Source organism: Marinobacterium sp. NO-S09 (genome assembly GCF_059179545.1).
Window position 1 is genome coordinate 2475037 of record NZ_CP168954.1, and the last position, 57671, is coordinate 2532707.

A 57671-nucleotide genomic window follows, 5' to 3' on the forward strand; every position below is an offset into this window, starting at 1 on the left:
TGCTCAAAAGGCTTGAGAAGGACAGCTAAAGCTTCGATAATGCCCAGCTTTTAGCCTTCGGGCACACAATGACTATAAAGGTACAGTTCTATGTTCAATATCGATAAGTACAGCCTGATCTCCTTTGCTCCCAGCATTGCCATTGTGGCTGCCATGCTGGTGATCACCTTCTTTGGCATCCGCTTCATGAAGCGAGAAATGGTCAAGGATGCACGCAAGGCAGGCGAGCGTTAATTCAGTACGCCTGACTTACACGGCCGGCATACACGCCGGCCAGCTTCTTTTCTCCCGATTGACAGGTTCATCATGAGCAGCTCACGCCGACAGCAGGCCTCTAAAAGGTCACCACAAGAGACTGAACGCCATCCTCTGCTTTCAGATACCGACATCAACAAGATTCTGGTCAATGGCGCTCAAATTTCGCTCAGCAAGCTGAAGCGCGCCCAGTCATTCGATGCTCGTCTGTACTATTACGCGGAAATTGGTGTTTATCTGGAAGTTTCACTCTCACGTGGCGCCGGCATCCTGGATGCGACCCGCGAGCAGCTGGAGTCCATCCATCGCGAGGCAACCCACCTGCACATGGAAGCCAACAAAACACTCAATACGGTCTCCTGAAAAAGAATAAGGGGAGGGCGTGTTGACCACCGAATTTGATAGCAAGGCATTCCTTAAAAATCTGACTCGCCGCCCTGGCGTCTATCAGATGTATGCCGAAAATGGCGATCTGCTGTACATCGGCAAGGCCAAAAACCTTAAAAATCGTGTCAGCAGCTATTTCCGCAGCACCGGCCAGTCACCTAAAACCCAGGCGCTGGTTGCTCGAATCGCCAATATCGAAATAACCGTTACCAGCAGCGAAACTGAAGCGCTACTGCTGGAACAGAACCTGATAAAACAGTACCGCCCGCCGTACAACATCCTTCTGAGGGATGATAAATCCTACCCCTATATCTTCGTGTCTGACCGGGATACCTATCCGGCCATTCGTTTCAGACGCGGCAGCAGTCGTAAAAAAGGGCGCTATTTCGGGCCGTACCCCAGCTCGGGTGCGGTAAAGGAAAGCCTTAACCTGCTGCAGAAAGTGTTTCGCATCCGCCAATGCGAAGACAGCTTCTTTCGCAATCGCTCCAGGCCTTGCCTGCAATATCAGATCAAACGCTGTACAGCTCCCTGTGTCGGCATGATCTCCGAAGAGGAGTACCAGCAGGATATTAAGCACGCCATGCTGTTCCTGCAGGGGCGCAACCACGAGATTATGAAGGTTTTGGCAAACGAGATGGAAGCGGCGTCTGCAGCTCTGGAATTTGAACGGGCAGCACAGCTGCGCGACCAGATCACAGCCTTGCAGCAAGTTCAGGAGCAGCAGTTTGTCAGCAGCCAGGGCGGTGATGCTGACGTGTTTGGTTGTGCTGTGCAGCCCGGCGGCGTGTCTATTCACGCGCTATTTGTACGTGGCGGAAGAGTCATCGGCAGCAAGGCTTACCACCCTCGCGTATCACTTGAAGATACGCCTGCCGATATTCTGGGCTCTTTTGTTGCACAGTTCTATTTGTCAGGGCCAAGAGAAATTCCGCCGCTATTGATAACGCCGGAAAGCCTGACAGATCAGGAGTGCCTTGAAGACGCACTTGGCCAGAAACGTGGCCGCAAGCTGAGCATTCAGGCCAATGTACGCGGTGATCGCGCAGGATGGCAGCGTCTGGCACAAACCAACGCGGAACAGCAGCTGAGCAGCTACCTGGCCAGCAAGCAGAACATGTACAACCGCTTCCTGGCGTTGCAAGAGGTGCTGGAGCTCGATCAGCCACCGCGTCGACTGGAGTGCTTTGATATCAGCCACAGCTCAGGCGAGGCTACCGTAGCTTCTTGCGTGGTGTTTGATCGCGAAGGGCCGAAAAAATCCGATTACCGGCGTTTCAACATCGAAGGTATTACCGGTGGTGACGATTACGCCGCCATGCACCAGGCACTCTTGCGACGCTATACACAGGTGAAAAAAGGCGAGGGGGCGGTGCCCGACCTTCTGGTCATTGATGGCGGCAAGGGACAGGTCAGCCAGGCCATGCAGGTGCTTGAGGAGCTTCAGCTACAGGACATTCTTGTTATCGGTATCGCTAAAGGCCCCACCCGAAAGGCCGGCTTTGAGGTACTGATCAGTGGCGACACCGGCGAAGAGCAGGTACTGGCCGCCGACTCGCCCGCTCTGCACCTTTTGCAGCACATTCGTGACGAATCTCACCGTTTTGCCATCGTCGGCCACCGTGCAAAACGTGGCAAAGCGCGTCGTCAATCACAACTGGAAGGTATTCCAGGCGTTGGGCCCAAACGCCGGCGCGAGCTGCTGAAGCATTTCGGCGGGGTGAAAGAAGTCGAACGAGCCAGTGTTGAAGAAATCGCAAAAGTCTCTAGTATTAGCCGGACGCTTGCGCAGGACATATACGCAGCACTTCACCCCGACTCATAAGCTGACAAACGGGACGCCCCATTGCTATCGATTAAAATCCCCAACCTGCTCACGCTGGTTCGTATTATCCTTATCCCGGTTTTTATTCTGGTTTATTACATGCCATACGCCTGGGCGCCTTGGGCCGCCTCAGCCATTTTTGGCCTTGCTGCCATTACCGACTGGTTTGATGGTTACCTGGCGCGCAAACTGGACCAGAGCTCGCCCTTTGGCGCCTTTCTGGACCCTGTAGCCGACAAACTTATGGTTGCTGCCGCGCTGGTCGTGCTGGTAGAGAGCTTTGCATCCCCCTGGGTTACCGTTCCCGCCGTGATTATTATTGGCCGTGAGATCGTCATTTCAGCCCTGCGTGAGTGGATGGCGGAAGTAGGGCAGAGAGCAAGCGTTGCCGTATCCATGATCGGCAAGATCAAAACCACACTGCAAATGGCCTCCATACTGATGCTGTTGGCTTTCCCGATCTACTCAACGCTGTCCTGGGCAGGCATTGCTGCACTCTATGGCGCAGCTGCTCTGACACTGTGGTCGATGTTCATCTACCTGCGTGCGGCCTGGCCACATCTGAGTGAAGATATTTAAGTAAGTGGTTAATTTTTAAGCAAAAATAATTAAAATTTTCTTTGTAATCTTGTTGACACCCAAGCTGAGGCCCTTATAATACGCACCAACATTGAGACGCGGGAATAGCTCAGTTGGTAGAGCACGACCTTGCCAAGGTCGGGGTCGCGAGTTCGAGTCTCGTTTCCCGCTCCACTCAATGTTAAACAAAGAATGGCTGGATGGCAGAGTGGTCATGCAGCGGACTGCAACTCCGTGTACGCCGGTTCGATTCCGACTCCAGCCTCCATTCTTTACAATATTACACAGTAGTGTTGTAAAGAATGACACCCCTCCGGGAAGCATCCCACTTAGAACACCCTCGCTACTTAGTTCAATTTAAATACTTCATTTTCATTCCGATATTTAATCGCTATTTCTACCCTCGCGTTTAACAGAAAATTTTCTTCTTTTTATCTTCTATACTCGTTTTGCGTTCTAACTGCAGAAACCAACTTGAGTCACTTCGCTCAATCAGCCCGAGACATTCAGAGCCCAACTTGATAGGCAGCCTCAGAGGCATCCTGGCGCCCTTTGAGATGCGTATAAACCTGCACAGGGCATAACTGATTAATTAGATAAAAAGATACAGCAAGGGAGAAGGGAGTGAATCCAGCTCCCGATAATCCCTGGGAGCCGAATGTCATATAAGGCGGCACGCAGCGCTCTTATTTCCATTGCTTGGGCGAGTAGCTGAACACCGGCAGGGAGAGGTGCCAGTAGATCGCACACACACGCAAAATGATTCCCACTGCAAAGGACGCAATCAGGCATAAGTCATGATTAATACCCAGCTGCTCCAGCTGCAGGTACAGGATGCCAACTAGAAGCGAAACGCTGGCGTAGAGCTCATGGCGTAGCACGACGGGCACACGCTGGCAGAGGATGTCGCGCAACACGCCACCACAAATACCTGTAATCATGCCGGCCATCAGCACAATGGCGGTGTGATAGCCAAGCTGAAGAGCCACGTTACAGCCGATGATGGTAAAGGCCACAAGTCCCATGGCATCCAGTAGTAGAAACAGCCGATGCAAATGGTGCATGAAGCGCGCCAGAACGACGGTTAACAGGCCGGCAGAAACGGTCAGGTAAATGTATTCAGGATGCTGTGTCCAGGATACCGGGAAGTTGCCGAGCAGGACGTCACGAAGTGTTCCGCCGCCGAGGGCGGTAATAAAGGCAATAACACCCACACCGAAGATATCCATGTTGCGACGGCCGGCAGCAAGTGCGCCAGACATGGCCTCAGCGGTAATAGCGATAAGATAGATATATAGAAGCACGGTCATACCCTCCTGAAAGAGTAGTTGCCGTCCCTCCCTCTGTCCGGTTACCTGAGAGTTTGCGCGCTCATGCGTGCGCGTTGCCCCTTCGGTGGGTCTTGCGACCTCTCTCCAGTAGACGAGTCAATTTGGTGTCGCAGTACTGTTGCCTGAGCGATTATGGGAGTTTGCGCCTTCGGCGGGGCGCTAAGGCCCTCTCTCCTGTGACCGGCGCATTATAGCGAGCCTGAGCAGTCTGTCTACCACATCCGGCTCATGACCGGCGTTTAATATCCTTGATCAGACTGGAGAGGTCCAGCCCTACGTTTTCAGCCATGGAATCCAAATCATTAAAGCTGGGCGGAAAACGGGGTTTTGATTTCTGTTCTGCCTGTTCCTTGGCACGTTGCTCAGCACGCAGTTGAAGGTCTGCGGTAATTTTATCCAGCTGCTCCAATTCCAGCTGCATTAAAAAAACGGACACATCAGTGTCTGACATATAAGCCAACCCGGCACTAGCCTGTTAATGGAACAAAAAGCGCAAAGATTAATAGGTGGGGGAACGCATGAAGCATTTGCGATTGGTGCCCGGAACCGGACTCGAACCGGTACAGCCGAAGGCCGAGGGATTTTAAATCCCTTGTGTCTACCAATTTCACCATCCGGGCACATGAAACGCTGTTAAAAAGGTGCGACAGCCTGTTTAATCAATGCGTTGGGAGGCGTATTTTCCCGTTGACCTGCGTAAAAGTCAAATAGGAAAATAGCCTCTGGCGAAAAAAGACTAACCTTTAGCCATACACGCCGCAGTATCCAGCATGCGGTGAGAAAATGCCCATTCGTTATCGTACCAGGCGAATACTTTAACCATTCGGCCCAGCACATGCGTCTGTATACTGTCAAAAACACAGGACGCACTGTGGTGGTTGAAATCGATGGAAACCAATGGGGTCTGGTTATATTCAACAATGTTGGCCAAGCTGTTTTCAGATGCGCTTAACATCGCCTGATTGATTTCATCAACACTGGTGTCGCGCAAGGCGGTAAACGTCAGATCGACAAGCGAGACATTGGCCGTGGGAACACGCACCGCCAAACCGGACAGTTTTCCATCCAATTCGGGCAGGACAAGACCTACCGCTTTTGCTGCACCCGTTTTGGTTGGAATCATGGAAAGAGCCGCAGCACGTGCACGATAAAGATCCTGATGATACACATCTGTCAGATGCTGATCGTTGGTATAGGCATGAATGGTTGTCATCAGGCCTTCTTCGATACCAACGGCCTGATGCAACACCTTGGCCAGAGGTGCAAGGCAGTTGGTAGTACAGGACGCGTTGGATACAAGGCGATCCTCAGCTCTAAGCTGATCATGATTTACACCAAATACAATGGTTGCATCCATGTCCTTGCCCGGAGCGGACAGCAAAACCTTGCCGGCTCCCTGATCAAGGTGAATCTGAGCCTTGGCGCGCTCGGTCATTCGCCCGGTACATTCCAGAACGATATCAACACCCAGATCGGACCAGGGCAGGGTAGAGGGGTCAGGCATACACAGCATGGGGATGCGATATTCACCCACCACCAGGCAATCGCCTTCGGCCTTCACTGACCACTGAAAGCGCCCGTGCACAGAATCATACTCGGTCAGGTGCGCACTGACACTGGCATCGCCAAGGTCATTAATCGCTACTATCTCAAATTCATCATTACGCCCTGACTCAAACAGGGCACGCAGGATATTGCGTCCAATTCGGCCATAACCGTTGATGGCAATACGTACAGGCATGGCATCACTCCTTTGCAAGACAGACCACGATTACATAGTAGATGACAGCGACCTTTTTGCCGACTTGTCATCCGGCTGTTAACAGCATAAGTTAGTGTTTAATACATATTCTTAATACATATCAAGTATCAGATGACTAAGAAAAGTGATACCCATGCCAGAGCCATGCAGGTAGCCGACCAGCTACTGGAAGAAGGCGTCCGGCCCACGCAGCAGAATGTGCGTGAACGACTGGGGAGTGGAAGCCTGACCACCATCAATCGTGCACTAAACGACTGGTGGCATACTCTGTCGGATCGCATTCAGCGCCGCAATCAGCACCCGGACCTGCCTGAACCGGTAGCAAAACTGGCAAGTCAAACCTGGGATCGCGCACTGGCGTATGCCGAAAACCGCTTCGAGCAGAAGCGAAGAGCGCTTGAAGAGGAACAGCAATCCCTTCTGGCGCAGTCTGAAAGCATGCGAACCGGTGGTGAGCAGGCACTCTTTGAGGCACATAAGCAAAATGCACGCCTGCTTGAGCGATGCGAACAGCTAGCTGACGATAAGCGCCAGCTCGAAAAGCGCATTCTTGAGCTGGAAGAGTCCAATATGCGGCTCAGCTCAGAGCGGGATAACCTGGTGCGCGACCTGAAACAGATGCAGCACATGACCGGAACCGGATCAGCAAGCTCTGAAGAAATGATCGAACTGCGTGTTCGCAGCCGTGTGCAGGAAGAAGAACTGCAAAGATTACGTGACCAGAACCATTCACTGGCAGGTGAAGTGGCGCGCCTCAGGTCCAGCTAAATTCTAACAAATCACTTTTCATTTAATGGTTAACCATTTGAAAAATGGAAATATATCTACCCACAGAGACGCGTGTTCAGGATGTAACCGAGCGCATGAGAGCTTGCGAGTCGGGAGATATTGTCAGTTGCTCAGACGAAGCGCTGTTTGAAGTTATCAAGGCTGTTATGGTGCGTGAAAAACTCACTGGCCTGACGATACAGCTACTCGACTCTGATGAATATGTGCTGCGTACAGTAACAAGCAAGCGCCGCAGCGAAAAACAGCAGGATCGTTTTACAGACCGCCAGGAAGCCGTCATACGCGCACTGGAAAAGGTTCTGGCACACTGTGAAAAAGAAGGCATTCAGCTGGTCGGCTTCAGCGATGAACTGGTTGCGATTCCGGCGCACATGGACGATGGCTCCGGCTTCTCGGCAGCTGCAGTAGATATAGATACATCAGGCATCTATCGCGGCGCTGATTCACGTCAGGGTATACCAAAGATTTAACAAGTTATGCGCTAGCATCTGATACCCTGTAATCTGATTTACCAAGGCCCTTACTTATGAGTTCCAAGATCCGCATTCTACTGGTTGATGACCACTCCATTGTTCGCGCCGGCTTTCAGCATATGCTGCTGAAGGAAGCGGATATGGAGATCGTGGCCGAAGCCGAGAATGGCGGTGAAGCAGTTGAGCTCTACCGCAAGGTCAAGCCGGACGTGGTCGTCATGGATCTGGCGATGCCCGCGGACAACAACAGCACTGAGTCCTCCTCAACAGCAGGAGGTCTGGACGCCATCAAGCGCATCATTCTTGATGATGCAGGTGCTCGTATCCTGGTACTCACCATCTGGGAAGCATCACCATACCCGGCACGGGTTGCAGAGGCAGGGGTCAAAGGCTATGTGACCAAGCGTTGCGCACAAAATGAACTCGTTCATGCCGTACGCGAGGTCTATTCTGGCCGGCAGTATTTCTCGCCCGCGATCAGCGAACAGATTGACGCTGATGGCGACAGTAACTGCGATAGCTCACCCATTTCACAACTCACGCGCCGTGAACTTGAAATTTTCACACTGCTTGCCGAAGGGCGCAGCGTGAATGCAATCGCCGATGCGATTTTCCTCAGCCCCAAAACCGTCCATGCACATCGCGCCAACATTCTGCGCAAACTTAACCTCACCAACGGCTCTGAGCTTATCTACCTGGCGCTGCGTAGCGGCATTATCCAGACCTGATTTCTATCAGGCGTAATGTACGGGTGCCTGGTCGTCCAGATAGTTACAGATCAGCCCCGGATAAAGCTCTACCAGATGATGCGTCAGCTCCGATTCCACGACAAACATTTGCTGGCCGGGAAGGGCGTCTGTCTTCGCCAGTACCTCATAAAGCCTGCCCCTGGTCAGCAACTGGGTATCACCTTCATATAGATCTGCCTCCAGCTGAACCAGCGAGCCCACAGGTATCGAAGCCCACAAATGCTGCGCCTCCAGCAGGGTATCAACGGTGTAATCGACAGAAGTCGACTCTGATTCACGCATAGGCACGCACCTCGATAAAAGCCCAATATAAATATTAGACCTCTTGTTGGAAGGAAAGTCAGATTTATCTGGCACAAGTGCAACATGTATCGTGATGACTCGCCAAAATTAACACAACTAAGCTTTTTAGATCATAGCGTTATGTAATCTAAGTGAAAAATTACATTAGGTTGAAGGTAACACTCAGAGCGACACGGGATACCGATACCCAGCGTGACTGAAGCTCAAAAACATCAGACATCTTGCCTGGAGCATCTGAAATGAAGATAACCGCACCAGGACAAACGACCCATACAAACATCCGAAATACTGGCTCAGAAATACATAGAAAGAACAATCAAAAGGCGGACAGGATCCCTGAGTGCTTATCAGCGCCCATGTACCTCAAACCAACAAAAAAGTTTACCTATGCAGGTGAGCAGCAAATCACACAAAACCGTACGGAGCTTGCACAGAACGACGCTCAGCCCACGAAACTCAAATCTTGGCGACTCTCCGCACCAATTCCAGTGACCTTAATCCACTGATAAGCCAGCAGTGGGTCAGCAAAGAAAAAGCGCGATAACTCAGACCTATCTCAACACTAATTACAGATGGCACTGGAAACGGACATGTTGAGGAAGGTGGGCAAGCAGGCCGCAGCCAGAGAGCAAGAACCCAGACGGAGCCCAACATAGGCGGTATTAATTCAAAGGTTCCTCAGTAGCATCGGATAGACCAGTTCAACGTCACTCTGAATATAGTAAATTTAACATAATATACATTATACGAAGTTAAATATGGCGCGTATCAGGGCAGGATTTGGAGGTTATCCTGATAGTTTCCCCAGCCTTTGCTTAGTACCGATAACCTGATTTATCGGCATTTGTGTAAGCACAGCCTGCCTGACTTCAATGCACCTGTTTTTACGGTTCCCAATCATTAGCCAAACCAAATAACTTCGGCCTCGCGAATCTACCATTCATTGGAGCGACAACTGCTCAGGTGCGCGCAGCTTTTTAGCCGGCCTATACTAAGACTTTCAAACCAACACGTGTGAACCATGTCGATCATTTGGCGCTGCTGGATTACTGTCACTGTCATCCTTGCTCTCATGCTTGGCACCCTGGGTGTTTTGGTCAGCCTTCAGCATGATGCTGTCCTGGCATCGCTCACCAATAAGCGCATTTCGGTTATCGCACAGAACACGGCAAACAGCTTTCAGCAAGCACTCGATATCGGTCTTCCACTTGCCAGCATCCGCAATGCCAATGACATGCTTAATCGTATCCGTGGTCAAGATTCGAGCCCACTTCAAATATCGGTTACAGACACATCTGGCGACATCGTTTTTATGACAGATCAGCATGCCAATTTGCTGCCTGACGACCAATGGCTAATGCAGCTCAGCGCCAGTAATGAACAAACTCTGCATTCTGAAACGGATAAGTTGTTAACCAGCGGGCTTAAGCTAAAAGCCATTGATGGCAGTGTCGCAGGAATCGTTATCGTCGCGTATGCCAAAGAACACTTTGATGATGTCAGTCACAGCCTTGTAACCAAATTAATTTCTGGCGCCCTGGTCATGTTGGTTATTTTTTCATCAGCAACCTGGCTGGTTCTTTTTTATACATTGAGAGATGCGCGTCGTGGATACAGAGAAATAATCAAGCTTTTACGCTCTTACGCATCCACCCAGTCAAAGCTCCCCCGCCCTGCTCCGCCTACCATTGCTTCTTATGGCTTTTTTACCGATGCGGTATATGAGCTTCATAACAACCTTGCTGAGGCTGAATCCTGTTTCCGCCGACTGCAATATGAGCAACAAACACCTGAGGACGGTACCAGTACCCGCTCAACATTAATCATGCCGTCGCCCAATAATTCCCTTGCGTATTCGATGAGCAGATACCTGACCCCCTGGGCAGCACTTATTCTGGTTTCGGCCATTATGAGCTTTGGTGCCTATGCTCATCATCATACCCAAAGCTCGTTTGAACCAGAGCAAGCGGAACGCCTTCAGTTGATCGGCAAGCTTGTAAATACAGACATACAGCGCGCAGTAGACTCAGGGGTTCCACTGCGGGATTTGGTTGGTGCCTCAAGTTATTTCAATGAGTTATTAGCAGCTTTTCCAGAGATTTCTTACCTTGGCATCAGGGGGGATATTCTGAATGTTTCTGCAGGCGCACAAACAGAGCCAGGATTCTGGTCATTCGGAAATATCAGCTTTACCGGCCTTCCCATTCGACATGATGGTCAACAAATAGCGGAACTCATTATTCAGCCCAACCCGCATTACTTCACCCTTCAATTTCGGGACATCCTGCTGGACCTCGGTGTATTCACAATTGCTGCTTTGTTAGTGGCTTTCCACGTTTTTGCCGTGACATTCAGCGCAACGTTAACCGGACCGTTTAACCGGCTTATGTATCTGAGTCAGTGCCAGGCCAAAGGTGACTTTGCAGTTCGCCTTAATCACTTCAGACATAGTGAGATTGATCGAGCAGCCGCTTTTTTGTCAGAGAGAACAGCCCGGTTGGGAGAGACTTCAAGCTCGTTAATTAAACCTCGCGCACCGAATGTACTCGAGTTTGCGTACCTCAATGATGTACGCCTTCCTTTATTCCTGTATGCATTCACAGATGCTCTATCTGTTTCTTTTTTGCCCGTATACACCGCCAACTTGAGCAATAGCTTCCACTGGATTGAAGGCCCTCTGGTTCAGAGCCTGCCTCTGGTGGGTTACCTTCTTGCTATTACACTGATATCTCCCCTGGTAAGGCCAGTCATTGCCAGAATGGGTCACCGCCGCACATTAATGTGGAGCAGCCTGCTTTGCTCCCTTTTTTATGCCGGGTTATGGACCGCCGATACTACGGTCGAGCTTACGCTCTATCGCTCATTAACCGGGGCCGGTTTTGCGCTTTCTACACTGGCATGTCAAGACTATACCCTTGACGTTAGCCAGCCTGCTCAGCGTTCACGGGCACTTGCCCTGTTTACCAGCACGCTGTTCAGCGGAGTTTTTACAGGTGTTGCTGTAGGTGGCATCCTGGCTGATCGAATAGGTGCATCCAATGTATTTGCCATTGGCGCGGCTATGGTACTCCTGGCATGGGCGCTTGTTTTTTTGATGCTTCCGCGCCAGCATCACCGCGCATCTATGCACCCGTTCAGCCTCAAAATTTGGCGTCCTTTATCCAACAGGCAATATCGACTTCTTGTCTTGGGTGCAGCGATACCATCAAATGCACTCACACAATGCTTCATAGCATTTCTGTTGGCATTGCAGCTTCATTCTATTGGTGCATCTGCAGCTGATATTGCCCGGGTAATGATGCTCTACTATCTGATTATCATGATTGCCAGCGCCCTTGCTCCTCGCCTCTTACCCGAAATAAGCAATTGGACAAAAGCAACGCTAGGCCTTTTGATTTCAGCATTTGCTCTGGGTATGGCGTCCGTCTCACCGACTTACTGGACCCTTCTATTGGCTGTTATCGTAGCTGGCCTGGGGCAGGCACTATTGAGGGACCCGACTATCGCCACGGCACTGCAGCTGTCTGACTCTCAACTAAAAGCCTTTGGCAGTGATACCATCCTGAGCAGCCTGAGGGCCATTGAACGTATTGGCAGTGCCTTAGCACTTCTCGTCATTGCTTTTATGGTTCAGCACTATGGTTATAACACCGGTATTGCCGTGCTGAGTGTTTGGCTCGCACTGGCGGGGACTTTATGCGCGATCTGGCAGAGACAGTGCGTGTCTCAACCACTCAATGATTAACCGTTTCAACAAACTGAAGCATCTCGACGGATGGGTAAAGTTGAAGCTTTTTCGCCGTGCCGATATTCACTACGTAGGCAAAATTTTGCACTCTCGCGATGGGAATATCACCCGGCGTGCGCTTTTCTATTATTATTTCCTCTGCAAGCTCGCCTGCCAGCCGACCGACTTCATAATACCTGGCAGCAACAGACAATAGAGCACCAGACTCTCTTACCAGCCGCTCATAAGGGCTAAACAACGGCATCTGATTCGCAATTGCTGCGTCCGCCAGAGTATCCCGGTGCGCATCCAAAAAGGAGCTGGAGCCTAGATACAGGAACTCCACACCTTGCGATTTCAGCATGGCCACTTTCGGAGCAATATCACTGGAGATTGGCTTACCCTCGACATCCTGAGCCAATGGCAGCGCTACTAATTCCAAACCCATTCTGGGCGCTAAGATGGCCAACTCTTCCTTTTTAAGTACAGAGTTTGGTTCATCCTGATTGTAAATCAGCCCCAATCGCTTCAGAGTCGGCAAATATGCGCGCATGGCATTGATGTTGACCTTCTCAGGCACTCGATTAAGTGTACCTGTCAGGTTTTTACGGCCCGAGTATTCCAGGCTTTCGACAATACCGGCTCCGACAGGATCGGCAACTATGGTGAATATTTGTGGAATCTCTCGATTGTAATTTTTGTTATCGCGCTCCCCCATACGTCCCGCAAATGCCAGCGTTACGCTCGTTCCCCAGGACAAAATCAGTTCGGGTTTCAGCTTTTTGGCCTCTGCCAACAGTTGCGGTAACCGTTGCGGCTGGCGCTGGGCATTTTTGATGGTCAGCCTGACACTGGGCAAATGTTCTGCCAGATAATCCTTAAAGCCTTGGCATGATTCTTCACAGCCACGCCAGTAAACAGCATAAATATGATGCGTAGCCTCAGAACCATCCGCATCAGTGGTGCTTGCGCCAGCAACAGGCAATGCCCAAACACAACAGCTGATGAGTATTCCAAATAGTCTGGCAACCATGAAGAGCCCTCCTTTTATCCCTTTTCAGGGTAGCTCCTCATGCCAAACTGTGTAGCTATTCCGGTTTCGTAATATTCTCAAGCCGATCCAGTTGTTTACCTGCTGCTGACTCATGGCGCTCTATCCGGCCTGTATGCAGATAGCGCGAAGTCGTATCGATACTGTCATGGCCGGCATCTGCTTGCACATGCGAGAGCGGCCGCCTGTTAAGGTTGATATCGTGTGTTATCCCCGTGTGCCGCAGGCTATGCGCTGTCATCTGCCGGATTTCGGCTGCATCTTCTATAAAGCCGTCATCGGCTGCTGCCGAAGCGGCTTGATAAAACAGATCATCCAGCAGTTCTCGTACCTGACGAATCCCCAGATTGGCATTCTGGGTTCCCGCATCTCGACCACGGCCTGCAGCCCTATGCCTGACAAACAACGGCGTTTCATCACCCGGAGGTGGCAGGTCTGTGAGACCCAGGTAGCGCCGGTATCGTTTGAGTGCCTGCAGCAGTGCTTTGGAAACCGCCACGCTACGCTGCTTGCCACCCTTGCTGCGAGGGATGTGGTAACTCCAGATGCCTGTCTGACTATCTCGCCTGAATTGCCCCATGATGGGCGCAAACCCGGGCCTTGCAGATACTTCGGAAATGCGCAGATAACACCCGTACATAAGACTGACCAGGAACAGGGTTCGCTCGTGTAATTCAGGCTCCTCTCGAGCAAGCTCGCGTGCGGTTGCCATAACATAAGACCACTGCAGCTCACTGAAGGCCTTGATACTTTCATTATCCTCGCCACTGGCCTGAAACTGGCTGCCAGCCTTGAACACGCCACTTTTTAGGATTTGCCGTGCAGGGTTTCGCTCTGTCAGCTCTTCATCAATGAGGTAGCTGTAATACGCGGACAGAATTGCCAGTTTTGTCCGCAATGCCTGCTCACTGAGTCGATATGGAACTACCTCGCCCGACTCTTTGCGTCCCAGGAAAGGCCGCCAGTTTCCATTGGGGTATCGCTCACCGGTTTCCTTGTGGGTTTTGAATTGGGCGGTATTAAAGTAAGCAATCAGCGCATTGGGCGGTTGACGGCAAAATTCCACATAACGGAACAGGCTTCGGCGCGTTGTATCCAACGGGCTCTCCTGTTCAACCTCGAAGCACCAGTAGAGAAAGGTCGTCAGTTCCGAGCGGTATGTTTTGAAATTGTTCTCACTGGCGCGCTGCTCCAGTAGCCAGTCCACGGAATACTCATAGACCAACGCTGCATCCTGGATACGATTGACTGTGAGCCTGGCCAGATATTCATTCACCAGAGCATTGCCGTCTTCGAGGTGCTCAACTGCATCAAAAAGCGGCAGAGCCAAAGGGATTTCTTCCATAATACAGCTACTTAATAACATTATATAATGTTTAACATTAGCAAATTTCCGCTACACATAGCCATTTCCATCTGCGGCTTAGTTGAATCGATCCAATGAAATCACTACTATATAAGCAATAACTAATTTAAAGGATCGTATATGACGATTATCAATTTCACCCCCGGGCCAGCTCTTCTGGGCGGTGCTCTCATTGGTCTGGCGGCTGCTTTCCTTTTGCTGGCCAAAGGACGCGTGGCAGGAATCTCTGGCATCGCTGGCGGCATTATTTATCCAGAATCCAAAGAGGATATTGGCTGGCGACTGGTATTCCTTATCGGGCTTGTGCTGGGTGGCTTTATCTATCAGGCAAGTGGATTCGGTGCCGGGGTGGAACATATTGAAGCCATTGTCAGCACCCCGATGCTGATTGTTGGCGGCCTGCTGGTAGGTATCGGCACCCAGGTCGGCACCGGTTGCACCAGCGGTCATGGTATTTGCGGTCTCGCCAGACGCAGCCCACGCTCACTGGTTGCAACCCTGTGTTTCATGGGGAGTGCCATTGTTACCGTATACATTACACGCCACCTGATGGGAGCCGCTTAACATGTCCCCTGCTCTTCGACTCCTGGCCGCACTGTTCGCCGGTACGCTATTCGGGCTTGGCCTTTCAGTCGCGCAAATGATCGATCCTGCCAAGGTAATCAACTTTCTCGACTTTACCGGCAATTGGGATCCATCACTGGCATTCGTCATGGCAGGCGGTTTGCTTGTTAACGCCCTGATAACTCCTATTATTCTCAAGCGAAAACACCCGTTGCTGGGCGAATATTTTCGTCTACCCAACAAAACACAAATCGATGCGCGAATCGTTATAGGCGGCGTTATTTTCGGAATAGGCTGGGGATTGGCAGGCTACTGCCCGGGCCCAATGCTGAGTTCGTTGAGTTTCGCCAACACGGACATTTTGACTGTCGTTGCTGCCTTTGCGGTCGGTACGCTGGGTACACGCTGGTATCTAGCAAATCAGTCCTGAGACTGATCGGAACGAACGACACGATTGCGCCCGGTATTCTTGGCCTGATACACCGCCCTGTCGGCCCGGAGCAAGGGCGCATCACTGCTGCTGTCATCCAGTGTAAGTACGCTTACACCTATACTGGCGGTTAGCTTGAGATCCGGGTATTGCTCAATACGGGCACATTCTACTGCCTGCCGCAAACGCTCGGCCAGAATGAATGCTCCGTCCATATCAGTGCCTGGCAGCAATAATGCAAACTCTTCGCCACCGATACGGCCAAGAATATCAATATTGCGCAGCTGGGCACTGGAAACCCGGGCAAATAGCTTCAGCGCCTCATCACCGGCGGCATGACCAAAACGATCATTCACCTGCTTGAAGTGATCAAGATCGATCATCAGCAGGCCACAAGGACTGCCAAATCGCTGTGTTCGAGCCTGCTCCTGCGCCATTCGCTGCATGAAGTGACGTCGATTGGCCAAACCTGTCAACATGTCTCGCGTTGCCAGCTTATGCAGTTCCTGTTCACGGTTTTTTTGCCGCGTTATGTCCTGCACCATGCCTGTAGCCAGCAGAATACCACTGTCATCATGTTGAAAATCGGCAATGGAGCGCACCCAACGTTCTTCACCATTCACTACAATACGATGTTCAAGATCATAATCACCGCCCTGAACCGCTTCATGCCAGGCATTTTCGACCTGCGCGCGATCCTCCGGATGAACACGACTGATAAAGGTCGCATAATCGGCATCACTGGATTGACCAAGCCCCAGGATATGACAAGCCTCATCTGACAGAGTCATGATGCGATCGGCAAACTGATACTCCCAGCTGCCAACATGCCCAATAGTCTGCGCTCGCCGAAGGGTACGCTCACTGCTCGCCAGTGCTGATTCGGCATGCTGCTGAGCACTGATATCAACCAATGCACCGTGCAGCACCTTACTGCCATCATCCAGGGCGACCAGACGGCTCCGATCTTCCAGCCACAGCCAGCTTCCTGACTTGTGCCTTAAACGGTATCTCAGTCGACGGGTTGAATCCGGCTCTGGAGACACATCTGCTACCAGCCGGTGCTGGTCCAGAGGGTGCGTATGCTCCAGCCACCAGTCGGGTGTATCCAGAATATCGCGATCACAGTAGCCGGTGAGCTCCAGGCAATTCGGGGAAATATAACTCAGGGTATTAGCGGGCATTTCCAGGCTATAGGTTACAACCGGCGAATCCTTGAGCACCGACATCAGCTGCGCATTCGCGCTCTTGGCAGCTGAAGTCGCCTGATCAATTCGGCCCTGCATAAGGGTTCTTAACCGCAGCAATAGAAACAACAGCAGCAATTGCACCAGCACATAACTGCCCACCAGCATCAATTCAAGCTGACCTATACCCTGCTGGTGCTTTTGCCAGGCGGGCGTGATGTCCTGCCAGGTAACCACCCGCCCTACCGGCCCCTTGCTGACACCCTGGTAGTCATAGAGAGGGAAGCTGACCAGCGCGTAGGTCGCTTGCTCCTGGGTAAGTGTCGTAACGGAGGTTTTCATATCAGTGACAGCCGGATACTGGATAGAACCGGATTTAAGCCAGCCTTCCAGCTTTGTATCGGTCTGACCTTCGATATAACAGTCACAGGCCTCCATAGCCCTGGTGCGATACTCGCTCCAAACGGCACCATCAATATTGGTGCGGTTCAAAAGCACAGCCAGATCCCCATCGACAAATTCGGCCAGGTTACTCAATAAGGAGTCGACAGAAGTACCCGCTTCCAGGGAGCCTATGTGTTCTTTACTGCCATCCTGGCGGGTATACCAGACCGGCACAATGCCGCGAATGCCGGAATAGACACGACCGATCTCAAAACCGGACAGCGGCTCTTGCAGACGGTTACTGTCTACGATGATCTGGCGTATATCACTCAGGTCGTCGCCGTATTTGCCAGGCTGATGCACACGCAAAAAAGAGGTGGCGGGCGGCAAATGAAAGTGCAGCTGACGCAGGTTGTAATCACGCTGCATCTGTTTCCAGGAGGCCTCGACCTCTTCCAGTAACGCCTGACGCAAGCGACTGGATTCATCAGCGCCCTTGGCACCGCCTTCCACTCGCACCATCTGCGTACCGTATTTGAACAGTTCCTGGATTTCCGGATCCGCAGCTACAAATGAGGCTAGCAACAGCATCTGGCTTTCCTGTTCCTTGAAAGCCACGCTGAAGCTGCGTCGAATGATGTCAGCATTGTTTTGCAACTGCTGCTTGAAGGCCTGCTTTTCCTGGTTTCGCTCGGACAGCGAGATACCAAGAAAGACAATGGCCAATAACAGACTTGCCAGTATAACGAGGGTGCGGAAACTGATAGGAGCGGCCCTGCAAGGTTAAGCTGCATTAAAAATTCAAGTTTAACGCGATCAGCAGGGAAATAAAGCCCAAACAGAGCTTATAAGGCAGGAAATAGAACTGCGGCTACATATTCGTAGCCGCAGTTTCAAAGCGTTTTCAGGTTCAGCTACTGGCGACCAGGCCACGCTGATCCATCAACTCCTCGATTTCAGACAGACTGGACGGATCATCGATGGTTGACGGCACCTTGTACTCCTGACCATCAGCAATCTGGCGCATCAGCTTGCGCAGAATCTTGCCGGAACGGGTCTTAGGCAGGCGCTGTACCACCAGAGCGCGATTGAAGCAGGCAATGGGCCCGATATCCTTGCGCACCATGGCAACCAGCTCTTTCTCCAGTTCTTCTTCGTCGATATCGACACCGTCCTTCAACAGCACCAGGCCGATCGGCACCTGGCCTTTGAGGCTGTCATTGATACCGATAACGGCACACTCGGCAACCGCAGGATGGTCTGCGACAATTTCTTCCATCTCACCGGTAGAAAGACGGTGACCAGCCACGTTGATCACATCATCGGTACGACCCATGATGAAGACATAACCATCTTCATCCTTGTAGCCGCCATCACCCGAGGTGTAGTAGCCCGGGAAGTCAGCAAGATAGCCAGCAGCAAAACGCTCATGGTTGTTCCAGATGGTCGGCAGGCAGCTCGGTGGCAGCGGCAGTTTCACGGCAATAGCGCCCTGCTCACCGGCCGGCATTTCATTCCCTTCCGGATCCAGAATCTGAACATTAAAGCCTGGTACCGGTAGAGTCGCGGAACCCGGCTTGGGCTCTTTGGCTTCAACGCCCATCAGGTTACCGCAGATAGCCCAGCCTGTTTCGGTCTGCCACCAGTGATCGATTACCGGCTTACCGGTTTTCTCGACCGTCCAGTGGTAGGTCGGCGGGTCCAGACGCTCACCGGCCATAAAAATGATCTCCAGATTGGAAAGATCATAGTTGCCGATCTGGGCACCTTCCGGGTCTTCCTTCTTGATCGCACGGAAAGCAGTGGGCGCAGCGAACAGCGCCTTGATCTTGTACTCTTCACACAAACGCCAGAAGGCACCGGCATCAGGTGTACGAACCGGCTTGCCTTCGTAGACAATGGTGGTTGCCCCCGCCAGCAGCGGCGCGTAGACAATATAGGAGTGGCCGACCACCCAGCCCACATCCGAGGCTGCCAGGAATACATCACCGGGCTCAATATTGTAGATCGCCTTCATGGAGTAGTTCATGGCGGTTGCATGTCCGCCATTATCACGAACAACCCCTTTCGGCTTACCGGTGGTGCCGGAGGTGTACAGAATATAGAGCGGGTCTGTACCTTTCACCGGTACACAGTCAGCCGGCTCAGCACTGGCAATCGCTGTTTCCCAATCCAGGTCACGACCCGGAATCAGTTCAGCCTTGGCCTGTGGGCGCTGCAGAATGACACAGGCATCCGGCTTGTGCGCAGACTGTTCGATGGCTGCATCCAGCATCGGCTTGTATTCCAGCACTTTGGACACTTCAATGCCGCAGGAAGCCGTTACTATCACTTTAGGCTCGGCATCTTCAATACGCACAGCCAACTCGTGCGGTGCAAAACCGCCAAACACGACCGAGTGGATGGCGCCCAGGCGTGCTACCGCATACATGGCAATCAGTGCTTCAGGCACCATCGGCATATAGATAACGACACGATCACCCTTTTCAACGCCCTGAGCCTTGAGCACACCGGCAAATGCCGCTACCTGGTCACGCATTTCACGATAGGTGTATACACGCTTGGTGCCGGCAACCGGCGAATCATAAATAACAGCCGGCTGATCACCACGGCCGTTTTCAACATGGTAATCCAAAGCCATGTATGCCGTGTTCATTTCACCGTCGGCAAACCAGCGGTCAATGCCATTTTCATCTTTGGACAGGATCTTTTCCGGCTGCTTGAACCAGGCAAGCTCTGCTGCTTTTTCAGCCCAGAATTCTTCAGGTGCTTCAATAGACCGTGTGTACTCGGCGTGGTAGCTCATGACAACGTCCTCTAACTCTCGGTTTTGTGCCGCATACTCATTTATTGTTGACACTTTGTGTCTTTAGGACTGCACTCTAACGAAAGTTTGCCTGCAACGAACTAAGACAAAAGGCGTAAAATGATCGTAAAACACTGTGTTTCAGTATTAAAACGCTGATTTGGACGCACTTTTTACACTTTGGTCTTACATCGCCACTCTTGATCAAAATCAAGGTGTCGACACTAGGGCACATAAATCAGGGAATATCCGAGCACACCCCGAAATTCAGGCACAAAAAAACCCGCACGGCGATACCGGGCGGGTTTCGGACCACTGATGAAGTGGTTACATGTCGCTGGTCTGAACCGGAATTGCGGATTTCATTCCAGTCAGCGTGTTGCGGTTGCGCAGCTCATCATCAGAGATGCCAACACCGTTATCGGATTTGGCATTTTCGAAGTAGCAAAGAGTCGGCTGGTAATTATCCGCTTCCTGTTCGTCCAGCTGGACGTAGGAACAGATGATCAGCAGATCGCCCTTCTGTGCCTTGTGAGCGGCTGCGCCATTCACGGAGATTACGCCACTGCCATTTTCGGCCTTGATTGCGTAAGTGGTGAAGCGCTCGCCGTTATTGATGTTGTAGATGTGAATCATCTCATATTCACGAATGCCGGATTTCTCCAGCAGATCACCATCAATGGCACATGAACCTTCGTAGTGAAGCTCTGCATGAGTAACGGTTACTCGATGCAGTTTTGCCTTCAAGAATGTCTGCAGCATACTGAAAACCTGCGTCTTCTCTTTTTAGTACCGGCCAGCCGGTATTTCATTTTACCGCTTCCGCCATCCTTGGATGACTTGTCTTTCTCGCGGTTACCCCTTCACCCAATAAGCACAGTTCCCCTGCTCGCATAAGAGAGGGACATACACCATTAGTAGAAGTGGACAACGAAACGGTCCAGAGAAGCGATCTGAAAAGTGCGTGCATTCTATCACGATAATTCCAAAAGATAAGATGAATATACGTAAAATTTCTGCAACGCAGCAATCTTCAAATATTTTCAATAGACTATGACTTCCCCTCAGCCAAAGAGACGGCCGTTTGGACTACAATGTCGTCCTTCAATCGGTCACTGCAATGGAAGTACACGTGAAAGACAACTCTCTGCATGCGCAACTCAGCCACTCTCTGAACCAACGCATCCTGATGCTCGATGGCGGCATGGGCACCATGATCCAGGAGCGCCAGCTGTCCGAGGCGGATTTTCGTGGTGACCGATTCGCCGATTGGCACCTGGACGTAAAAGGCAACAACGACATGCTGGTGCTGACCCAGCCCGACATGATCCGTGAGCTGCATGTTGCCTACCTTGAAGGTGGCGCCGACATTATTGAAACGAACACCTTCAATGCCACCCGTATCGCAATGGCCGATTACGAAATGGAGGCCCTGACCCGCGAAATCAACGTGGAAGCGGCGCGCTTGGCACGCGAAGCGGCTGACCAGGTGAGCGCGCAGACGCCGGACCGCCCCCGCTATGTTGCCGGCGTGCTCGGCCCAACCAACCGTACTGCCTCCATTTCACCGGACGTGAATGATCCGGGCTTTCGTAACGTTACCTTCGATGAGCTGTTTGAAGCCTATACCGAGTCTATCGATGGCCTGATTGAAGGTGGTGTCGATATCCTTCTGATCGAGACTATCTTCGATACTCTGAACGCCAAGGCTGCCATCTACGCGATTGAAAATTACTTCGAGAAGCATGACCTGCGCCTGCCTGTGATGATCTCCGGCACTATTACCGATGCATCCGGCCGTACTCTTTCAGGCCAGACAACTGAAGCCTTCTGGAACTCGGTACGCCACGCGCGCCCCATCAGCATTGGTCTTAACTGTGCACTGGGTCCGAAAGAGCTGCGCCAATACGTGGAAGAGCTTTCCCGTGTCGCCGATACCTATGTATCCGTCCACCCCAACGCCGGCCTGCCCAACGCGTTTGGCGGTTATGATGAAACGCCGGAACAGATGGCCGAAGAGATTCGCGAATGGGCCCAGTCCGGCTTCGTTAACATTGTCGGTGGTTGCTGTGGTACGACGCCTGAGCATATCCGCGTAATCCGTGAAGCCCTGCTGGATCAGGCCCCGCGCCCGCTGCCCGAGATTTCGGTGGAGTGCCGCCTGTCAGGCCTGGAGCCGATGAACATTGGTGCCGAGACTCTGTTTGTGAACGTGGGTGAGCGTACCAACGTCACCGGCTCGGCACGCTTCCGCCGCCTGATCAAGGAAGGCGACTACGAAACCGCGCTGGAAGTAGCACGCCAGCAGGTGGAAAACGGCGCCCAGATCATCGATATCAATATGGACGAAGGCATGCTTGATGCGGAAGCGGCCATGAACCGCTTCCTTAATCTGATTGCTTCCGAGCCAGACATCTCACGTGTGCCGATCATGCTCGACTCCTCCAAATGGCATGTAATGGAGGAAGGCCTCAAGCGCATCCAGGGCAAGGGCGTGGTCAACTCCATTTCATTGAAGGAAGGTGAAGACAACTTCATCGCCCAGGCACGCAAAATTCGTTATTACGGTGCTGCCGTTGTTGTCATGGCGTTTGACGAATCCGGTCAGGCCGATACCTACGAGCGCAAAATCGAGATCTGTGAGCGCTCCTATCGTGTGCTGGTCGACAAGGTAGGTTTCCCGCCGGAAGACATCATTTTCGACCCCAACATCTTTGCCATCGCAACAGGTATTGAGGAGCACGACAACTACGCCAACGACTTCATCAATGCCACTGGCTGGATCAAGCAGCACCTGCCCTACGCCAAGGTATCCGGCGGTGTGTCCAACGTATCCTTCTCCTTCCGTGGCAACGACAAGGTGCGTGAAGCGATTCACTGCGTGTTCCTCTACCATGCAATTCAGAAAGGCATGGACATGGGCATCGTCAACGCCGGTCAGCTGGCGATCTATGACGACCTGCCTGGAGAACTGCGTGAGCATGTAGAAGATATCGTCCTGAACCGTCGTGAAGACGGCACCGAACGCATGCTGGAACTGGCCGAGAAATACCGTGGCGGCGCGTCTGAATCCTCCGTCAAGCAGGATCTGGAATGGCGTACCTGGGACGTTAACAAGCGCCTTGCGCACGCACTGGTGAAAGGTATTGCCGACTACGTCGATGAAGACGTGGAAGAGTGCCGCCACAACTACGAACGTCCGCTGCAGGTCATTGAAGGCCCCTTGATGGACGGCATGGGCATTGTCGGCGACCTCTTCGGTGCCGGTAAGATGTTCCTGCCCCAAGTGGTGAAGTCAGCACGCGTCATGAAGAAGGCCGTCGCCTACCTGATGCCCTTCATTGAAGAGGAAAAAGCGGGCAGCGAAAGCAGCTCCGCCGGCAAGGTGATCATGGCCACCGTTAAGGGCGACGTACACGATATCGGCAAGAATATCGTCGGCGTGGTTCTGCAGTGTAACAACTTCGAGATTGTGGATCTGGGCGTTATGGTACCGGCCGAGAAGATCCTGCAGACGGCCCGTGAAGAGAATGCCGACATCATTGGTCTGTCTGGCCTGATCACTCCATCCCTGGACGAAATGGTTCACGTCGCCAAGGAGATGCAACGTCAGGATTTCCATATCCCGCTGTTGATTGGTGGCGCAACCACATCCAAGGCGCACACAGCGGTCAAGATTGAGCCTAATTACAAGAACAACCAGGTAGTGCATGTCACCAACGCATCCCGCTCGGTTGGCGTTGCCTCTTCCCTGCTTTCTAAAACCAAAAAAGAAAGCTTTATCAAGGAGATAAAGGAAGATTATCAGGCGGTACGTGAACGCCATGCTGCACGTCAGCATGACCAACGCCGTGTCACACTGGAAGCCGCTCGCGCCAACTGCCAGCCCATTGAGTGGGAGGGCTATCAGGCACCGGTACCTGTTCAACCAGGCCTGCATGTATTTGAAGATTATGACCTGGAAGAACTGAGCCAGTGCATCGACTGGACGCCCTTCTTCCAGTCATGGGAACTGGCAGGCCGCTTCCCGCGTATTCTGGATGATGAAGTCGTTGGCACAGAGGCACGCAAGCTTTACGAAGATGCCAAACTGATGCTGCGCGATATCATCGACAACAAGAAACTGCGTGCCCGTGGTGTGTTTGGTCTGTTCCCGGCCAACAGCGTTGGTCATGACGACATCGAGATCTATACCGATGACAACCGTGACCAGGTCCGCATGAAGGTGCACCACCTGCGTCAGCAGACACAAAAGGTAGAAGGTCGCTACAACCATTGCCTGAGCGACTATGTAGCACCCAAGGAAACAGGCGTTCAGGATTATGTAGGTGCTTTTGCCGTAACAGCGGGTATCGGCATCGACAAATGGGTTGAGCAGTATGAAGCCGATCACGATGACTATAACAGCATCATGATCAAGGCCCTGGCCGACCGTTTGGCAGAAGCCTTTGCCGAGCGCCTGCACCAGCGCGTTCGCACCGAATTCTGGGGCTACGCCTCAGATGAAAACCTGGACAATGAAGCACTGATCCGCGAGCAGTATCAGGGCATTCGCCCGGCTCCGGGTTACCCCGCCTGCCCGGACCACACCGAGAAAGCTTTGTTGTGGGAGCTGCTGGATGTCGATCACAATGCCGGCATGACCCTGACAGACAGCTTTGCGATGCTGCCGACAGCAGCGGTCAGCGGCTGGTACTTCAGCCATCCGGAATCTCGCTACTTCGGTGTCGCCAAGATCAGTGAAGATCAGGTGGAAAGCTATGCCAAGCGTAAAGGCATGAGTATGGACGAAGCTGAACGCTGGCTGGCACCCAACCTCGGCTACGAGCCGGAACAGGGCTAAGGCCTTTCAGGGCGTTTCATTCGAAGCGCCCTTCCCTCTCCCTTTCGCTGTATGAATTTTGTTTTACTACAACACGAATGCAGCATTCGATGGCTATAGTTAGCCCTAAGTCGATACTCTTCGGGTATGAAATCGACCCTTCAGGCTTTATAATTTGTAGCCGATTTACAAGCGCCAGGCTCTCTGGACAGCGCAGGGTGGTTATCCATCACCCAAACGAGCCTTTGGCAATCCAGCCATAAATCATTTCGGGGAAAAACATGCCTACAAAATCAAAAATCATCTACACCCTCACTGATGAAGCACCGGCTCTTGCGACCTCTTCGCTGCTGCCGATCATTCGCACCTTCGCATCTACCGCCGATATCGAAGTTGATCTGAGCGATATCTCTCTGGCTGGCCGTATTCTGTCAGCCTTCCCCGAGCGACTGACCGAAGAGCAGCGCGTTGAAGACGGTCTGGCAGCCCTGGGCGAGCTGACCAAAGACCCGCACGCAAACATCATCAAGCTGCCAAACATCAGTGCTTCTGTTCCTCAGCTGCGCGCTGCCATCAAGGAGCTGCAGAGTCAGGGTTATGATATTCCCGAGTTCGCTGACAACCCGCAGACCGATGAGCAGAAAGAAGCTAACGCACGTTACTCCAAGATTCTGGGCAGTGCAGTAAACCCGGTTCTGCGTCAGGGTAACTCTGACCGTCGCGCTCCGGCTGCCGTTAAAGCCTTTGCTCGCAAATTCCCGCACTCCATGGGTGAGTGGAGTAAGGCATCCCGCTCCCACGCCGACTACATGCGCGGCGGTGACTTCTTCTCCAGCGAACAGTCCATCACCATGGCTGACGCTGGCGACGTGCGCATCGAATTCACCCCCAAGGGTGGTGAAACTGTTGTCAAGAAAGAGCTGAGCCTGGAAAAAGGTGAAGTACTGGACAGCATGTTCATGAGCGCCAAGGCACTGGACGAATTCTTCGAAGGCACCCTGCAGGACTGTAAAGAAACTGGCGTCATGTGGTCTCTGCACGTGAAAGCCACCATGATGAAGGTGTCTCACCCGATCGTATTCGGCCACGCGGTACGTGTTTTCTACCGTGAAGTATTCGAGAAATACGGCGACCTGTTCGACGAACTGGGCGTTAACCCGAACAACGGCATGAACAGTGTTCTGGAAAAAATCAAAACACTGCCTCAGTCCAAGCAGGATGAGATCGAAGAAGCGATCCACGCCTGCTACGAACACCGTCCGGAAATGGCGATGGTTGATTCCGTTAAAGGCATCACCAACCTTCACGTACCGAGCGATGTAATCGTAGACGCCTCCATGCCGGCCATGATCCGCAGCTCCGGCAAAATGTGGGGCCGCGACGGCAAGACCAAGGACACCAAGGCGGTGATGCCTGAGTCTACTTACGCGCGTATCTATCAGGAAGTGATCAACTTCTGTAAAACCAACGGTGCATTCGACCCGACTACCATGGGTACCGTACCGAACGTTGGCCTGATGGCGATGAAAGCCGAAGAGTACGGTTCTCACGACAAGACCTTCGAAATCGAAGAAGACGGCACCATGCGCGTTGTTGACGCCAACGGTAACGTTCTGATGCAGCACGATGTTGAGAAAGGCGACATCTGGCGCGCTTGCCAGACCAAGGACGCGGCTATCCGTGACTGGGTCAAGCTGGCCGTTACCCGCTCTCGTCAGTCCAATACTCCGGCTGTCTTCTGGCTGGACCAGGAACGTGCGCACGACCTGGAACTGACCAAGAAGGTCAAAGAGTACCTGAAAGAGCACGATACCGAAGGTCTGGAAATCCACATCATGTCCTACAACGAAGCGATCCGCTTCTCCATGGAGCGCATGATCCGTGGTCAGGACACCATTTCCGTAACCGGTAACGTCCTGCGTGACTACCTGACCGACCTGTTCCCGATCATGGAGCTGGGTACATCTGCCAAGATGCTGTCTATCGTTCCGATGCTGGCCGGTGGCGGCATGTACGAAACAGGTGCTGGCGGTTCCGCACCCAAGCACGTTCAGCAGGTTGAGCAGGAAAACCACCTGCGCTGGGACTCTCTGGGTGAATTCCTGGCTCTGGGCGTTTCTCTGGACGAACTGGGCATCAAGGAAAACAATCCGCGTGCTCGCGTACTGGCTAACGCTCTGGACAAGGCAACCGAAACCCTGCTGGAAAACGGCAAGTCTCCGTCCCGTAAGGTTGGTGAGCTGGATAACCGTGGCAGCCACTGCTATCTGGCTCTGTACTGGGCACAGGAACTGGCAGCTCAGACTGAAGATGCCGAACTGGCAGCTGAATTCAAGCCGCTGGCTGAAGCACTGGCTGCAAACGAGCAGAAGATCATTGAAGAGTTCAACGAAGCCCAGGGCAAACCGGCTGAGCTGGATGGTTACTACCACGCCAGCCTGGATACCGTTGCCAAGGTAATGCGCCCGAGCGCGACCTTCAACCAGATCATCGACAGCTTCAAGAAGTAATCAGCCAGGCTGACACATGAAAAACCCGGGCCTTGCCCGGGTTTTTTTGTTTCTCCATGTGCAGCTTTGAGAAATACCCTACCCTTTTGCTTTCAGCGCCAGTAAGCCACCCAGCATCACCAACGCCATCCCGGCAAGCGTCGCCAAACCAAGGCTTTCATCCCACAACCACCAGCCGGCCAGAGCTGCAAACGGAATGGATGCGTAGGTAAAGGGCCCTAAAACACCTGCCCCCACCAGGCCATAAGCCCTGCTCAACAACAGCTGCGCCAGTGTGGAAGCGGCCGCCAGCGCCAACAACCAGATCCAGTCCACTCCCATTGGCATCACCCAGTTCTGCCAAGCAGGTATCGCCGCGAACAGGGAACCGAACAAGGCAAAATAGAACACGATACGCTGTGGCGACTCGGTAGTACGCATGGCGCGAATACATACCTTGGCCGTAGCCCCCAGAGCAGCACCGGCAAGCCCAATCAGCACTGCAGCTTCAAAACCGCCTGATGCAGGCTGCAATATCACCATCACACCAAGAAAACCGATCAGTATTGCCCAGCGCACGGCCCCATTAATTCGCTCCCCAAGCCAGAGGAAGGCGATTAACGGCATAAAGAATGGTGCTGTCTGTTTCAGCAGTGCCGCCTGCGCCAGGGACAGATTGGCCCAGGAGTAATACAGGCACGACATTGCCGTCACGCCGACCAGCGCACGTAACAGGTGTAGGTGTATTCGGCAGGTTCGCAATTCACGCTGCCCTCGCCGAATGATCCAGGGTAGCAACCAGAGCAGCCCCAGGCTGTTGCGCAAAAACACCAACACCTCTGTCGGCAGAGTGTCACTTAACTGGCGAATAATGATCCCGCTGGCAACCAGAGCCCATTCCGATAACAGAATCAGCAAAGCACCCTGCAGCAGAGGGTTGGCAATCACAAGACGGTCTCCAATAGGCTCTCCCCAACGTGCGTTAGAAAAGCGCTTAACGCAAATAAAAAGGCCACCCGCCTTGGGGTGGCCTTGAAGACTGACAGACTCAGATCAGATTTCGATACGCTCGAATTCTGACGGAAGCGTTTCAGCTGTTTTCTGGCTGGTCACAACCGCAACGCTGGCCAATTCAGGCTTCAGGTAGGTACGCGCAACCCTCTTGAGATCCTCCAGGCTTACCGCCAGGATCTGCTGACGAAATGCCTGACGCACCTCGGGTGTACGACCAAACAGAGAGCTGTGATAGGTGGATTTGGCTTCTCCCGCCGGTGAGCCCGGTTTATCCATGGAGCTCACCACACCCAGAATCGCCTCCTGCAAACGCTGGGGCTCATCGTCACACCCCAGCAGCCAGTCAACAGCCTTGTTGAAGTCATCAAGGGTGCCCTCAACGCGCGGGTCACGGTATGAGAAGAAGCGGAACACACCATCACCATTGTCCTGACCAGCGCCGGCACCGTAGGCACCACCCTGCTCACGAATAGCACGGTGCAGATAACCGTTACGCAGGAAGTCGCCCAGCACAGTCAGTGCTGCAGCATCCGGGTGGCCACTGGTCACCGTCGGGAAGGCGCTGGCGCAGAAGTTCACCTGAGTGCTGGTGAGCCACAGTTGCTTGACGGCCTTTCGGGTTGAAGGCAGTGCCAGCGGCGCAAAGTCCTGTGCAGCAGGCGACTGCCAATACTGCTCCATTTGCTGCAGCATGGCGTCCTGATGTTCCTCTTCACCTACCAGCAGGAAGCGACGCGGTGCCTGACGAACACGCTCGTGCAGGCTGGCCAGCTTGGCCGCCAACGCCTGCAGGGCTTCCGGATCCTGCACCTGCTTATCCAGTGCCTTGATACGGCGCACGCCTTCGAGGCCCCGAGTACGGTGGGAGAACTGGGCAACCGGTGCCAACTCCGATACAGCGGCCATCATGGCGAAGGCATGGCCTGAACCGGTGATGCTCTGCTCGCGACGTGCACGTTGTTGCGCCACGATTTCGCGGATGCGGGCCTGCTCATCAAAGCGTGCCTTATCCAGGGTCTCGGCCATCAGTGCCGTGAGCTTTTCGCTGTTTACAGTAAGCGCCTTGCCGGACATGACCAGATAGGCTGATACGGATTGCTCATCACCAACACTGCCGCGCAGGCTGGTGTAGGCATGCAGACCACCGGTCACCTGGCTCTGGTAAGCTTGGTTTTCACGATAATCACGCTCGGCACAGCCCAGCTCCGTGAGGCAGTAGGTGTACAGAGGTAACAGCGCCTGCTCGTCTTCATCAAGCTGCGGCAGATCCAGAATGACCTGCTGATAGACCAGACCATTGGTACCGGCATTAAACAGCGTGGTGTTGGCAGGCCCCTGACTCAGCTCTGCGGCTGTGGGCAGGTTCAGTTCAGACGGTACATCTTCCAGCGTGACACAAGGCAAGATACTGTCATCATCAACCTGCTCCTGACGTGCCTCCAGGGCAGCCGCACGTTCAACCACGGCCTGCTTCTCGGCATCGGTCAAGCTCTGTTTGATCCGTTCAAGCTGGGCTGTCTCGGCCGCATCACGACGATTGGACAGTTCAGCATCAGGACGCAGTGTCAGGCGCACCCGGTGCGGGTTATCCAGCAACTGGCGCCGGATCAGCCCCGGAATAAAGTCCGGATCCTTGATCAGTTCACGCAACTTCTCGAGCGCAGGGTCAATGTCCAGTACACCGATAGGATTACCACGGTGAATCGCCGCTGGCATGGCGGCCAAAATGAGCTGCAGGCCAAAGGGGTAGCCATCACCGGTGATCTCGCGCTGAGCCAGTTCCAACTGGTGCAACTGAGCTTCAACCATATCCATGGGCACACCCTCTTCCGCAACGCGCGCCAGGGTATCCATGACCAGTTGCTCAAACGCAGCGGCATGTTCAGGCTCGCTGCCTTCCAGGCCACAGAGGAAGCTCATTTCACGGTTGGAGTCTTCCAAACCGCACAGCGGTGAAGGCGCACTACCCAAATCGGTCGATTCCAAAGCCGCACGCAGCGGCGAGCTGGAGTTATCCAACAATACACGGCTCAACAGATGCGCCTGCATCAGCTCATCCAGATCGATAGAGCGCGGCAACAGCCAGCCCATCACATGATGGGTGCTGCTGCTCAGGTCTTCCTGAGACAGCGCATACGCTTCTTCTACACGGACAGGCGCAAAGTAACGCTTTTCGTCGGTTACCTCGATGACCTCGTCACGGCGCTCAAAACGCGACAATGCATTGTCTTCAAAGCGCTGATGCAGCTCTTCGACCGGGATATCACCGAAAGTCATGAAAACGGCATTACTGGGATGGTAATGGCTGCGATAGAACTCCAGCAGGTCTTCGTAGGTAAGATCCGGGATGCACTCGGGATCACCGCCACTGTTAAAGTGATAGGTAGTGGTCGGAAACAGGTGCTTGGTCAGGGTCTGCCACAACGTCGACACCGGTGAGCTCATGGCGCCCTTCATTTCGTTGTACACGACACCCTTGTAGACCAGATCCGACTCAGGGTTGTCCGCCTCGGCAAATTCGACACGATGCCCTTCCTGGGCGAAGTCGAGCGGGTCCAAACGGGAGAAGAAGGTCGCATCCAGATATACGTCCAGCAGGTTGAAATAGTCCTTGCGGTTCTGGCTGGCAAAGGGGTACGCAGTCCAGTCGCTGCTGGTGAAGGCATTCATGAAGGTGTTCAGGGAACGGCGCGTCATCATGAAGAAGGGATCACGCACCGGGAAACGTTCACTGCCGCACAGAGCAGTATGCTCGAGAATATGCGCGACACCCCGGGAGTCTTCAGGAACGGTACGGAAGGCGACCAGAAAAACGTTCTCGTCATGCTCGGATGCCAGATGATAATGCCGGGCACCTGTAGCCTTGTGTTCGTACTCAGCTACTTCGACATTCAGAGCATCGACCACTTTGTTGCCAATAAAGCGAAATGCGGAATGACACTGTTCTGCTTGCATGAGTTGCCTATCTACCTTTTCGGAATCTTGGTGTTTTACCGCATTGTAACCATTACCGATCATCATTGCAGTGAAGTCATCCGCAGGCCTTTAAAATCGGGGGCTAATCTTTTTTGTGCAGCGCACAAAAAAGTACTTGACTGGTCATTCGTTGTTCACTAGAGTGAAACCCATGTTGCATTGCACAATAACTGTTGCATGCAGATGTTCACATTGAAGAGGTGATAACCATGTACGACAAAATGAAAGAATCCATGCAGCCGATGGTCGATATGGCCGAAATCAACAAAAAGACTACCGAGAAGCTGATCGCTCTGCAGTCTTCTTACGTGTCTGATTTTGTAAACGCCAGCCTGACTCAGATGAAGACTCTGTCTGAAATCCGTGAGCCGAAACAGGCCCTGGAAATGCAGGTTAAATACCTGAAAGACGTCGAAGCCAAGCTGACTGATGTTGCCGAGAAAGAGATGGCAGCCCTGGTTGAAGCCAAAGAAGAACTGACTGGCCTGGTCGAAAAAAGCGTCGCTGACATGAGCGAGCTGAAAGACCTGAAAGAGATGCCGTTCATGGCTGAACTGCAGAAATTCATGAAGCCGATGGATATCACTGCCAAGAAGTGATCCTTCCGGGGTGGCCTTGCCACCCCCCCGCTTCTTCACGGGAGTGCTGCATAGCAGCATAAGCAGGGACGTTTGATCCTCACAACTATAATAGGTGGCAAGCATGTTCGACGCGTTGAAAGAGATGCAGGAAAAAATGAAACCGGTAACCGCTTTGACTGAAGCCAACCAGAAAGCGGTTGAGAAGATTTTCGCGCTGCAGTCCGAGTACTTTACCGAGTGCGTTAACGCCAGCCTGGCTCAGGTTAAGGCCCTGGCTGAAGTGAAGGACCCCAAGGAAGCTTTTCAGCTGCAGATGGATTACCTGAAAACCCAGGAATCCAAGTGGAGCGAAGTTGCAGAGAAAGAATTGGCAACACTGAACGAAGTACGTGAGCAGGCCTCTGCCCTGTTCGAGGAAAGCCTGCTTTCCTTCGGTACTGACCTGCCCAAGTTCGAGATGCCGTCCATGGATATGGCCAGCTTTGACATGAGCAAGTTCATGCCAACTCTGGACACCGCAACTGAAGAAAAGCCGAAGAAGCCGGCTGCAAGCCGTACCACGGCACGCAAGTCCAGCTCCGCATCATCTGCGGCTGCGACCCCCGCGTCCTGATCCTCTTCAAGCTGCAACAAATGACCGCCCCTCGGGGCGGTCATTTTGTTTGTGCGCCCTGCCTTATTGCGCCAACGCCGGCAGACTGCCTTTCAACCCCATGGCAAAAGCCATCACCTGATTCCGTGCCGGTGGCAGCCGTCCAGCCAGCCCCAGTCCTGCATTACGCAACAATTTCAGCGGACCGATATCGTTGCTGAAGACACGATAGAAACTGTCCATTACCTGCATCATCAGCAGGTTGTGCTGACGCCGCTGGTGCTCGTACTGCTTGAGCACATGCAGATCAGCAAGCGAGTATCCTTCAGCATGCGCCTTAAGCAATACTTCAGCCAGAGCGGCTGCATCCAGCAAACCGATATTGACCCCCTGCCCGGCCAACGGATGAATCATGTGCGCCGCATCACCGGCCAACGCCAACCCCTCGAGCACGTAGGACTGTGCATGCTGACGACGCAACGGGAAACTGCCACGCCCCTGCAGCTCGGTGAGATGCCCCAACTCTTCGGGGAATGTCTGATGCAGTTGCTGCATGAACACTTCATCAGGTAAGGCCTTCAGTCGCTTCACTTCATTGGGCGTGCTGTACCAGACGATGGATGCGTTGTTTCCACTCAAGGGCAGGAACGCCAGAGGGCCCGTCGGGGTGAATTGCTGCCAGGTAATATCCTGCTGCGGGTAGGCTGTGGTAACACCTGCAACCAGCGCATGCTGGTCATAATCCCACTGGGTCACACCGATACCGGCAGCCTGGCGCACAAGCGAATCACCGCCATCCGCAGCCACAACCAGGCGGCCTACCAGCTGTTCACCACTCTCAAGCTCCACCAGTGTGGCACCTGGCGAGTAATCAATGCGGGTCGTTTTGGCCGGAGTGATCAAATCAATGTTGTCGAAATCTCGTAACCGATCCAGCAAAGCCAACTGGATCACGCGGTTCTCGGCAATATGACCCAGGTGGTCATACCCGATCGCGGTGGCATCAAACTCGGTTGCCGCTCGACGGGAATCACTCTCCCACACCTTCATGCGTCGGTAAGGACAACTGCGCCGGTTCTGGATGCCGTCCCAGGCTCCGATATTGCGCAGAAACCGCTCTGATGCGATGCTCAACGCCGATACACGCAGATCATGTGGCTGATCAACGCTGAATGCCGGAGGCAAACTGCGCTCCAGTACTGCAACCGACAAACCACTGCCGCCCAGTGCACAGGCCAATGAAGACCCGACCATTCCGCCGCCTACTATCAGAACATCGTACCGCGATTTCATCGCCTTGCTCCTTCCACGCATTTGCTGCAATCGATCAGGCGCCAGTATACCCGAGGCACAAGCGCACCGCTTGCCCGAGGTCAGGCCTTAAACGAAAAAGCCCCGCACAGGCGGGGCTCTGAAAGCTACAGGGCAATTGAACTTAGAGCTCAGTGATACCGCCCATGTAAGGCTGCAGCGCTTCGGGTACACGTACGGTTCCGTCTGCAGTCTGGTAGTTTTCCAGCACTGCAACCAGGGTACGACCCACTGCCAGGCCTGAGCCGTTCAGGGTATGCACCAGCTCGGGCTTACCGGTTTCCGGGTTACGCCAGCGCGCCTTCATGCGGCGGGCCTGAAAATCACCCATGTTGGAGCAGGAAGAGATTTCACGGAATTTACCCTGCCCTGGCAACCATACTTCAATGTCGTAGGTCTTGGCAGCGCTGAAGCCCAGGTCACCACCACAAAGCGTGACAACGCGGTACGGCAGTTCAAGCTTCTGCAGGATGGCTTCAGCATGACCGGTCAGGGCTTCCAGCGCATCCCAGGATTTGCTCGGCTCAACCACCTGAACCATTTCGACCTTGTCGAACTGGTGCTGACGAATCATGCCACGCGTATCACGACCGGAAGCACCGGCTTCAGAACGGAAGCAAGGTGTGTGACAGGTGTGCTGTAGCGGCAGATGAGCAGCGTCCACGATTTCGTCGCGTACGGTATTGGTCACGGGCACTTCAGCGGTGGGGATCAGATAGTAATCACGCTCACCGAAGGGCACGCGGAACAAATCTTCCTCAAACTTGGGCAGCTGGCCGGTACCCTGCAACGAATCCGCGTTCACCATGTAGGGAACATAGATCTCTTCATAGCCGTGTTCGCTGACATGGGTATCCAGCATCATCTGGGTCAGAGCGCGGTGCAGGCGCGCCATTTTGCCCTTCATAACGGCAAAGCGGGAACCGGTCAGCTTGGCCGCTGTTTCAAAGTCCAGCTCGCCGTTTTTCTCACCCAGCGCGACATGATCCAGTGCTTCAAAGTCGAACTGGGCCGGCGTGCCCCAGGTGCGTACTTCAACGTTGTCGTCTTCATCAGCACCCTCAGGCACAGACTCATGCGGAATATTCGGTACGCCCAGCAGCAGATCATCAAGCTGTGCCTGCACTTCGTTCAGGCGCTCTTTGGCCGCATCCAGTTGGTCGCCCAGATTCTGCACCTCGGCCAGCAGCGGCTGGATATCTTCACCGGCCGCCTTGGCCTTGCCGATCCCTTTCGATCGGGTGTTACGCTCGTTCTGCAGGTTCTCGGTTTCGGTCTGGATAGTCTTGCGCTGATTATCCAGCTCGACAAATTGCTCCACCGGAAAATCGTAGCCTTTCTTCTTCAGGAGAGCGGCCACCTCGTCCGGGTTGGCGCGTACATATTTGGGATCCAGCATGAGATCAAACTTACCTTGTATTCAGAACAGTTGTCAGAACACGTGAAAAACACGTGATTTCAGAACAAGCGGGTCAACCACAATCCGGCACCAAGTGCCGCAATGCACAATGAAACGCTCAATAATATATAAATCAGGGCCGACATGACATGCCCTTCCCCGATCATCGCGACGGTTTCCAGGGAAAAAGTGGAGAAGGTGGTAAATGCGCCCAAAAAGCCTACCATCAACAGAGGTCTCAACTCGGGCGAAAGCTTGGCGCGCTCCAGAATCAACACAAAGCAGACCCCCATAAGAAACGACCCCAGAACGTTGACGCTCAATGTTCCCATTGGCATGCGGTGCTCAGCATTATTCAGCAAGCCGCTAACCCAGTAGCGACCGAGCGCGCCCAAAGCGCCGCCAAGGGCTACCGCTACCAAATGCATCATCGCCGCCTCCTGTAACGCTGCTTGCTGCTTTGCGCATCTTGCTGACGCAGACGCTGCAGCTTTTCCCTGATTTTGATTTCAAGCCCGCGGGGCTCCGGCTCATACCAATGCTGGTCGGCAAGCGCTTCCGGCAAATAATTTTCGCCGGCGGCATAGGCATCCGGCTCGTCATGGGCATAGCGATATTCAGCCCCATAGCCCAGGTCTTTCATCAGACTGGTCGGTGCATTGCGCAGATGCTCAGGCACCGGTAACGAACCAGCCTGACGAACATCAGCCTGGCACTGGTTGAACGCACGATAGACCGCATTACTTTTGGGTGCACAGGCACAATAAATCGCCGCCTGAGCAATGGCACGCTCACCTTCTGACGGCCCTACGCGCTCAAACGCATCCCAGGCCGACAGCGCCACCTGCATCGCGCGGGGATCCGCATTGCCAATATCCTCGGAAGCGATCGCCACCAGGCGCCGTGCTACATATAGCGGGTCTGCGCCACCATCCAGCATGCGACAATACCAGTACAGGGCACCATCTGGTGAGGAGCCACGCACCGACTTGTGAAATGCCGAAATCATGTCGTAAAAGTGGTCGCCCCCTTTATCGAAACGACGACCACCTGCCTGCAGCACTTCGGTCAATACCTCAGGCGTAACCTGACGGGTACCGTCTGCCTGCTCCTGTGCCAGGTCGGCAGCAATCTCCAGCAGGTTCAGGGCCGTGCGTGCATCGCCATCGGCTGCCAGCGTCAACTGCTCACGCATCTCTTGAGGGATCTGCAGTTGTTGCGGTCCCAGGCCCTGTTCTTCGTCACTCAGTGCCTGTTCGATCACCTGACCCAGCTCTTCCTGCGTAAGCGAACGCAGCAGGTACACCCGCGCTCGGGACAGGAGTGCATTATTCAGTTCGAATGAAGGGTTCTCGGTGGTCGCGCCGATAAAAATGACCGTGCCATCTTCCACATAGGGCAGAAAGGCATCCTGCTGGGATTTATTAAAGCGGTGAACCTCGTCCACAAACAGAATGGTTTTGCGACCACTCTGTGCCTTGACCTGCCGCGCCTCATCAACAGCCTGGCGAATCTCTTTCACCCCTGCCAGGACGGCAGACACTGTCATGAAGTGCGCGTCCACTTGGTGTGCCACCAATTTGGCCAGCGTGGTTTTCCCTACACCCGGCGGCCCCCAGAGAATCATCGAATGGATTGCGCCCTGTTCAAGCGCCTGACGCAGCGGCTTGCCTGCAGCCAGCAAATGACTTTGGCCGATATACCGATCCAGCCTGGTCGGACGCATACGTGCGGCCAACGGCTGGTAGCCAGAGGGCTGGCTGGCAAACAGGTCTTGCATCAGAGCCCCTGATCCAGAATAACGTCTGTGCCCTCTGGTGGTGTGAACTCAAACACCCCTTCCGGCAACTCGGTATCATATTCAAGCCCCTGCAGTGTCAGCATGCTGCGCTGCCCCAGACTATCCTGCATGGACAATTCGCTGATCCGGTCCTGCTCAAACAGCAGGCGGATACGTGTAAAGGTGCTGTTTTCGGTATCGACGGGAACCAGCTCAAACAGCGATACACCACCAGTATCTTCATCCAGTTTGCGGATTTCAAAGGTTTCGCTCAGTTGTTTGATTTGGCCGTTCAGAATCATGGCCGGGGCGCTGCCACCCTGCGCGTCAGCCGCCTTGCGCGTCACCTGCTCCAGATCAGGGTCATGAATCCAGATATAGTCACCATCACTGACGATTTCCTGCATGAAAGGGGTTTCCGTCACCCAGCGAAAGCGGTTGGGTCTGGCCACGACAAAATGCCCGGTCGATTCTTCTGCCCGAGCGCCACTTTCATTCATGGAGAACTGGGTAAAACGGGCCTGCGCTGTCTGATGGCCCGACAGGAGCGCATCCAGGTCTTCAACCGGCCCTGCCTGGGCACTCAGGCTCATCAGCAGGGCTGTACTGGTAATCAATCGTTTCAACATCAAATCAGTCCTTGGGTGGAGGCGGGGCCAACACTTCGCGCTGACCATTGCTGCCGGCTTCTGACACCACACCGGCAGCTTCCATGGATTCAATCATGCGGGCGGCGCGGTTATAGCCGATCTTCAGTTTGCGCTGGACACTGGAGATGGACGCCTTGCGCGATTGAGTCACGAAGGCGACCGCCTCATCATAGAGCGGGTCCTGCTCATCATCGAACAGGTCACCACCACCGCCAGAGTCACTGCCTCCGTCGGACAGAATCTCTTCTATATAGTTCGGCGTCCCCAGCAGCTTCCACTGCTCTACCACGCGGTGAACCTCATCATCGCTGACAAAGGCGCCGTGAACACGGTTGGGAATGCTGGTACCGGCCGGAACATAGAGCATATCGCCGTAGCCCAGCAGACTCTCGGCGCCGCCCTGATCCAGAATGGTACGGGAGTCGATCTTGGACGATACCTGGAACGCAATACGGGTCGGAATATTGGCCTTGATCAGGCCAGTAATCACATCTACCGACGGGCGCTGAGTCGCCAGAATCAAATGGATACCGGCAGCACGGGCTTTCTGCGCAATACGGGCAATCAGCTCTTCTACTTTCTTGCCTACCATCATCATCATGTCGGCAAATTCATCGATCACAACGACGATATAGGGCAGCGCTTCCAATGCAGGAGCCGGCTCACCTTCCGGATAACCATGTTCTTCCGGCTTCCACAGCGGATCAGGAATCGGTTCTCCACGCTCCTGAGCAGCAACGACCTTGTCATTAAAGCCGCTGATGTTACGTACACCCATTTTCGCCATCAGGCGATAACGACGTTCCATCTCCGCCACACACCAGCGCAAGCCACCGGCGGCTTCCTTCATATCGGTGATAACCGGTGTCAGCAGGTGCGGAATGCCTTCATAGATCGACAGCTCAAGCATCTTCGGGTCCACCAGAATCAGGCGCACCTCTTCCGGCGTGGCTTTAAGCAGAAGACTCAGCAGCATGGCGTTCACACCAACCGACTTACCGGAGCCGGTGGTACCCGCTACCAGCAGGTGAGGCATTTTGGCCAGGTTTGCCACCACCGGGTTACCGGCAATGTCATTGCCCAGCGCCAGTGTCAGGCGTGAGGAGGCATCCAAATAAGGCTTGGCATTGAGGACTTCGCTCAGCTGCACAGTCTGGCGAACCTCGTTCGGAATCTCCACACCCACCACGGACTTGCCGGGGATGACCTCAACCACACGCACGCTCATCACGGCCATGGAACGGGCCAGGTCACGCGAGAGGTTAGAGATCTTGCTTGCTTTCACACCCGGCGCTGGCTGCAATTCAAAGCGGGTAATCACCGGCCCCGGATTTACCTCAACCACCTCAGCGACAACGCCAAAGTCTTTCAGTTTGGTTTCCAGCAGACGAGACATCTGCTCAAGCTCATCTTCGCTGTAGCCCGGTTCTTGCTGCAGCGAAGGCGGGTCCAGCAGTTCAAGCGAAGGCAAGCGCGGCAGCTGTTTGCGCTGAGGCGCTGAAGCCGGCTCGTTCTCTTCTGCCAACGGCTGATGAGTTTCCGACAAGGGGACGATTTTGAGGCTTTTCTTCACCTCAGCGGCTACCGCAGCAGCGCTGACAGGGCCGGCTTTGGACTCAACTGCTGGCGACACGGGCTGAGCCTCTGGCTGTTTTGGTTCTGACAGCGTTTTCGTCTTGGCAGAGGTTTGCGGTTGAGTCGCAGGCTGAGCGCGTGACGCAGGTTGTGCCCTTGAAAAGTCCTGACCGGATGCCTCGGCCTGAACACTTTCCGTTTCCTCTTCCAGTGACATCACTGGCTCAATACGCTCATCAGAAAGGTGCACAGGCTGGTCGGACTCAGGGTCCACCGCTTTCTTGAAGAAACTGCGGAAATCACGACCGGACTTGGCTTCATCAGCAGGTTCTTCGTAATGCGCCTCGGTTTCGTACGCGGGCTCATCATCGGCTTCGACAGGGGCACGTTGTAGCTGGTTGCGCAGTTTGTTTACGCCACCCAACAACCAGCCGCCCAATCGCTCCAGCGCATCGCGCCAGGAGACTTCCAGAAACAGAGTCAGCCCCAGCAGCATGCTGGTCCAGAGCAAAACACTGCCACCGGCCACATGGAACCAGCTCACCACCCAATCGGATATGGCCTCACCAACCAGACCGCCTACAGTGAATGGGTAATGCAGGCCTTCATTCGACAGATGGATTGAAGCCAGCGCACAGACGCTGAACAGACCCAATACGGCACCCAGTGTCCTCAGCATCATAAAGGGCACACTGTCGAGCAGACTGGTATCGCGGCGGCGTACAAAGCGCCAAATGGGCACAACCAGAAGCGGCGGCAGCAGGTAGGCCCCTACTCCCAACGCCGAAATGGCGCTATCGGCCAGCCAGGCGCCAGCAGCACCGGTAAAGTTTTCCACCTCCGGCTGATAAGCCAGATGTGACCAACCCGGATCCCTGGGGTCATATCCCAACAACGCCAACAACAGTAACAGGTTGGCACCCACAAGAATGATCAGTGAACCTTCCCGGGCAATATTGATCAACTGTTCAGCCAACGGGGGTGCTGTGGGGGGGCGTTTCGCACTCAATACAACAATCCTTACACTCGGTGATGCTTAGACGTGAAAAATATCACAATACTGCCCCAGACACCGAATCCGCGCGGAGGATTCCAGCGTTGGACAATTTTGTTGTTGACGTTTAGAGTCAGCTCCAAACGGCTAATCTGACAGTATACCTGTCTCAACTTACGAATATCTTAATCTGGATACCCGACATTCATGAGCGAAGTAAAACACCACCGTCTGATTATTCTGGGCTCTGGACCGGCTGGCTACACAGCAGCGGTATATGCGGCACGCGCAAACCTGAACCCTGTGGTTATTACAGGCATGCAGGCCGGCGGTCAGCTGACAACAACGACTGACGTTGATAACTGGCCCGGTGACGTTGATGGTGTTCAGGGACCGGAGTTGATGCAGCGTATGCAGGCGCATGCCGAGCGCTTCAACACTGAAGTCATTTTTGACCACATCCACACCACTGAACTGCAGCAGCGCCCCTTCCGTCTGAAAGGCGATATGGGTGAGTACACCTGCGATGCGCTGATTATCTCAACGGGTGCGTCTGCCCAGTACCTGGGTCTGGAATCCGAAGAAGCCTTCATGGGCAAAGGTGTCAGCGCCTGTGCTACCTGCGACGGTTTCTTCTACCGCGGCCAGAAAGTCGCTGTTGTCGGTGGTGGTAACACAGCCGTTGAAGAAGCACTCTACCTGTCCAACATTGCCGCCGAAGTGACGCTGATCCACCGTCGTGACAGCCTGCGCTCCGAGAAGATCCTGCAGGACAAGATTCTGGAACGTGCCGAAAACGGCAACGTCAATATTATCTGGAACCACCAGCTGGACGAAGTACTGGGCGATGATTCCGGCGTTACAGGACTGCGTCTGAGCAGCACTCAGGATGACAGCAGCCAGGAAATCGATGTTGCCGGCGTGTTTATCGCCATTGGCCACAAACCCAACACTGACCTGTTCCAGGGTCAGCTCGATATGAAAGATGGCTACCTGAAAATTCAGTCCGGCCTGGAAGGCAACGCTACCCAGACCAGCATTGAAGGCGTGTTTGCAGCAGGTGATGTATGCGACCACATCTACCGTCAGGCCATCACTTCAGCGGGCTTCGGCTGCATGGCTGCGCTGGATGCCGAAAAGTATCTGGATAACCTCGATAGCTGATGATTCCATGGCTGGCTGATGACAGCCTCGATTTCCCCCCGCTCGAGCTGGCACTGGACGAACCCAATGGTCTGCTCGCGGCGGGCGGAGATCTCTCCCGCGATCGCCTGCTCAAGGCCTATCGAAAGGGCATTTTCCCTTGGTACAACCCGGGTGAGCCTATTCTGTGGTGGAGCCCGGACCCGCGCTGCGTCATTTGGCCCGAAGATCTGTACCTGTCGCGCAGCCTGCGCAAGCGACTCCGCAAGCAGGACTACAGGGTAACCTTTGACCAGGCGTTCCATCGTGTCATTTCCGCCTGTGCATCCCCCCGACCCAAGCAGGATGGCACCTGGATCAGTAACGACATTTTTTGCGCCTACCTTGACCTTCACCATCAGGGCCATGCGCACTCTGTGGAAGTCTGGATTGATGATGAACTGGTTGGCGGCCTGTACGGACTGGCAATTGGTCGTGTCTTTTTTGGCGAATCAATGTTCTCACGACAACGTGATTGTTCCAAAATTGCCTTTGCCTGGTTGGCCCGACAGCTGCAATACTGGGGTTATGAGCTGATCGATTGCCAGGTCTACAATGACCATCTAGCCAGTCTCGGCGCATCGGAAGTGCCACGACAGTATTTTGCCGAACTGTTGGATGAATTTACGACGCAGCCGCTGGCTCATGACTGGGCTTTTGATCTGACACGCGAGGCCTTTAACGGAGCACGGGATGAGTAGTCTACGTACGCTCAAGTTCTACGCCACACCGGTGCACGACTGCAGCTATCTGGATGACCAACAGGCACGTACGCTGTTTGTCGACCCCAGGGCTCATGTCGGCAAGGCGCTGTACAGCCAGCTTTCCGACCTGGGCTTTCGCCGTAGCGGCAGCCACATTTACCGCCCCCATTGTGAACATTGCCAGGCCTGCATTTCGGTCCGCATCCCGGTACAGGCGTTCAAACCATCCAAGACACAGCGCCGTATCGAGAACCGCAATCAGGATTTGCTGATCCGCGCCCTGCCCTGCCAGCTCACGGCCGAGTACTACGCCCTTTACGAGCGCTACATCTGCGAGCGCCACCAGGATGGCGACATGTTCCCGCCATCACCTGAGCAGTTCATCAATTTCCTGATCGAAGGTATGCAGGACAGCCTGTTTTACGAATTCCGGGCACCGGATGGTCAGCTGGTGGCAATCAGCGTCTGTGACCGTCTGGATCAGGGACTTTCCGCGCTTTATACCTTCTACGACCCGGATCTGGACCGGCGCAGTCTGGGGGTTAATGCTATTCTTTGGCTGGTTCGCGAAGCGCAACGCCAGGGTTTGCCCTATCTCTACCTGGGTTACTGGGTCAAAAATTGCCGCAAGATGAACTACAAGACAGCCTATCGACCGCTGGAAATGCTGCTGGATGGTGAATGGCAGCGTATTCAACAGGGCAGCAAGCCCGATTAGATTTTGAATTCAATCGCGGTTTCAGGCAGAATATTGCGCTTTCCAACAGGCAACAAAGCCTTCAAGGTAGGTAGTTAATGGCTAAAGAAGAAGCTTTTGAGATGGAAGGTACTGTCATCGACACCCTTCCGAACACCATGTTTCGCGTCGAGCTGGAAAACGGCCACGTTGTAACAGCTCACATCTCCGGCAAAATGCGCAAAAACTACATCCGCATTCTGACCGGCGACAAGGTCAAGGTTGAACTGACACCTTACGACCTGAGCAAAGGCCGCATCGTATACCGCGCCCGTTAATTTCCAGGCGCGGCTCCTGACGGATGGCAGCCCTTAGGCTGCCACCGTTGCCACTTCCAGTTCCAGCTTCCCATCCTCGCCGACACCGATGTCGACATCGCCACCGGATTCGGCCAGCTCTCCAAACAGGATCATTTCCGCCAGCGGCTTCTTGAGCTGATCCTGAATCAAACGCTGCATCGGGCGAGCGCCCATTTTCTCGTCGTAACCATTCTCGGCCAGCCAGAGTCGGGCCTCTTCGTTCACATGCAGCACTACATGTTTCTCGTCGAGCTGAGCCTGAAGCTCGGTCAGGAACTTGTCGACCACACCCTTGACGATATCCAGCGTCAGCGGCTTGAACTGAATCACTGCATCCAGACGGTTGCGGAATTCCGGTGTAAACAGACGCTTGAGCGCCTCCATAGCATCGGAACTGTGATCCTGCGTTGTGAAACCGATGGACGGACGGCTCTGGGCTTCCGCACCCGCATTAGTGGTCATCACCAGAATAACGTTACGGAAGTCGGCTTTACGGCCGTTGTTATCGGTCAGCGTGCCGTTATCCATCACCTGCAATAGCAGATTGAAGACTTCCGGATGCGCTTTTTCGATCTCATCCAGCAGCAGCACACAGTGCGGCGACTTGGTAATCGCCTCGGTCAGCAGACCGCCCTGGTCGAAACCGACATAGCCGGGAGGCGCACCAATCAGACGGGATACCGTATGGCGCTCCATGTATTCCGACATGTCGAAACGCACCAGCTCGATACCCAGGACTCGTGCCAGCTGCTGAGTTACCTCGGTTTTACCTACACCTGTCGGACCGGCAAAGAGGAAGCTGCCCACCGGCTTGCTGGGCTCTTTCAACCCGGCACGGGACAACTTGATGGCAGAAGCCAATGAGTCGATCGCCTCATCCTGCCCCAAGACCACCATTTTGAGGTTGCCTTCCAGCTTACGCAACTGTTCCTTGTCGGAGGTAGAAACACTTTTCGGCGGAATACGGGCGATCTTGGCTACCACGGATTCCACTTCATCAACGTCGATAATGCGCTTACGGTGCTCTTCCGGCATCAGGCGCTGGTAGGCCCCTGCTTCATCAATCACGTCAATGGCCTTGTCCGGCATATGCTTGTCGTTAATGTAACGGTCTGCCAGTTCAGCCGCTGCACGCAAGGCTTCGTCGGTGTACTCGACATCATGGTGCTCTTCAAAGCGGGACTTCAAGCCTCGCAGGATACGGTAGGTATCCTCGGCACTAGGCTCCAGCACGTCGATTTTCTGGAAGCGTCGTGCCAGCGCACGGTCCTTCTCGAAAATGCCACGGAACTCCTGGAAGGTTGTCGAGCCGATGCAACGGATTTCACCCGAGCTCAGCAGCGGCTTAAGCAGGTTTGATGCATCCATGGAGCCACCTGAAGCAGCGCCAGCACCGATAATGGTGTGGATCTCATCAATGAACAGAATGGCGTGATCCTGCTGTTTCACTTCATTCAGCAGCGCCTTGAGACGTTTCTCGAAATCACCACGGTATTTGGTACCCGCCAGCAGCGCACCCAGATCCAGGGCGTAAACAACGCTGTTGCTAATGATTTCCGGCACCTTGTCCTCAATGATCAGCTTGGCCAGGCCTTCCGCGATGGCGGTTTTACCCACCCCGGCCTCACCTACCAGCAAGGGGTTGTTCTTGCGGCGACGTGACAGGATCTGCACCACGCGCTCCACTTCGGAGTCACGCCCTACCAGCGGATCAACGCGACCAAGCGCGGCCTGCTGGTTCAGGTTAACGGCATACTGCGCCAGTGCGCTCTTGTTGCTTTCGCCACCTTCTTCACCATCCGAAATGGCTTCGTGATCGTCCGCTTCGCTCTCATTGATGCGTGAAATACCGTGGGAAATGTAGTTCACCACATCGACACGTTCTATGCCCTGCTGCTGCAGTACAAAAACTGCATGGCTTTCCTGCTCACTGAAAATGGCAACCAGTACATTGGCGCCGCTCACTTCCGTTTTGCCGGACGATTGCACATGGAAAACGGCACGTTGCAGTACCCTCTGAAAGCCCAGTGTCGGCTGGGTTTCCATGTTGGGTATGTTTTCGGGCAATAGCGGTGTTGTTTCGTCAATAAAGGTCGACAGCTGACTGCGCAATCGATCCATATCAGCACCGCAGGCATTGAGCACTTCGGCCGCCTGGCGGTTATCCAGCAGAGCCAGTAACAGATGCTCTACCGTCATGAATTCATGTCGCTTGTCTCGGGCAGACCGAAACGCAACGCTCAGGGTGTCTTCCAGTTCTCGATTCAGCATGGCATTCGCCTCCGTCAGACCGACTCTACTTCACACAGCAGCGGATGCTTGTTTTCTCGCGCATATTGATTGACCTGCGCAGCCTTGGTTTCGGCGACATCGCGGGTGAATACCCCACATACGCCCTTACCCTGAGTATGGACCGCTAACATCACTTGTGTCGCCTTTTCCTGGTCCATCCCGAAAAAAATCATCAAAACCTCGACGACAAAATCCATCGGCGTGTAGTCGTCATTCATCAGAACCACACGATACATGGGCGGACGCTTGAGTTTTGGCTTGGCCTCAGCCGTTGTCAGCTGGCCACCATCGTCATCATGGTGCTCTTCATCACTTGCCCGTGGTGCGTTACTCATCAATTTGAACTCTTGTACCTGTTGCAGCAACATCTCCACCTTCGATATTAGTCTAAAACCCTTAGGAAAAACCCGACATTACCTAGTGTCATAGGCTGCAAATGCTATACTCGGCTTTACTAAGGAGAGGTTAAAGGCAGCCTGCCGAGAAGTCTACGCCCGTAACACGCGTTACGTTTCGGGCAGTGCGGAATCTGCCCACCTGCAGTCCCTGGAATATAAATGGAAAGCGCCGCTTTTTATCGAGTGGACAAGTTATGACATAGAGCCTGGCTCCGAAGTCGCAGGGGGAGTACTAATGCAGATAGGGACAGTAAAGTGGTTCAATAACGCCAAAGGCTATGGATTCATCCTGTCAGAGGAGTGTGACGAAGAACTTTTTGCTCATTTCTCAGCAATCGTCATGGAAGGGTACAAAAGCCTGAAGGCCGGACAAGCCGTCAAGTTCGAGATCCAACAAGGCCCCAAGGGGCTGCACGCGATCAACATACAACCCACGGAAACCTGAAATACTGAATGTCGAGAGTCCTTTTATTCAACAAACCCTTTCGTGTACTGACCCAGTTTACGGATACAGAAGGCCGCTCGACACTGGCTGATTTCATCGACATCCCCGGCATCTATGCCGCAGGAAGGCTTGATTACGACTCTGAAGGGCTGCTGATACTCACCGATGACGGCAAGCTGCAGAACCAGCTTGCCAGCCCGGCCTTCAAGATGCCCAAAACCTACTTTGTGCAGGTCGAAGGCGTACCGGACGAAGCATCCATTGAGCAGCTACGCAAAGGCGTCGAGCTCAAGGATGGACTTACGCGCCCTGCCCAGGCAAGCCTGGTTGATGAGCCCGAATGGCTCTGGCCGCGCAACCCGCCCGTTCGTTTCCGTAAAAACCAGCCCACCAGCTGGCTCAAACTCACTATCAGCGAAGGCCGCAACCGCCAGGTACGCCGCATGACGGCTCATATTGGCTTCCCGACCCTGCGCCTGATTCGCTGGTCAATCGGTAACTGGACGCTGGACCAGCTCAGCCCGGGGCAATACCGCCAGGAACAGGTACACCTGCCCAAGGCACCGGCCAAACGTCGCCCGCGCCCCAATCATGCCAGGCGCCGCAACAGGGCCTAATCTTCGGTCTGCCAGCGCTTGGCCGCCTGCCGGTCACTTTCCTTCTGTTCTACCCAGTGTTCCTGGCCGTTGATGCGCTCTTTTTTCCAGAAAGGTGCATCCCGCTTCAGGTAATCCATCAGAAACTCGGCAGCCTCAAAGGCTTCGGCGCGATGAGGTGAAGCCAGAGCGACAAGGACGATATTGTCGCCCGGCCTGAGCCAGCCAATGCGATGATGAATACAGACTGGCCCCAGTGACCAGCGCTGCCGCGCCTGCTGAATGATATTGTCCAGCGCGTTCTGCGTCATGCCCGGATAGTGTTCAAGGTACAGACCATCCAGACCGCCCTCTTCCAGGTCTCGCACCAGCCCGGTGAATGTCACCGTAGCACCGCAGGGAGTATCACCCTGCTTAAGCCAATTCTGCACTTCGGTCAGGTCAAAGTCTTTTGTCGAAATTTCAATTCTGTTCAAGCGCTTCCGCTCCTTTCATGGACAGGCATTCAACCTTCTGAGCTGGTATTATTACCGCCCAGTAACACCGAGTACAAACGGAGAGATGATGCGCTGGACACCTCATGCAACCGTCGCTTGCATCGTAGAGCATGACGGCAAGTTCCTGCTGGTGGAAGAGATGGCCGATGGCAAACGGGTTTTCAATCAGCCGGCCGGCCATCTTGAATCGGGGGAAACCTTTGTAGAAGCCGCCCGCCGCGAAACCCTGGAGGAAACCGGTTGGGAAGTGGAACCCGAAGCCCTGCTGGGGCTCTATACTTACTATGCGCCCAGCAATGGCCAGACCTATCACCGTTTCTGCTTTATTGCCCGCGCCCTTCGGCAACAGCCTGATGCATCGCTGGATGACGGGATTATTGGCCCGCACTGGCTGACACGCAGCGAAATCGGTGCGCTGGGATCTCAATTGCGCAGCCAACTGGTTACCCGATGCATCGATGATTACCTGCGCGGTGTTCGTTACCCTCTGGACTTTATTCAGGAAACTGCTTGATGACTGCACCCAAGCCCAACGATCAAACCAAAGTCATTGTCGGCATGTCCGGCGGTGTCGACTCCTCGGTTTCTGCCTTGTTGCTGATGCAACAGGGGTATCAGGTCGAAGGCCTGTTCATGAAAAACTGGGATGAAGATGACGGCACCGAGTACTGCACGGCCAAGGAAGACATGGCCGATGCACAGGCAGTCTGCGATAAGCTGGGCATTACCCTGCATGGCGCCAACTTTGCTGCCGAGTACTGGGACAACGTGTTCGAGCACTTCCTGGAGGAATACAAGGCCGGTCGTACGCCAAACCCGGATATCCTCTGCAACCGCGAAATCAAGTTCAAGGCGTTCCTGGAATATGCCCAGATGCTGGGTGCAGACCTGATTGCGACCGGTCACTACGTACGCCGCGGCGAACGCGATGGTCATACAGTGCTGCTTAAAGGCTTGGACAACAACAAGGATCAAAGTTACTTCCTGCATCAGGTGGGTGAAGAGGAGCTTAAACTCAGCCTGTTCCCGGTAGGTGAACTGGAAAAGCCCGAAGTACGCCGCCTGGCTGAAGAACACGGTCTGATTACTCACGACAAGAAAGACAGTACTGGTATCTGCTTTATCGGCGAACGCCGCTTCAGCGACTTCCTGAAGCAATACCTGCCGGCCCAACCCGGCAAAATCGAAACACCTGACGGCGAGGTCATCGGTGAACATCAGGGGCTGATGTACTACACCATCGGCCAGCGTCAGGGGCTCGGCATTGGCGGTCTTAAAAACCATCCTGAAGAACCCTGGTTTGCAGCAGCCAAGGACCTGGACCGCAATGTACTGATTGCCGTGCAGGGCAAGCACCCGCTGCTCTATTCCGACTGGCTGCATGCCAGCGATATTTTCTGGATCAGCGGCGAAGCTCCGCAATTACCGCTACGCTGCAAGGCAAAGGTACGGTATCGCCAGTCCGATCAGGACTGTGTCGTGGAAGCAGCGCCGGAAGGCGGTTACTGCGTTGTCTTCGACCAGCCCCAGCGTGCTGTTACCCCGGGCCAGTCAGTTGTTCTGTATCTGGATGATGTCTGCCTGGGCGGAGGGGTTATTGAGTCCACCTCACGTCATTCAATCGCCGCGTCGGTCAAGGAGGCCTGATGTCACGTCAACATGATGAACAGACCCTGGCGCTGGCCGGCATGTTCCAGGCCGCCAGTCTTGTCGATCAGGTTGCCAGCCGCGGCATGGTGCCGCAGAACAGTTATGAAGCAAGTATCGCCAGCCTGTTCGTAACCGACCCCAAACTGACCGAAGATGTCTTTGGTGGGGTCAGCGAAGTGCCTTACACCCTCGGTTTGGGCCTGCGCCACCTGCAGGACATGGTTGAGAAAAACGAGAGCGCGCAGAACAAACGTATCGTTCAGTATGTTTTGGGCATGATCATGCTGGAGAAGCAGCTGGATAAGAATCCGGACGTTATGGCCAAAGTTGGCCAGGGCATTGATGCCGTGGCCGCCAAGGCACGTTACTTCAATGAAAGTGATGAGGGTACAGCGGCTGACCTGGAACCGGTTGCCTACACGCACCGTAACGTCATCGCTGCGCTGGATAACCTGTACCAGGAAACCATCAGCCATTTCAGTTTCCGTATTCAGGTAGGCGGTGATCCTCGCCATCTGCAGAACAGTGAAAATGCCGCACGCGTACGTGCCCTGCTGCTGGCAGGTATTCGCTCTACCCTGCTCTGGCGCCAGGTCGGTGGTAAGCGCTGGCATATGCTGTTCTTCCGCTCACGCCTCAAACCTTCCTTGCGTCGCATCATGGGTAGTTGATCCAGCACACTTGGAGCCAGCGTAGGAATATTCAGATGAAACTAAACGATTCCAGCTGGCTCGATACATTCCCGACCATGAAGAAACTGCTCGCCACGCTTGTTCTACTGCCCCTGCTAACGGCCTGTTCCAGCAACGATGGCTGGCGTACAGCCAGTCGGGCATCTGCCGGTATTGCACCAGATCCTGAATCCACACCCGAAGCCGTCATCCAGGTATATGGCGCCGATGCCTGGGGCTGGCGAGGCATTTTCGCCATCCACACCTGGATTTCGGTCAAGCCCTCCAATACCGATCATTACAAAGTCTACGAAGTGGTTGGCTGGCGCGAGCGCAGTGGGCTGCCGGTACTGAGCGTCAAACAGGACATTCCAGACCGTCACTGGTTTGGTGCGCGCCCCGAGCTGATTCTGGACCGACGCGGCGAAGGCGTGGACGACCTGATTCAGCGCATCGATGCAGCGGCGCAACGTTACCCCTGGCGTGATGAGTATCGCGTTTTCCCGGGCCCCAACAGCAATACCTTCCCGGCCTGGATTGGCCAGCAGGTGCCGGAACTGGGTCTGGAACTACCCTTCAGCGCCATTGGCAGCGGCTGGGCAGACTAACCTGACCCGCTCTCACAGCGGCTAAAACCGGGGGTATGCCAAAACACCACCGCCTGTCAGCTTATCGGCATACCCAGTGGCGGCCATTTTCCGTATAATCGCCCCTTCAATGACACAAGCTGATAAGTGAGACTGTGTAACATGGAGCTTTCTGCCCTTACCGCCGTATCCCCGGTTGATGGCCGCTATGGCAGCAAAACTGCTGACCTGCGTGCCGTATTCAGTGAATTCGGTCTAATCCGTTTCCGCGTACAGGTTGAGATCCGTTGGCTGCAACAGCTGGCCTCCCATCCGCAGATTCAGGAAGTACCGGCTCTGAGCGCAGAAGCCAATGCCCTGCTGGACAGCCTGGTCGACAACTTCAGTGTCGAGCATGCCGAGCGCATCAAGGAAATCGAACGTACCACCAACCACGATGTAAAAGCGGTTGAGTACTTCATCAAAGAGCAGATCGCCGACAACGCCGAGTTGATGGCCGTGAACGAATTCGTTCACTTTGCCTGCACCTCTGAAGACATCAACAACCTGTCCCACGCACTGATGCTGCGTCACGGTGTTGAAGTCACCCGTAACCAGATGCAGCAGGTGGCCGATGCCATCGCTGAGCTGGGCCGCGAACATGCCAACCAGCCGATGCTGTGCCGTACCCACGGCCAGACCGCCTCCCCCAGCACAATGGGCAAGGAGATGGCCAACGTTGCTTACCGTCTGCAGCGTCAGCTGAAGCAGATCGATAGCATTGAATTCCTGGGCAAGATTAACGGTGCCGTGGGCAACTACAACGCCCACCTGTCTGCCTACGCCGATATCGACTGGGAAGCCAACGCCAAGTCTTTCGTTGAAAGCCTGGGCCTGACCTGGAACCCGTACACCACTCAGATCGAGCCGCATGACTACATCGCCGAGCTGTTTGATGCGGTTTGCCGTTTCAACACCATCCTGATCGACTTTGATCGCGATGTCTGGGGCTACATCTCACTGGGCTTCTTCAAGCAGAAAACCATCGCTGGAGAAGTGGGCTCATCCACCATGCCGCACAAGGTAAACCCGATCGACTTCGAAAACTCCGAAGGCAACCTGGGCATCGCCAACGCCATCATGCAGCATCTGGCCGCCAAACTGCCGATCTCCCGCTGGCAGCGTGACCTGACCGACTCCACTGTTCTGCGTAACCTGGGTGTTGGTTTCGGCCACAGCCTGATTGCTTACCAGGCGAGCCTGAAAGGCATCAGCAAACTGGAGATCAACGCAGCACGCTTGGCTGAAGATCTCGACAACGCCTGGGAAGTCCTGGCTGAGCCGATCCAGACAGTGATGCGCCGTTACGGCATCGAAAAGCCGTACGAGAAGCTGAAGGATCTGACCCGCGGTAAAGAGATGAATCAGGAAACCATCCAAAACTTCATCGATACCCTGGATATGCCGGACGCGGCCAAAACCGAATTGAAAGCGCTGACACCGGCGCTCTACATCGGTAACGCTGCCGACCAGGCCAAACGCATCTAAGCATTCTCACGGGGCCTTCTGGCCCCGTTTTCATATCTGCATGGAGTCTAGGCACGTATGGAAACCCTGCTCAGTTCCGACCAACACCCTATTCGTTATGTCAGCCTTGGCCGTGGCCAGGCCGTTATTTTTTTGCACGGCTGGACCCGCGCCGCCCAGGATTGGCTGCCCTTCGCCAACGAATTAAGTGATCGCTACCAGACGTTCAGCTGGACGGCCCGAGGCCATGGCCAGTACCCCGCTCCGGCACTGGAAAGCATGCAGATCAGCCGGCTGGCGGATGACCTTGAGCAGATGATGGAACATCACGGTATCCGTGATGCGGTACTGGTTGGGCACTCCATGGGCGCATTGATCGCCTGGGAATATATTCGCAACTACGGTCTGGGCCGTTTGGCCGGCCTCTGCATCATTGATATGACCCCAAAAATGGTGACCGACAGCGACTGGTCACTGGGCATCTATGGTGATTTCGACCATGAGCGGAATCAGTCGCTTATCAAGCGCATGCAGGAAGACTTCGCCGAGGGTGTACTGGAGCTGGCTGCAAACGGACTCAATCCGCGTATTCGCGATGCCTACGCACAAAACAGCCACGGTATTCAGCAGCTGCGTGATTATCTGCGTACGCTCGACAGCGCCGCCATGATCCTCTGCTGGGATTCGCTGGCACAACAGGATTATCGCGGCCTTCAGTCTCAAATCGATCGGCCGGTGCTTATGGTCTACGGCGATACAAGCCAGTTCTACAGCCCTGAAGTACCCGCCTGGATGGAAGCCGAGCTGCCTTGGCCTGAGTTGCATATTTACCCTCAGGCCGATCACTCACCGCAGGTCTGGCACAAGGAACAGTTCGTTCACCATCTCAGCCGCTGGCTAGGCAAGCTGTAGGCTTAGGCTCACGGGCTCCTGCCAACCTATTCTGCTCCAACTGGCTCAAAGTGCGCTGTGGCCTTGTTTTTAGCTTCCAGCCACAAACGCCGTACCAGCACCTTGAGCCCCTCATCACCATGCACCAGCACACCGACTTCCAGCCTCTTCTCCTCCAGATAACAATCCAGTGCGAATTCGGGATCAAAGTGACCGATAGAAGCCAAATTGGAAGCAATATTGGCTAATTTAACGGTATGAACGTCCTTGTCAGCTGAGGCCAAACGATTGCGATAGCGTTGCTTGCGCGCTGCACGCGGTATTCGACTGTTGGCTGACCCGGTCAAGCAACGAACACCATCGGCAATCGATGCACCAAAATCACGCTCGATGTCACGCAAGGTTAAACTGGTCTCTTCCACAGTCGCATGCAGCCATGCCAGGGCTATCCCTCTGGGAGTCACGCTGCTTGAACTGGCAACCAGCCCGGCCACTTCCGCAAGATGTTTCCAATACGGCTCGGCCGTATAACGCCTTTGCTGGCCATGATGGGCTTTCAAGGCATATTCACGCGCCTCTATCAGACATAAAGGCTTGGCGGCGGGTGCGGGTGCGGGTGCGGGTGCGGGTGCGGGTGCGGTAGAAGATTTTAATACTGGCTTGTCTTCAACCTTAGCCACTTCAACCTGATCCTTTGCTTGCAGCGGCTTTACTTCAACTTCACCCGAAACTGCCGGCGTAGCACGATCAGCCGGGGCCACTGTATCAAACAAGTCAGGTCGCCATTTATGAACGTTCTCCTCAGAACCGAGAAGCTCATCTAAACTATGGAGTCCATCCCAGTCGTCATTAGCTGACATAAGAACACCTCATCCATTGAGTCTTTAGTACATAGCCAGGATTGTATTTAACAATAACTGGCTAGCTGCTGAACAGATAACATACATTTGTAGCCTTGGATCAACTACCTGTTCATGCGTCTACTCAATAACAGTATCCCGTTTTCCTGCACCCCATTGCCCCCTATAATGCGGCCATCAAAATTTGCGAGGCCGCTATGCTCGAAAATATCCGCATTGTCATGATTAATACCTTCCACCCCGGCAACATCGGGGCGGCAGCTCGTGCGCTGAAAAATATGGGACTGGGCCAGCTGTGGCTGGTAGACCCGGTTGAATTCCCGCATGAAGACGCTGAGTCCCGCGCAGCCGGTGCCAAAGACCTGCTGGACCAGGCCGTTGTCGTCAACACCGTTGAAGAAGCCATTGCCGATTGCCAGCTGGTGATCGGTACCAGCGCCCGCCAGCGCAGCTTCGACCAGCCATTGATGGATGCGGAACAGGCCGCCATGATGATGACGGATGAAGCCCGCAATGGTCAGGTCGCTATCCTGTTCGGCCGCGAAACAATGGGGCTGACCAATGAAGAGATGATGCTGTGCCATCGACACCTATTCATTGATGCCAACGAAGACTACCCGGTTCTCAATATTGCCCAGGCCATTCAGCTGGTGAGCTACGAACTGCGTCGTGCATCCAAACAGGCGGACAAACTACCCGAGCCTGCGCCCTACCCGCGCCAGCAGGAAATGACACTGTTCTACGAGCACCTGGAAAAGGTATTGCGCCGCACCAGCTTTATTATCCCGCAGCACGAAGGCCGCGTAATGGACAAGCTGCGACGCTACTTCAACCGCACACGTCCGGAAAAGGCAGAGCTGGGAATGTTGCGCGGCATCCTGACTTCGGTTGAGGAAGTGCTGGAGCGTGAAGTCGATAACACCAAAAGTTGACTGGCCAGCGGGGCTTAAGCCTCGTTAAAGTAAGGTTATACAACAACGATATCTGGACCTGGGGAGAGAGCATGAGCCATTCCAACTCACTCAATGAACTGGCCGCACAGGCGGAAGCTCTGCGTGACAGCCTGAGCCAAACCGCCAAGGACTTCGAGCAGTTCGAGTTCAACGTACGCGGTGTACATGAATGCATGGAACGTATCCAGAAGTGTATGCGTATGGTGGGTAATGACCGCAAGGCCGCCCTTTCTGCCCGTGACACCCGCAAAGTCATGGCCGAGATGGAAGATGCTGTCGCAGAAATGTCGGGGTTACTGAACCTTGATCGCTGAAATCAACTGGGGTGACCTTTCCGCCGAGCGTTTCCTGAGCGAATACTGGCAGAAAAAGCCGCTGCTAATCCGTAACGCCTTTCCTGACTTCGAACCCTGCATCAGTGCTGATGAGCTGGCCGGCCTGGCCTGCGAAGAGGACATTGAATCGCGACTGATCGAAACCGACCCGAATAACGGTGACTGGTCGCTTGAGCACGGCCCCTTTGCCGAAGACCGCTTCGCGTCTCTGGGTGCCAAACCCTGGACCCTTCTGGTGCAGGCTGTCGATCATTGGGTACCCGAAGTGGCACCACTGATGCAAGCCTTTGACTTTATTCCGAGCTGGCGCCGTGATGACTTGATGATCAGTTACGCCAGTGATGGTGGTGGTGTCGGCCCCCATTACGATAACTATGATGTATTTCTGCTGCAGGCAGAAGGTGTTCGTCGTTGGGAGTTCGGTGGTCTGTACGGCGAAGACTCGCCGCGCCGTGAGAACACGCCAGTGATGATTCTGCCGGAATGGCACTCCGAAGAAAGCTTCGACCTGCACCCCGGCGACATGCTGTACCTGCCCCCGCGTGTTGGACATAACGGCGTCGGGGTGGGAGATGGCTGCATGACCTGGTCTATCGGCTTCCGCGCCCCATCCCATGCCGAAATCCTGCAGGGGCTGAGCAGTCACCTGAACGATAGCCTCAGCAGCGACCTGCGTTATGAAGACCCTGACCTGAGCATCCCTGACAACCCGGGTGAAATGGATGCCCAGGCCATTCAGCGCGTACGCAAGGCGCTGTCTCAGTACCTGAATGATGATGCCTTGCTGGCCAACTGGCTGGGGCGTGCCATGACCGATCCAAAGTATCCAGACCTGGCCGGTGGTGATCACGACTGGACGCAATCGGAGGTTGATGAGCAGTCGGCTGAAGGCGCTACCGTTTTTCTAAGCGAAGGCGCGCGTCTTGCCTTCCATCGCTTCAGCGAGGATCACCTGGTGCTGTTTGCAGACGGTCAATCTCATGATCTTTACGCACCTGCAGCAATCACCTTCGCCTGTGAAATCTGTGCTCAGGGCCAGGCAAACCTTAGCCCTGAGACCGAGCTTTCAGCTCTGGTTACAAGCCTGTTAAATCAGGGCTCTGTGTACCTCGAAGACTGATTTAACAGGCCTCCGTAATACCCAAGCCACCTCCTTGCGAGGTGGCTTTTTTGTATCTGCTCGACTTTGGTCGTAAGAGAAACCATTATAAGCTGTTGAAATTGCGAATTTTTCAGGAAATGTAGTAAACCCTTTATAGAATTTTATGGAATATTAAAGATGCTGGTTATTCCATATATTTTTTGTAAATTTGTCTTTTTAATCCTCATACCAAAGTGGCTAAGCCTTTGGTTTTAGCGCCTCAAAACTGCGTGGCTTCTGGCCTGCAGAGATTTTACGTCGTGAAACCGGCTGTAGTCATTTTACAGTTTTGTCATCATCCCGAGTGTAGTCTGACTACATCTTTTTTGCTCTGCACAAAATCGCTTTGACTCCTAGAATTGGGAGGATCATCATTCGTTCCAACACATCGGGACTGCCCCAAACAGTCCGGATGCAAGATCAGGGATTGGCTACCGTCGCCCGTCCCGACATTACCTAAACACAAACACTGTGAAGGAATGACCATGTCAGCTTACAAAAATGAGATCGACGCCATCGCAACCGCTCGCACTGCTGCGGGTGACTCTTGGGAAGCGATCAACCCTGAATACGCTGCTCGCATGCGTCTGCAGAACCGTTTCAAAACCGGTCTGGACATTGCCCGCTACACCGCCAAGATCATGCGCCAGGACATGGCCGACTACGACGCAGACACTGCGCAGTACACCCAGTCCCTGGGCTGCTGGCATGGTTTCATCGGTCAGCAGAAACTGATCGCGATCAAGAAGCACTTCGGTAGCACCAACAAGCGTTACCTGTACCTGTCCGGTTGGATGATCGCTGCACTGCGTTCTGAGTTCGGTCCGCTGCCCGACCAGTCCATGCACGAAAAAACATCTGTACCGTCTCTGATCGAAGAGCTGTACACCTTCCTGCGTCAGGCTGACGCTCGTGAACTGGGCGGCCTGTTCCGTCAGCTGGACGACGCTCGCGAAGCTGGCGACGCAGCTAAAGAAGCTGAACTGCAGGGTCAGATCGACAACTTCCAGACTCACGTAGTGCCGATCATCGCTGACATCGACGCCGGTTTCGGTAACGAAGAAGCAACTTACCTGCTGGCCAAGAAAATGATCGAAGCCGGTGCCTGTGCGATCCAGATCGAAAACCAGGTATCTGACGAGAAACAGTGTGGCCACCAGGACGGTAAAGTAACCGTTCCGCACGCCGACTTCCTGGCCAAGATCCGCGCCGTACGCTACGCGTTCCTGGAGCTGGGTGTTGAAGACGGTGTTATCGTTGCACGTACCGACTCCCTGGGTGCTGGCCTGACCAAGCAGATCGCTGTTACTAACGAACCGGGCGACCTGGGCGACCAGTACAACAGCTTCCTGGACGGCGACTACATCGAGAGCGCTGCCGACATCGACAACGGTGACGTGGTTGTTAAGGCTAACGGCAAGCTGCTGAAGCCGAAGCGTCTGGCCTCTGGCCTGTTCCAGTTCAAGAAAGGTTCTGGCGAAGACCGCGTAGTTCTGGACTGCATCACGTCTCTGCAGAACGGTGCTGACCTGCTGTGGATCGAAACCGAGAAGCCGCACGTTGGTCAGATCGCTGGCATGGTTAACCGCATCCGTGAAGCAGTGCCGAATGCCAAGCTGGTTTACAACAACAGCCCGTCCTTCAACTGGACTCTGAACTTCCGTCAGCAGGTATTCGATGCCATGGCTGAAGCTGGTCAGGACGTATCTGCCTACGACCGCGCTAACCTGATGAGCGTTGAGTACGACGAGACTGAACTGGCTGCAGCTGCAGACGA

At 54.1% G+C, this 57671-nt stretch carries 52 protein-coding genes, 3 tRNA genes and 2 riboswitches (2 of these 57 only partly in view); of the genes, 33 read left to right on the top strand and 22 right to left on the bottom strand.

Annotation, left to right across the window (positions count from 1 at the left end; all coding sequences use genetic code 11):
* The 7 genes from O3C79_RS11465 to O3C79_RS11495 form a co-directional block, all read left to right on the top strand.
* Nucleotides 1-29, top strand: the final stretch of a protein-coding gene (locus tag O3C79_RS11465) for an NAD(P)-dependent oxidoreductase (RefSeq protein WP_494383208.1). It extends 844 nt beyond the left edge of the window; only the last 29 of its 873 coding nucleotides appear in the window; its start codon lies off the left edge, out of view; the stop codon is at nucleotides 27-29.
* 61 nt (nucleotides 30-90) lie between these two features.
* Entirely contained in the window at nucleotides 91-234 is a 144-nt protein-coding gene (locus O3C79_RS11470) for a hypothetical protein (protein ID WP_175611983.1), read from the top strand.
* Between the two features lie 72 nt (nucleotides 235-306).
* Entirely contained in the window at nucleotides 307-618 is a 312-nt protein-coding gene (locus tag O3C79_RS11475; RefSeq protein WP_494383209.1) for an excinuclease ABC subunit C, read from the top strand.
* Nucleotides 619-640: 22 nt separating this feature from the next.
* Entirely contained in the window at nucleotides 641-2467 is a 1827-nt protein-coding gene (gene uvrC, locus O3C79_RS11480; protein WP_494385793.1) for an excinuclease ABC subunit UvrC, read from the top strand.
* A 30-nt stretch (nucleotides 2468-2497) separates the two neighbouring features.
* Nucleotides 2498-3046, top strand: a complete 549-nt coding sequence (pgsA, locus tag O3C79_RS11485) for a CDP-diacylglycerol--glycerol-3-phosphate 3-phosphatidyltransferase (RefSeq protein WP_029511181.1) — start codon at nucleotides 2498-2500, stop codon at nucleotides 3044-3046.
* 98 nt (nucleotides 3047-3144) lie between these two features.
* Nucleotides 3145-3220, top strand: a tRNA-Gly gene (locus O3C79_RS11490).
* Nucleotides 3221-3240: 20 nt separating this feature from the next.
* Nucleotides 3241-3314: transfer RNA gene (locus O3C79_RS11495), tRNA-Cys, on the top strand.
* A 418-nt stretch (nucleotides 3315-3732) separates the two neighbouring features.
* On the opposite strand, the gene O3C79_RS11500 is transcribed toward O3C79_RS11495, so the two are convergent.
* From O3C79_RS11500 to gap, 4 genes are all read right to left on the bottom strand, one after another.
* Nucleotides 3733-4356 (bottom strand): trimeric intracellular cation channel family protein, encoded by a 624-nt coding sequence (locus O3C79_RS11500; protein WP_272941697.1) that lies wholly within the window; start codon nucleotides 4354-4356, stop codon nucleotides 3733-3735.
* A gap of 23 nt (nucleotides 4357-4379) precedes the next feature.
* Nucleotides 4380-4475, bottom strand: a riboswitch (glycine riboswitch).
* 2 nt (nucleotides 4476-4477) lie between these two features.
* Nucleotides 4478-4564, bottom strand: a riboswitch (glycine riboswitch).
* Nucleotides 4565-4603: 39 nt separating this feature from the next.
* On the bottom strand, nucleotides 4604-4828 hold the full coding sequence (locus O3C79_RS11505; protein ID WP_076462375.1) for a hypothetical protein: 225 nt from the start codon (nucleotides 4826-4828) through the stop codon (nucleotides 4604-4606).
* Nucleotides 4829-4911: 83 nt separating this feature from the next.
* Nucleotides 4912-4997: transfer RNA gene (locus O3C79_RS11510), tRNA-Leu, on the bottom strand.
* A gap of 116 nt (nucleotides 4998-5113) precedes the next feature.
* A complete protein-coding gene (gene gap / locus O3C79_RS11515; RefSeq protein WP_494383210.1) occupies nucleotides 5114-6118 on the bottom strand; it encodes a type I glyceraldehyde-3-phosphate dehydrogenase in 1005 nt (334 codons plus the stop codon).
* Nucleotides 6119-6250: 132 nt separating this feature from the next.
* On the opposite strand from gap, the gene O3C79_RS11520 reads away from it, so the two are divergent.
* From O3C79_RS11520 to O3C79_RS11530, 3 genes are all read left to right on the top strand, one after another.
* On the top strand, nucleotides 6251-6907 hold the full coding sequence (locus O3C79_RS11520) for a DNA-binding protein (RefSeq protein WP_494383211.1): 657 nt from the start codon (nucleotides 6251-6253) through the stop codon (nucleotides 6905-6907).
* Nucleotides 6908-7002: 95 nt separating this feature from the next.
* Complete coding sequence (locus tag O3C79_RS11525; RefSeq protein WP_083702990.1) at nucleotides 7003-7398, top strand: response regulator; 396 nt, start codon at nucleotides 7003-7005, stop codon at nucleotides 7396-7398.
* A gap of 56 nt (nucleotides 7399-7454) precedes the next feature.
* Nucleotides 7455-8129, top strand: a complete 675-nt coding sequence (locus O3C79_RS11530; protein ID WP_494383212.1) for a response regulator — start codon at nucleotides 7455-7457, stop codon at nucleotides 8127-8129.
* A 6-nt stretch (nucleotides 8130-8135) separates the two neighbouring features.
* On the opposite strand, the gene O3C79_RS11535 is transcribed toward O3C79_RS11530, so the two are convergent.
* A complete protein-coding gene (locus O3C79_RS11535; protein ID WP_494383213.1) occupies nucleotides 8136-8432 on the bottom strand; it encodes a hypothetical protein in 297 nt (98 codons plus the stop codon).
* Between the two features lie 1042 nt (nucleotides 8433-9474).
* Here O3C79_RS11535 and O3C79_RS11540 point away from each other — a divergent pair.
* Nucleotides 9475-12198 (top strand): MFS transporter, encoded by a 2724-nt coding sequence (locus tag O3C79_RS11540; RefSeq protein ID WP_494383214.1) that lies wholly within the window; start codon nucleotides 9475-9477, stop codon nucleotides 12196-12198.
* Here the strand turns inward: O3C79_RS11540 and O3C79_RS11545 are convergent.
* Together O3C79_RS11545 and O3C79_RS11550 are read right to left on the bottom strand one after the other, a co-directional pair.
* The gene (locus O3C79_RS11545) at nucleotides 12188-13213 is read right to left on the bottom strand and encodes an ABC transporter substrate-binding protein (RefSeq protein ID WP_494383215.1); all 1026 of its coding nucleotides are present in this window, start codon (nucleotides 13211-13213) and stop codon (nucleotides 12188-12190) included. The two genes, O3C79_RS11540 and O3C79_RS11545, sit on opposite strands and share 11 nt — an antisense overlap.
* Nucleotides 13214-13268: 55 nt before the next feature.
* Nucleotides 13269-14576 (bottom strand): tyrosine-type recombinase/integrase, encoded by a 1308-nt coding sequence (locus O3C79_RS11550; protein WP_494383216.1) that lies wholly within the window; start codon nucleotides 14574-14576, stop codon nucleotides 13269-13271.
* Between the two features lie 141 nt (nucleotides 14577-14717).
* Here O3C79_RS11550 and O3C79_RS11555 point away from each other — a divergent pair, with 141 nt between their 5' ends.
* Nucleotides 14718-15161, top strand: a complete 444-nt coding sequence (locus O3C79_RS11555; protein ID WP_494383217.1) for a YeeE/YedE family protein — start codon at nucleotides 14718-14720, stop codon at nucleotides 15159-15161.
* A 1-nt stretch (nucleotide 15162) separates the two neighbouring features.
* Nucleotides 15163-15591 (top strand): DUF6691 family protein, encoded by a 429-nt coding sequence (locus O3C79_RS11560; RefSeq protein ID WP_494383218.1) that lies wholly within the window; start codon nucleotides 15163-15165, stop codon nucleotides 15589-15591.
* Here O3C79_RS11560 and O3C79_RS11565 read toward each other — a convergent pair.
* The 3 genes from O3C79_RS11565 to panD form a co-directional block, all read right to left on the bottom strand.
* Nucleotides 15582-17888: a sensor domain-containing diguanylate cyclase gene (locus tag O3C79_RS11565; RefSeq protein ID WP_494383219.1), complete on the bottom strand. Its 2307-nt coding sequence runs from the start codon at nucleotides 17886-17888 to the stop codon at nucleotides 15582-15584. The genes O3C79_RS11560 and O3C79_RS11565 overlap by 10 nt on opposite strands.
* Before the next feature lie 184 nt (nucleotides 17889-18072).
* The gene (locus O3C79_RS11570; RefSeq protein WP_494383220.1) at nucleotides 18073-20022 is read right to left on the bottom strand and encodes a propionyl-CoA synthetase; all 1950 of its coding nucleotides are present in this window, start codon (nucleotides 20020-20022) and stop codon (nucleotides 18073-18075) included.
* 273 nt (nucleotides 20023-20295) lie between these two features.
* Nucleotides 20296-20730 (bottom strand): aspartate 1-decarboxylase, encoded by a 435-nt coding sequence (gene panD / locus O3C79_RS11575; protein WP_076462322.1) that lies wholly within the window; start codon nucleotides 20728-20730, stop codon nucleotides 20296-20298.
* A 358-nt stretch (nucleotides 20731-21088) separates the two neighbouring features.
* Between panD and metH the strand changes: the two genes are divergently transcribed.
* Together metH and O3C79_RS11585 are read left to right on the top strand one after the other, a co-directional pair.
* Nucleotides 21089-24811, top strand: coding sequence for a methionine synthase (metH, locus tag O3C79_RS11580; RefSeq protein ID WP_494383221.1), 3723 nt, complete (start codon nucleotides 21089-21091; stop codon nucleotides 24809-24811).
* Between the two features lie 260 nt (nucleotides 24812-25071).
* Complete coding sequence (locus O3C79_RS11585) at nucleotides 25072-27300, top strand: NADP-dependent isocitrate dehydrogenase (protein WP_494383222.1); 2229 nt, start codon at nucleotides 25072-25074, stop codon at nucleotides 27298-27300.
* 78 nt (nucleotides 27301-27378) lie between these two features.
* On the opposite strand, the gene O3C79_RS11590 is transcribed toward O3C79_RS11585, so the two are convergent.
* Nucleotides 27379-28227, bottom strand: coding sequence for a DMT family transporter (locus O3C79_RS11590; protein ID WP_494383223.1), 849 nt, complete (start codon nucleotides 28225-28227; stop codon nucleotides 27379-27381).
* 105 nt (nucleotides 28228-28332) lie between these two features.
* Nucleotides 28333-31248 (bottom strand): insulinase family protein, encoded by a 2916-nt coding sequence (locus O3C79_RS11595; RefSeq protein ID WP_494383224.1) that lies wholly within the window; start codon nucleotides 31246-31248, stop codon nucleotides 28333-28335.
* A gap of 230 nt (nucleotides 31249-31478) precedes the next feature.
* Between O3C79_RS11595 and O3C79_RS11600 the strand changes: the two genes are divergently transcribed.
* Nucleotides 31479-31868 (top strand): phasin family protein, encoded by a 390-nt coding sequence (locus O3C79_RS11600; RefSeq protein ID WP_076462318.1) that lies wholly within the window; start codon nucleotides 31479-31481, stop codon nucleotides 31866-31868.
* A gap of 103 nt (nucleotides 31869-31971) precedes the next feature.
* Complete coding sequence (locus tag O3C79_RS11605) at nucleotides 31972-32463, top strand: phasin family protein (RefSeq protein WP_494383225.1); 492 nt, start codon at nucleotides 31972-31974, stop codon at nucleotides 32461-32463.
* A gap of 63 nt (nucleotides 32464-32526) precedes the next feature.
* Here O3C79_RS11605 and O3C79_RS11610 read toward each other — a convergent pair whose 3' ends face one another.
* From O3C79_RS11610 to O3C79_RS11635, 6 genes are all read right to left on the bottom strand, one after another.
* Nucleotides 32527-33735: a UbiH/UbiF/VisC/COQ6 family ubiquinone biosynthesis hydroxylase gene (locus O3C79_RS11610; RefSeq protein ID WP_494383226.1), complete on the bottom strand. Its 1209-nt coding sequence runs from the start codon at nucleotides 33733-33735 to the stop codon at nucleotides 32527-32529.
* A 142-nt stretch (nucleotides 33736-33877) separates the two neighbouring features.
* Nucleotides 33878-35152 carry a serine--tRNA ligase gene (gene serS, locus O3C79_RS11615; protein ID WP_494383227.1) on the bottom strand — a complete coding sequence of 425 codons (1275 nt, stop codon included), beginning with the start codon at nucleotides 35150-35152 and terminating at the stop codon, nucleotides 33878-33880.
* A gap of 59 nt (nucleotides 35153-35211) precedes the next feature.
* Nucleotides 35212-35583 (bottom strand): fluoride efflux transporter CrcB, encoded by a 372-nt coding sequence (crcB, locus tag O3C79_RS11620; RefSeq protein WP_494383228.1) that lies wholly within the window; start codon nucleotides 35581-35583, stop codon nucleotides 35212-35214.
* Nucleotides 35580-36932, bottom strand: coding sequence for a replication-associated recombination protein A (locus tag O3C79_RS11625; RefSeq protein ID WP_494383229.1), 1353 nt, complete (start codon nucleotides 36930-36932; stop codon nucleotides 35580-35582). Before O3C79_RS11625 ends, crcB begins: the two co-directional genes overlap by 4 nt.
* Nucleotides 36932-37561, bottom strand: coding sequence for an outer membrane lipoprotein periplasmic chaperone LolA (lolA, locus tag O3C79_RS11630; protein WP_010323201.1), 630 nt, complete (start codon nucleotides 37559-37561; stop codon nucleotides 36932-36934). Before lolA ends, O3C79_RS11625 begins: the two co-directional genes overlap by 1 nt.
* Nucleotides 37562-37565: 4 nt before the next feature.
* A complete protein-coding gene (locus O3C79_RS11635; protein ID WP_494383230.1) occupies nucleotides 37566-40166 on the bottom strand; it encodes a DNA translocase FtsK in 2601 nt (866 codons plus the stop codon).
* 192 nt (nucleotides 40167-40358) lie between these two features.
* Here O3C79_RS11635 and trxB point away from each other — a divergent pair, with 192 nt between their 5' ends.
* The 4 genes from trxB to infA all read left to right on the top strand — a co-directional run bounded on the left by trxB (nucleotide 40359) and on the right by infA (nucleotide 43051).
* A complete protein-coding gene (gene trxB, locus O3C79_RS11640) occupies nucleotides 40359-41315 on the top strand; it encodes a thioredoxin-disulfide reductase (protein ID WP_494383231.1) in 957 nt (318 codons plus the stop codon).
* Nucleotides 41315-42034, top strand: coding sequence for a leucyl/phenylalanyl-tRNA--protein transferase (aat, locus tag O3C79_RS11645; RefSeq protein WP_494383232.1), 720 nt, complete (start codon nucleotides 41315-41317; stop codon nucleotides 42032-42034). Before trxB ends, aat begins: the two co-directional genes overlap by 1 nt.
* The gene (locus tag O3C79_RS11650; RefSeq protein ID WP_010323197.1) at nucleotides 42027-42755 is read left to right on the top strand and encodes an arginyltransferase; all 729 of its coding nucleotides are present in this window, start codon (nucleotides 42027-42029) and stop codon (nucleotides 42753-42755) included. The genes aat and O3C79_RS11650 overlap by 8 nt, the downstream gene beginning before the upstream one ends.
* Nucleotides 42756-42832: 77 nt before the next feature.
* The gene (gene infA, locus O3C79_RS11655; protein ID WP_010323196.1) at nucleotides 42833-43051 is read left to right on the top strand and encodes a translation initiation factor IF-1; all 219 of its coding nucleotides are present in this window, start codon (nucleotides 42833-42835) and stop codon (nucleotides 43049-43051) included.
* 33 nt (nucleotides 43052-43084) lie between these two features.
* Here the strand turns inward: infA and clpA are convergent, their stop codons facing one another.
* Nucleotides 43085-45343, bottom strand: a complete 2259-nt coding sequence (gene clpA, locus O3C79_RS11660; RefSeq protein ID WP_494383233.1) for an ATP-dependent Clp protease ATP-binding subunit ClpA — start codon at nucleotides 45341-45343, stop codon at nucleotides 43085-43087.
* A 14-nt stretch (nucleotides 45344-45357) separates the two neighbouring features.
* Nucleotides 45358-45699: an ATP-dependent Clp protease adapter ClpS gene (clpS, locus tag O3C79_RS11665; RefSeq protein WP_040886193.1), complete on the bottom strand. Its 342-nt coding sequence runs from the start codon at nucleotides 45697-45699 to the stop codon at nucleotides 45358-45360.
* Nucleotides 45700-45997: 298 nt separating this feature from the next.
* Here clpS and cspD point away from each other — a divergent pair, with 298 nt between their 5' ends.
* Nucleotides 45998-46207 (top strand): cold shock domain-containing protein CspD, encoded by a 210-nt coding sequence (gene cspD, locus O3C79_RS11670; protein ID WP_494383234.1) that lies wholly within the window; start codon nucleotides 45998-46000, stop codon nucleotides 46205-46207.
* Nucleotides 46208-46215: 8 nt separating this feature from the next.
* Nucleotides 46216-46824, top strand: coding sequence for an rRNA large subunit pseudouridine synthase E (locus O3C79_RS11675; protein ID WP_494383235.1), 609 nt, complete (start codon nucleotides 46216-46218; stop codon nucleotides 46822-46824).
* Here the strand turns inward: O3C79_RS11675 and moaE are convergent.
* On the bottom strand, nucleotides 46821-47279 hold the full coding sequence (gene moaE, locus O3C79_RS11680; RefSeq protein ID WP_494383236.1) for a molybdopterin synthase catalytic subunit MoaE: 459 nt from the start codon (nucleotides 47277-47279) through the stop codon (nucleotides 46821-46823). The genes O3C79_RS11675 and moaE overlap by 4 nt on opposite strands.
* Nucleotides 47280-47367: 88 nt before the next feature.
* On the opposite strand from moaE, the gene O3C79_RS11685 reads away from it, so the two are divergent.
* The 6 genes from O3C79_RS11685 to O3C79_RS11710 all read left to right on the top strand — a co-directional run bounded on the left by O3C79_RS11685 (nucleotide 47368) and on the right by O3C79_RS11710 (nucleotide 52626).
* Entirely contained in the window at nucleotides 47368-47814 is a 447-nt protein-coding gene (locus O3C79_RS11685) for an NUDIX hydrolase (RefSeq protein WP_494383237.1), read from the top strand.
* Nucleotides 47814-48947, top strand: a complete 1134-nt coding sequence (gene mnmA, locus O3C79_RS11690) for a tRNA 2-thiouridine(34) synthase MnmA (RefSeq protein ID WP_494383238.1) — start codon at nucleotides 47814-47816, stop codon at nucleotides 48945-48947. Before O3C79_RS11685 ends, mnmA begins: the two co-directional genes overlap by 1 nt.
* On the top strand, nucleotides 48947-49621 hold the full coding sequence (gene hflD / locus O3C79_RS11695) for a high frequency lysogenization protein HflD (RefSeq protein ID WP_494383239.1): 675 nt from the start codon (nucleotides 48947-48949) through the stop codon (nucleotides 49619-49621). Before mnmA ends, hflD begins: the two co-directional genes overlap by 1 nt.
* A 35-nt stretch (nucleotides 49622-49656) precedes the next feature.
* Nucleotides 49657-50229, top strand: a complete 573-nt coding sequence (locus O3C79_RS11700) for a DUF3750 domain-containing protein (RefSeq protein ID WP_417532567.1) — start codon at nucleotides 49657-49659, stop codon at nucleotides 50227-50229.
* A 141-nt stretch (nucleotides 50230-50370) separates the two neighbouring features.
* On the top strand, nucleotides 50371-51735 hold the full coding sequence (gene purB, locus O3C79_RS11705; RefSeq protein ID WP_076462297.1) for an adenylosuccinate lyase: 1365 nt from the start codon (nucleotides 50371-50373) through the stop codon (nucleotides 51733-51735).
* Nucleotides 51736-51792: 57 nt separating this feature from the next.
* Entirely contained in the window at nucleotides 51793-52626 is an 834-nt protein-coding gene (locus O3C79_RS11710) for an alpha/beta fold hydrolase (protein ID WP_494383240.1), read from the top strand.
* A 26-nt stretch (nucleotides 52627-52652) separates the two neighbouring features.
* Here the strand turns inward: O3C79_RS11710 and O3C79_RS11715 are convergent, their stop codons facing one another.
* Nucleotides 52653-53465: an HD domain-containing protein gene (locus tag O3C79_RS11715; protein ID WP_494383241.1), complete on the bottom strand. Its 813-nt coding sequence runs from the start codon at nucleotides 53463-53465 to the stop codon at nucleotides 52653-52655.
* A gap of 197 nt (nucleotides 53466-53662) precedes the next feature.
* Here O3C79_RS11715 and O3C79_RS11720 point away from each other — a divergent pair, with 197 nt between their 5' ends.
* From O3C79_RS11720 to O3C79_RS11735, 4 genes are all read left to right on the top strand, one after another.
* A complete protein-coding gene (locus tag O3C79_RS11720) occupies nucleotides 53663-54397 on the top strand; it encodes an RNA methyltransferase (protein WP_010323183.1) in 735 nt (244 codons plus the stop codon).
* 71 nt (nucleotides 54398-54468) lie between these two features.
* Entirely contained in the window at nucleotides 54469-54732 is a 264-nt protein-coding gene (locus O3C79_RS11725) for a hypothetical protein (RefSeq protein WP_010323182.1), read from the top strand.
* A complete protein-coding gene (locus O3C79_RS11730; RefSeq protein ID WP_494383242.1) occupies nucleotides 54722-55873 on the top strand; it encodes a cupin domain-containing protein in 1152 nt (383 codons plus the stop codon). Before O3C79_RS11725 ends, O3C79_RS11730 begins: the two co-directional genes overlap by 11 nt.
* A 506-nt stretch (nucleotides 55874-56379) precedes the next feature.
* Nucleotides 56380-57671, top strand: the 5' portion of a protein-coding gene (locus O3C79_RS11735) for an isocitrate lyase (RefSeq protein WP_010323180.1). 304 nt of this gene lie beyond the right edge of the window; the window shows 1292 of its 1596 coding nt (coding positions 1-1292); its start codon is at nucleotides 56380-56382; its stop codon lies off the right edge, out of view.

Excerpts from the sequence above, each read along its gene's own strand:
- O3C79_RS11650 (WP_010323197.1), top strand. The coding sequence starts at position 42,027 with ATGAGTAGTCTACGTACGCTCAAGTTCTACGCCACACCGGTGCACGAC.
- O3C79_RS11530 (WP_494383212.1), top strand. The coding sequence starts at position 7,455 with ATGAGTTCCAAGATCCGCATTCTACTGGTTGATGACCACTCCATTGTT.
- O3C79_RS11595 (WP_494383224.1), bottom strand. The coding sequence starts at position 31,248 with ATGCAAGCAGAACAGTGTCATTCCGCATTTCGCTTTATTGGCAACAAA.
- O3C79_RS11505 (WP_076462375.1), bottom strand. The coding sequence starts at position 4,828 with ATGTCAGACACTGATGTGTCCGTTTTTTTAATGCAGCTGGAATTGGAG.
- O3C79_RS11700 (WP_417532567.1), top strand. The coding sequence starts at position 49,657 with ATGAAACTAAACGATTCCAGCTGGCTCGATACATTCCCGACCATGAAG.
- O3C79_RS11585 (WP_494383222.1), top strand. The coding sequence starts at position 25,072 with ATGCCTACAAAATCAAAAATCATCTACACCCTCACTGATGAAGCACCG.
- O3C79_RS11540 (WP_494383214.1), top strand. The coding sequence starts at position 9,475 with ATGTCGATCATTTGGCGCTGCTGGATTACTGTCACTGTCATCCTTGCT.
- aat (WP_494383232.1), top strand. The coding sequence starts at position 41,315 with ATGATTCCATGGCTGGCTGATGACAGCCTCGATTTCCCCCCGCTCGAG.
- O3C79_RS11720 (WP_010323183.1), top strand. The coding sequence starts at position 53,663 with ATGCTCGAAAATATCCGCATTGTCATGATTAATACCTTCCACCCCGGC.
- O3C79_RS11610 (WP_494383226.1), bottom strand. The coding sequence starts at position 33,735 with ATGAAATCGCGGTACGATGTTCTGATAGTAGGCGGCGGAATGGTCGGG.
- hflD (WP_494383239.1), top strand. The coding sequence starts at position 48,947 with ATGTCACGTCAACATGATGAACAGACCCTGGCGCTGGCCGGCATGTTC.
- O3C79_RS11545 (WP_494383215.1), bottom strand. The coding sequence starts at position 13,213 with ATGGTTGCCAGACTATTTGGAATACTCATCAGCTGTTGTGTTTGGGCA.
- gap (WP_494383210.1), bottom strand. The coding sequence starts at position 6,118 with ATGCCTGTACGTATTGCCATCAACGGTTATGGCCGAATTGGACGCAAT.
- O3C79_RS11685 (WP_494383237.1), top strand. The coding sequence starts at position 47,368 with ATGCGCTGGACACCTCATGCAACCGTCGCTTGCATCGTAGAGCATGAC.
- O3C79_RS11715 (WP_494383241.1), bottom strand. The coding sequence starts at position 53,465 with ATGTCAGCTAATGACGACTGGGATGGACTCCATAGTTTAGATGAGCTT.
- O3C79_RS11710 (WP_494383240.1), top strand. The coding sequence starts at position 51,793 with ATGGAAACCCTGCTCAGTTCCGACCAACACCCTATTCGTTATGTCAGC.
- clpA (WP_494383233.1), bottom strand. The coding sequence starts at position 45,343 with ATGCTGAATCGAGAACTGGAAGACACCCTGAGCGTTGCGTTTCGGTCT.
- cspD (WP_494383234.1), top strand. The coding sequence starts at position 45,998 with ATGCAGATAGGGACAGTAAAGTGGTTCAATAACGCCAAAGGCTATGGA.
- O3C79_RS11535 (WP_494383213.1), bottom strand. The coding sequence starts at position 8,432 with ATGCGTGAATCAGAGTCGACTTCTGTCGATTACACCGTTGATACCCTG.
- O3C79_RS11600 (WP_076462318.1), top strand. The coding sequence starts at position 31,479 with ATGTACGACAAAATGAAAGAATCCATGCAGCCGATGGTCGATATGGCC.
- infA (WP_010323196.1), top strand. The coding sequence starts at position 42,833 with ATGGCTAAAGAAGAAGCTTTTGAGATGGAAGGTACTGTCATCGACACC.
- crcB (WP_494383228.1), bottom strand. The coding sequence starts at position 35,583 with ATGATGCATTTGGTAGCGGTAGCCCTTGGCGGCGCTTTGGGCGCGCTC.
- trxB (WP_494383231.1), top strand. The coding sequence starts at position 40,359 with ATGAGCGAAGTAAAACACCACCGTCTGATTATTCTGGGCTCTGGACCG.
- serS (WP_494383227.1), bottom strand. The coding sequence starts at position 35,152 with ATGCTGGATCCCAAATATGTACGCGCCAACCCGGACGAGGTGGCCGCT.
- mnmA (WP_494383238.1), top strand. The coding sequence starts at position 47,814 with ATGACTGCACCCAAGCCCAACGATCAAACCAAAGTCATTGTCGGCATG.
- O3C79_RS11500 (WP_272941697.1), bottom strand. The coding sequence starts at position 4,356 with ATGACCGTGCTTCTATATATCTATCTTATCGCTATTACCGCTGAGGCC.
- O3C79_RS11675 (WP_494383235.1), top strand. The coding sequence starts at position 46,216 with ATGTCGAGAGTCCTTTTATTCAACAAACCCTTTCGTGTACTGACCCAG.
- O3C79_RS11470 (WP_175611983.1), top strand. The coding sequence starts at position 91 with ATGTTCAATATCGATAAGTACAGCCTGATCTCCTTTGCTCCCAGCATT.
- O3C79_RS11550 (WP_494383216.1), bottom strand. The coding sequence starts at position 14,576 with ATGGAAGAAATCCCTTTGGCTCTGCCGCTTTTTGATGCAGTTGAGCAC.
- lolA (WP_010323201.1), bottom strand. The coding sequence starts at position 37,561 with ATGTTGAAACGATTGATTACCAGTACAGCCCTGCTGATGAGCCTGAGT.
- O3C79_RS11560 (WP_494383218.1), top strand. The coding sequence starts at position 15,163 with ATGTCCCCTGCTCTTCGACTCCTGGCCGCACTGTTCGCCGGTACGCTA.
- O3C79_RS11525 (WP_083702990.1), top strand. The coding sequence starts at position 7,003 with ATGAGAGCTTGCGAGTCGGGAGATATTGTCAGTTGCTCAGACGAAGCG.
- metH (WP_494383221.1), top strand. The coding sequence starts at position 21,089 with ATGGAAGTACACGTGAAAGACAACTCTCTGCATGCGCAACTCAGCCAC.
- clpS (WP_040886193.1), bottom strand. The coding sequence starts at position 45,699 with ATGAGTAACGCACCACGGGCAAGTGATGAAGAGCACCATGATGACGAT.
- O3C79_RS11625 (WP_494383229.1), bottom strand. The coding sequence starts at position 36,932 with ATGCAAGACCTGTTTGCCAGCCAGCCCTCTGGCTACCAGCCGTTGGCC.
- O3C79_RS11605 (WP_494383225.1), top strand. The coding sequence starts at position 31,972 with ATGTTCGACGCGTTGAAAGAGATGCAGGAAAAAATGAAACCGGTAACC.
- purB (WP_076462297.1), top strand. The coding sequence starts at position 50,371 with ATGGAGCTTTCTGCCCTTACCGCCGTATCCCCGGTTGATGGCCGCTAT.
- O3C79_RS11475 (WP_494383209.1), top strand. The coding sequence starts at position 307 with ATGAGCAGCTCACGCCGACAGCAGGCCTCTAAAAGGTCACCACAAGAG.
- O3C79_RS11520 (WP_494383211.1), top strand. The coding sequence starts at position 6,251 with ATGACTAAGAAAAGTGATACCCATGCCAGAGCCATGCAGGTAGCCGAC.
- O3C79_RS11725 (WP_010323182.1), top strand. The coding sequence starts at position 54,469 with ATGAGCCATTCCAACTCACTCAATGAACTGGCCGCACAGGCGGAAGCT.
- panD (WP_076462322.1), bottom strand. The coding sequence starts at position 20,730 with ATGCTGCAGACATTCTTGAAGGCAAAACTGCATCGAGTAACCGTTACT.
- O3C79_RS11555 (WP_494383217.1), top strand. The coding sequence starts at position 14,718 with ATGACGATTATCAATTTCACCCCCGGGCCAGCTCTTCTGGGCGGTGCT.